This window comes from Streptomyces sp. NPDC026522 (assembly GCF_055567555.1).
The window spans coordinates 276142-330835 of record NZ_JBVHQF010000002.1; the positions used below are offsets into that span (position 1 = coordinate 276142).

The window sequence follows — 54694 nt, forward strand, 5'->3', positions numbered from 1 at the left end:
GTGCCGCCGCCCTGGGTGCCGCCTTCGCCGCCGTCGCCGCCGGTTCCGCCTCCGCCGCCGTCCCGGCCGTCGGTCTGACCGACGCGCTGGGCACCGCCACCGGCGCCGTCCAGGGGCTCACCAGCCAGCAGCACATGACCGCCCACGAAGGCCAGGACGCGAGCGACCCGGGCGAGGCGCTCGGTACGGTGACCAGCCTCCTCGGCGGCGTCCCGCTCAGCAACCTCGGCAGCTGACCGGCAGCGCGCCGAGCCGCGCGGGCGGGTCCGTACGGCTTGGTCCGCACGTCTGATCGGCACGCGTCATCCGCACGCGCGCACCCGTGGCGCACGCCCTTTCGACCAGGTGTGCGCCACCTCGCGCGGTGTGCCACGATCACCGGCAACTGCCCGCCGAAGCAAGGTGTTTGGGGTCACGGTCATGCGCATCAAGGCACGGTTCACGGCACGCACGTGGACGCGGACGGCGGGCTTCGCCCTGCTCCCCGCCCTGCTCCTCGCCGCCACGGGATGCGGCGGCGCCGCGGACGGCCCCGCCACGGCCCCCGACGCGAAGGGTCCCGCGGCGCCGCGCGCCACAGCCCCCGTCGGCTCGGCCAGCCCGGCCGCCCCGGCCTCCCCCAAGAGCGCGGCGAGCAAGCTGGAGCGGTCCGCCCTGGAACCGGGTGACCTCGACGGCTACCAGATCTCCGCGCAGGGCAAGAACCCGAACGCCCCCTCCGGGCAGCCCCACGCCGACCGGAAGGCCTGCCAGCCCCTCGCCGACGTCATGGGCGACAAGCCCGACCCGGCCGCACACGACACCGTCAACCGGGGTGTCGGCTCGCAGAAGCAGGTCGGTCTCGCCATCTCCGCCTCGGTCAGCTCCTACACCCAGACCGACGCCGAACGGCTGATGGACCGGCTGCGCGCCGCCGTGGCCGAATGCACGGGCTTCACCGCCACCGTGCAGAAGCAGACGGGCAGCTACCGCGACGTGAAGGTCCTCGCGTACAAGACCGGCGGCGACGAGAACGTCAGCTGGACCACCACGGTCACCGCCGCGGGCGTCTCGGCGCACGTCCACCTCGTCGTCGTCCGCCAGGGCGCCACCGTGGTACGGCTGACGGCCCTCAACGTGTCCGACGCCACGAAGGAGGCGCGGGTACCGCAAGAGGTGGCCGACAAGCAGCTGGAGAAGGTCCGCAAGGCGGGCTGAGCGGGCGCGGACGGGCCGGATTCCGGCTACCAGGCGGTCCGGGCCGCACCCGCGGCCGGCTTCTCGTTCGGCAGCAGCAGCCACAGCGCCAGGTAGATCAGGAACTGCGGGCCGGGTAGCAGGCACGACAGGACGAAGATGATCCGCATCGTCCGCGCCCGCATCCCGAAGCGTCGCGCGAGACCGGCGCAGACGCCACCGATCATCCGTCCGTCACGGGGGCGGGTAATCGCGCTCATGGGTTCCTCCTCGTATTCCGGTACCGCTTGCTTGCGATACCTCAATACTCGCGGGGAACCGCCGACAGCACCTCGGTCCAGGGGCTCACGTCGACCCTGGTAATTCTCGGGGTGGCCCCCTGAGAGCGCCGCAGCCTGGACCTCAGGACCGGCATCACCGCCGTGTGCACGAGCAGCACACCGGCCGTGTTCAACAGCACCGAGTCGACGTCGACCACCTGTCCGGGCACGCCGGTCTGCAGCATCGCGATGCTCAGCGAGATCAGCGCGGCCGCGGCCGCGGTGCGGGCCAGCGACGACCACGCCGCCAGCGAGGACCGCGCCAGCCGCCCGCCGGCCAGCGGCAGCAGCACCCCGAGCGGCGCCAGCAGGGCCAGGTCCCCGCCGATCCGCCGGGCCGCCTCCAGCGGCCCGTAGGCGAGGTCGGCCCGGATGCCCGCGAGCGGAGTCAGGTTCGCGGCCGCCGCCCACGGCACGTCCAGTGGCCGCAGGGTCAGCCAGCCGACGAGGAGGAGGTGGGCGGCCAGCAGGGCCGCCCCGATGAGCCGGAGCCGGAATTGGAGGGCTGTGGCGGCGCTGCCGCCGGCCTCAAGACGCTGCACACCTGCGAGGACGCAGCGTCCGGTGGCGGCGGTTCCGCCCGATTTCGATGTGACGGGAGGCACCCCGCGCTACAGCAGCGCGAGCAGCACGATCAGGAGCACCGCACCCGCTGCGGCCGGTGCGATGACCTCGTACGACCACCTGACCTCGACGGCGCCCTGGGCGCTCGCGCGAGCCGCTCCGCGTTCGGCCAGCTCCTGGAGCTCGTCCACGACCTTGTCGGCGAGCGCCCGCGGCGACCCCTGGGTGACCGCGCCCGCCGCCTGCTCCCGGCCATTGGCCACGGCAGCGGCCCCGCGGCCCTGCCGGCGCTGCGCCTTCTTGCGCTCGCGCAGGGACACCGGGACGGACCACAGCTGGTACTTCTCGCCCTCCGCGAGCACCTCCGCCGAATACCCGGCGCGCACCGCGTCCACCGAGCCCCAGGGCAGTTCGATGACCCGGAAGGGGTTGCGCACCCGCATCCGGTCGTCGTTGGCGAAGACGGCGGGCCGGATGGTGAACGCGACGGTCAGCGGCACGGCGCACAGCGCCACGGCCAGGCCGATCCAGCGCGTGCTGCCGTCCCCGTAGAGGACGGCGTCCCCGCACAGCCACACGATCATCGCGAGGGTCACCACTCCGGTGGCGATGGCCATGGACGAGCGGTAGACGCGATCGGCGTAGACCGGCTCGTCGGCGGGCTGCTGGCTGCTCATGCGCCCGATTCTGCCTCACGCCGTCTCAGCCCACGAGATCGGCGTACAGGATGATGTTGTCGGGACGGTGGCCGTCGGTGAGTTCGCCGCCGCAGGTGATGACGCGCAGCTCCGGGCGCGTGGTGTTCCCGTAGACCTTGGCGGTGGGGAACGCCTTCTTGCCGACCTGTTCCAGTTCGCGCACCCGGAAGCGGGCGGTGCTGCCGTCGGCCCGGGAGACGCTGATCTCGTCGCCGGTGCGGACGCGCGAGACGTCCTTGAGCACGCCGGGCCCGCGCGCGGTGTCGAAGTGCCCGATCAGCACGGCGGGGCCGGTCTGGCCGGGGGTGACGCCCTTGGTGTACCAGCCGATCTTGTCCCCGTCCGCGACCGAGGGCACCTGGACCGTGCCGTCGGCGGCGAGGCCCAGCCGCAGCACGGGGGAGGCGTCCACCCCGGCCGAGGGGATGCGTACGCGTACGGGCTCGGAAGCGGGCAGGGGCGCGGCCGTCGCCGGGGCGGCGGGGGCGGCGGCCGCGGTGACGGCGGGCGGCGCGGCGCTGGTGGTGGCGGTGGGGGCGCCGCCGCAGCCGGTCAGGGCGGCGGCGAGGAGTACGGCGGCCAGGAGCGGGCGTACGTGGTCGTTCATCGGGGCTCCGGGAAAACGAGGGCCGGCGGGCCACCGTGGAGGTGGCCCGCCGGAGGGCAGGAGGAAGGGGGACGTGCCGGGCGCGTCAGCGCTGGGCGCGGCGGCGGATCAGGAAGGCGGCCCCGACCGCGGCCAGCACGGCGGCGAGTCCGGCGCCGACGGCCGCGGTGGTGGTGTTGCCGGTGTCCTCGGCGGCGATCTCCGCCCCGGCGGCGACCCCGCCCTGGGGCACGACGGTGGTCTGCCCGACGGTCTGGGCGCTGACGTTCGAAACGGGCGCCGCGGCGACGGCGACGGCGGGCTTCGGCGCGGCCGTGGCCGGGGTGGCGGGCTTGGGCTGCGGCTTCGGCTGCGCCGCGGACTCCTGCACCGGGTAGTCGAGCTTGCAGCCCTTCGGGAGCGCGGGGAAGGAGGTGCTGTGCACGGGGACGTCCCCGCCCTGGGTCTTCCACTCCAGGAGGGGCGCCGCGCCGCTCGGGTTCACGATGTTCACGTAGTACGCGTCCGTGCCCTTGGGGTGGGTGCGGTCGAGCGTCACCGCACGGTCGCCGATGGGGCCGATCTCGTGCACGACGGCCTTGGGGCCCTTGGACGACATCGTGAGCTCGGCGGTCACGCCCGCGCCGAAGTTCTGCTCCTTCACCGCGGAGACGCAGGGGGCGGGGGCGGCGGCGCTGCCCTTGGGGAGCGGGTAGGCCTTGGTGACGCCGTCCTTGGTGGTGACGGTGAGTACCGGGGTGGCGGTCTCGGCCTTGGTCAGCTCGATCCGGAGGCCGTTGACGGTGGCGCTGGGGTCGGTGCGGTCGACGACGGCCAGGACGCGGGTCAGGTAGGCGTCGCCCGGCTTCCAGTCGGGGGCGACGGCCCGGATCCAGGCCTCGGGGCCCTCGGTCTTGTTGCGCAGCACGGCGACCAGGCCCTGGCCGATGGAGACGGGCTCGCCCTCGTAGCGGCTGTCGCCGGAGGCGGACGCGGACGCGGAGGCCGCGGTCTGCGGGGCGGCGGCGAACGCGGCGGTTGCCGCGGGGGCCAGCAGGGTCCCCGCCACGACGGCGGTGACGAGGGAGGTGCGGAGGGCGAGGGCGGTACGCATAACGACTCCAGAAGCAAGGTTACGGAAGAGGAAGGAGAGCCGCATGCCGCGTTTGTCTCGGTCGGGTTTGTCGGTCCGGTGAGGTTCTGGCGGGCTGCTGAGAAAGAGCTTATGGATCTTGTGTGCGTGAAGGATCGACGTTCTGTCATGGACGCGTAACGGGAATCGGATGTGTCGATTCCATAGCGGATCGGGGGAGGGGGGTGACATGTCGCTACGCGCGTAGATATGCTCATCTGGTGACCATGCCCACCACCCTCACCGCATTCGCTGACGTGACGACGTCCGACAGCGCGCTGCGCCGCTTCCTGCACGGGCTGCCCGGCGTAGACGCAGTCGGACTGGAGGCCCGCGCGGCCTCCCTCGGCACCCGCTCGATCAAGACGACGGCCAAGGCGTACGCCATCGACCTGGCCATCTCGATGATCGACCTGACCACGCTTGAGGGTGCGGACACCCCGGGCAAGGTGCGGGCGCTCTCCGTCAAGGCCGTCAACCCCGACCCGACCGACCGCACGACCCCGATGACCGCCGCCGTCTGCGTCTATCCGGACATGGTGGCCACCGCCAAGGCCGCCCTGAACGGCGCCGACGTCAAGGTGGCCTCCGTCGCGACCGCCTTCCCGGCCGGCCGCGCCGCGCTGCCGGTCAAGCTCGCGGACACCCGTGACGCCGTCGCCGCCGGCGCCGACGAGATCGACATGGTCATCGACCGTGGTGCCTTCCTCGCCGGCCGCTACCTGGAGACGTACGAGCTGATCAAGGCCGTCAAGGAGGCGTGCGTACGCCCCGACGGGACCGAGGCCCGCCTCAAGGTCATCTTCGAGACCGGCGAGCTGTCCACGTACGACAACATCCGCCGCGCCTCCTGGATCGGCATGCTCGCGGGCGCCGACTTCATCAAGACCTCCACCGGCAAGGTCGGCGTCAACGCCACCCCCGCCAACACCCTCCTGATGCTCGAAGCCGTCCGCGACTTCAAGGAGCAGACTGGAATCCAGATCGGCGTGAAGCCGGCCGGCGGCATCCGCACCACCAAGGACGCGATCAAGTTCCTGGTCCTGGTCAACGAGACCGTGGGCGAGGACTGGCTGAGCAACCACTGGTTCCGCTTCGGCGCCTCCAGCCTGCTCAACGACCTGCTGATGCAGCGCCAGAAGCTGAGCACCGGCCGTTACTCCGGTCCCGACTACGTGACGGTGGACTGATCACCATGGCATCCCTCTTCGAGTACGCACCGGCTCCCGAGTCCCGCTCGGTCGTCGACATCGCTCCCTCCTACGGGCTCTTCATCGACGGCGAGTTCACCGACGCCGCCGACGGCAAGGTCTTCAAGACCGTCTCGCCGTCGTCCGAGGAAGTCCTCTCCGAGGTCGCCCAGGCCGGCGCCGCCGACGTCGACCGCGCCGTCAGGGCCGCCCGCAAGGCCTTCGAGAAGTGGTCCGCGCTGCCCGGCTCCGAGCGCGCCAAGTACCTCTTCCGCATCGCCCGGATCATCCAGGAGCGCAGCCGCGAACTGGCCGTCCTGGAGACCCTGGACAACGGCAAGCCGATCCGGGAGACCCGCGACGCGGACCTCCCCCTGGTCGCCGCGCACTTCTTCTACTACGCGGGCTGGGCCGACAAGCTCGACCACGCGGGCTACGGCGCCAACCCGCGTCCGCTCGGCGTGGCCGGCCAGGTCATCCCGTGGAACTTCCCGCTGCTGATGCTCGCGTGGAAGATCGCCCCCGCGCTCGCCACCGGCAACACGGTCGTCCTCAAGCCCGCCGAGACCACCCCGCTGTCCGCCCTGTTCTTCGCGGACATCTGCCGCCAGGCGGGCCTGCCCAAGGGCGTCGTCAACATCCTCACCGGGTACGGTGACGCGGGCGCGGCCCTGGTCGAGCACCCCGACGTCAACAAGGTCGCCTTCACCGGCTCCACCGCGGTCGGCAAGGCCATCGCCCGCCAGGTCGCCGGCACGGACAAGAAGGTCACCCTGGAGCTGGGCGGCAAGGGCGCCAACATCGTCTTCGACGACGCCCCCATCGACCAGGCCGTCGAGGGCATCGTCACCGGCATCTTCTTCAACCAGGGCCAGGTCTGCTGCGCGGGCTCGCGCCTGCTGGTCCAGGAGTCGATCCACGACGAGCTGCTGGACTCCCTCAAGCGCCGCCTGTCCACGCTGCGCCTGGGTGACCCGCTCGACAAGAACACCGACATCGGCGCGATCAACTCCGCCGAGCAGCTGGCCCGGATCACCGCACTCGCCGAGACGGGCGAGGCCGAGGGTGCCGAGCGCTGGTCCCCGGCCTGTGAGCTGCCGTCCTCCGGCTACTGGTTCGCGCCGACGCTCTTCACCAACGTCACCCAGGCGCACACCGTCGCCCGCGACGAGATCTTCGGCCCGGTGCTGTCCGTGCTGACCTTCCGTACGCCCGACGAGGCCGTCGCGAAGGCCAACAACAGCCAGTACGGCCTGTCCGCCGGCATCTGGACGGAGAAGGGCTCGCGCATCCTCGCGGTCGTGGGCAAGCTCCGCGCGGGTGTGGTGTGGGCCAACACGTTCAACAAGTTCGACCCGACCTCGCCCTTCGGCGGCTACAAGGAGTCGGGCTTCGGCCGCGAGGGCGGCCGCCATGGTCTGGAGGCCTACCTCGATGTCTGAGTCCTCTGTGCGTCTGAACGTCTTCAAGACCTACAAGCTGTACGTCGGGGGCAAGTTCCCCCGCTCCGAGAGCGGCCGGGTGTACGAGGTGAGCGACTCGAAGGGCAACTGGCTGGCGAACGCCCCGCTGTCCTCCCGCAAGGACGCGCGTGACGCGGTCGTCGCGGCCCGCAAGGCCTTCGGCGGCTGGTCGGGCGCGACCGCGTACAACCGCGGCCAGATCCTCTACCGCATCGCCGAGATGCTGGAGGGCCGCCGCGAGCAGTTCGTCCGCGAGGTCGGCGAGGCCGAGGGGCTGTCCAAGTCCAAGGCGGCGGCGGTCGTCGACGCGGCCATCGACCGCTGGGTCTGGTACGCGGGCTGGACCGACAAGATCGGCCAGGTCGTGGGCGCGGCCAACCCGGTCGCGGGTCCCTTCTTCAACCTCTCCACCCCGGAGCCGACCGGTGTCGTCACGGTCGTCGCCCCGCAGGACTCGTCCTTCCTGGGCCTGGTCTCCGTCATCGCCCCGGTCATCGCGACGGGCAACACGGCGGTGGTGATCGCCTCGGAGAAGTCCCCGCTGCCCGCCCTCTCCCTGGGCGAGGTGCTGGCCACCTCCGACCTGCCGGGCGGTGTGGTCAACATCCTCTCCGGCAAGGCCGCCGAGATGGGCCCGCACCTGGCGTCCCACCAGGACGTCAACGCGATCGACCTGGCGGGCGCCGACGCGGCGCTGGCCAAGGAGCTGGAGATCGCCGCGGCCGACAACCTCAAGCGCGTCCTGCGTCCACAGCCTGTGGACGACTGGATCGCCGACCCGGGCACGTCGCGCATGACGGCGTTCCTGGAGACCAAGACGGTCTGGCACCCCACGGGTTCGCTGGGCGCGTCCGGCTCGTCCTACTAGTACGCCCAGCACGGCCCCGAAACCGGCCCCGACAGCCCCCCGCTGTCGGGGCCTTCGGCGTTCCCGCCGCTACTGCGGGCCCGGCAGCAGCGGTCCGAGCAGCGAGCCCGTGGCGGCGGTGGGCAGTTCGCCGACCGACGGGCCCTGGGTCAGGACGCCGGTGACCATGGTGGTGCCGACGGAAGGGAAGTCGGCGACCTTGGTCGCCACGCCGTTGTCGAGCGGGTCCACGCCGGTGTGGGCGAGCGGGTTCACCTTGAGGTTCGCGATCGGGTCGGTCACGCCGGCCAGGGCCGCCGGGACGGACAGTTCGCCCGCCTGCGCACCGCCGGCGGCCATCGCCAGGGCCGCACCGGCCATCGAGAGGGTGAGGCCCGCGGTGCGGAGTGCGCCGTTGCCGGGGGCTGCGTGACGTGCCATGAGGATCCCGCCTGTGGTCGTAGTCGCGTGCGCACGCAGCGTAGTGGAGGTGCGGGGCGGGTTTCCAACCGGTCGTCCGGCGCGGCCGGATGTGAGAGTGCTCGCAGGACGCGTCGCCGATGTACCGATCCGGGGGGTCATGGTTCACACTGGTGACCCGTGAGCTCCTCCTCCCCCCTCCCCACGCGCGTCGTCCTGCTGACCGGACCCTCGGGATCCGGCAAGTCCTCGCTCGCGGCCCGCTCGGGTCTGCCCGTGCTGCGCCTGGACGACTTCTACAAGGAGGGTGACGACCCGACCCTGCCGCTGGTGGAGGGAAGTTCCGACATCGACTGGGACTCGCCGCTGTCGTGGGACGCGGACGCGGCGGTCGCCGCGATCGCGGAACTGTGCGCGGCGGGGCGTACCGAGGTGCCGGTGTACTCCATCGCGACGTCCGCGCGGACGGGTTCGGAGACGCTGGACATCGCGCGCGTCCCGCTGTTCATCGCGGAGGGGATCTTCGCGGCCGACATCGTGGCCCGCTGCCAGGAGCTGGGACTGCTCGCGGACGCGATCTGCCTGCGCGGGCGGCCGTCGACCACGTTCCGCCGGCGGCTGGCGCGGGACCTGCGCGAGGGGCGCAAGTCGGTGCCGTTCCTGCTGCGCAGGGGCTGGCGGCTGATGCGGGCGGAGCGGGGGATCGTGGCGCGGCACGCGGCGCTGGGGGCGGTGCCGTGCGCGCGGGACGAAGCCCTGGGCCGGCTGGCCGCCTCCGCGGCGGGCCGCCACCGCACCCCGACCCCGGCCTAACCCCTCCGGGACCCCGCCGGACCCTTCCCACGGCCGACCCGACTCGGTCTCGCCACTGTCCCCTCCCGCGGCTGCGCCCCGCCGCTTTCCGAGCCGAGCCTCCTTCGGCTGCGCCGCGGGCTTTCCGGCCGGGGCCGGCATATCAGCCTCGCCGGCGTTTGAGGCGCGGGGTCTGGGGCGGAGCCCCAGGAAACCCGGCTCCGCCGGGCACCGGGCTCCGCCCGGACCCGCGCCTCAAACGCCGGCGAGGCTGAATGTGCGGGCTCGGCGCCTTGAACGCCGACGGCCGGGGGTGGCAGGCGAGGCGGGAGTTGGCGGGCAGGTCGGGGAAGCCGGCGAGGCTGAATGTGCGGGCTCGGTGCCTTGAACGCTGACTGGCCGGGGGTGGCAGGCGAGGCGGGAGTTGGCGGGCAGGTCGGGGAAGCCGGCGAGGCTGAATGTGCGGGCTCGGCGCCTTGAACGCCGACTGGCCGGGGGTGGCAGGCGAGGCGGGAGTTGGCGGGCAGGTCGGGGAGGCCGGCGAGGCTGGATAGGCGGGCTCGGCGCCTTGCACGCCGACCGGCCGGGATGGCGGGGCGGCGGGGGCTCGTCCGGGTGGGGCGGGTGACGCCGCGCATGCGAAAAGGCGGGATCATGCGGACCCCCGACCGCTTGATCCCGCCTTTTCCCCCCGCGGCCCCCGCCCTACCCCCGTAGGACGGGCCCCCTCGGCCCGATGGTCTTCGTCAGGCGACGAGCTCCCCGAAGGACTCCGCCTCGTCCCGGCCGAAGCTCAGGACGTCGTCCTCCCGCAGTCGCCGCAGCGACCGCCAGATGCTGGACTTCACCGTGCCGACGCTGATGCCCAGGATCTCCGCGATCTCCGGGTCCGTGCGGCCCTCGTAGTACCGCAGTACCAGCATCGTCCGCTGCGGCTCGGGGATCCGGGCCAGCGCCTGCCACAGCACCGCCCGCAGCTCCGTACCGCGCATCGCGTCCGTGTCGGAGGCCGTCTCGGGCAGCTCCTCCGTCGGGTACTCGTTCAGCTTCCGCCGGCGCCACGCGCTGATGTGCAGGTTCGTCATGGTCCGCCGCAGGTACCCGCCGACCGCCGCCTTGTCGCTGATCCGGTCCCACGCCCGGTACGTCGAGAACAGCGCGCTCTGGAGCAGGTCCTCCGCCTCGTACCGGTCACCGGTGAGGTGGAACGCCGTCGCGAACAGCGCCGCGCGCCGTTCCTGGACGTACGCCGTGAACTCCGCCTCCGAGGAGGACGGCTTCGCCGGAGCGGGAACCGCCTGGTACGTGTTCGCGTCAATGGCTACAGGATGCGTCGGCCGCTGACGGGCGACCGTCGCCGTACGGACACCCGCCCGGCGGTTCGCATCGTGCAGCCGCGTGACGACCGCGCTGGTCGTGGTGCTGTGCAGCGTGTTCATCTCGCGCCCCCCGTCGTGGAGTCTGCTTCGGTCCGTCTCTGGTAGAAGCCTGCCCCGCCGACTTAACCGCGGTGTCCTGCGACTGTCACAGACCTGTCACAGCGGCCCGCCGCCGCAACCCCGCACGACGGACGGTCGAGTCCGGACGAGCGATGGGACAGAATGAGCCCGTGCCTTTCCTGTTGCTGATCGAGGACGACGACGCCATCCGCACGGCCCTCGAACTCTCCCTGTCACGCCAGGGCCACCGTGTGGCCACCGCGGCGACGGGCGAGGACGGCCTGAAACTGCTGCGCGAGCAGCGGCCGGACCTGATCGTGCTGGACGTGATGCTGCCCGGGATCGACGGCTTCGAGGTGTGCCGGCGGATCCGGCGCACCGACCAGCTGCCGATCATCCTGCTGACCGCGCGCAGCGACGACATCGACGTGGTGGTCGGGCTGGAGTCCGGCGCCGATGACTACGTTGTCAAACCCGTGCAGGGCCGGGTGCTCGACGCCCGGATCCGCGCCGTGCTGCGCCGGGGCGAACGCGAGGCCAGCGACTCCGCCGTGTTCGGGTCCCTGGTCATCGACCGGGCCGCCATGACGGTGACGAAGAACGGCGAGGACCTCCAGCTCACCCCGACCGAGCTGCGCCTGCTGCTGGAGCTCAGCCGCAGGCCCGGCCAGGCGCTGTCGCGCCAGCAACTGCTGCGGCTCGTCTGGGAGCACGACTACCTCGGCGACTCGCGCCTGGTCGACGCCTGCGTGCAGCGGCTGCGCGCCAAGGTCGAGGAGGTCCCGTCCTCGCCGACGCTGATCCGCACCGTCCGGGGCGTCGGCTACCGCCTGGACTCACCGCAGTGACCAAGCAGTTCCTCAAAGGGCTGTTCGCGGGCCGGCGGTGGACCAGTCTGCGGCTGCGGCTCCTCGTGGTGTTCGCCCTCGTCGCGCTGACGGCCGCCGTGTCCGCCTCCGGGATCGCCTACTGGCTCAACCGCGAGGCGGTCCTCACCCGTACCCAGGACGCGGCCCTCGGGGACTTCCGCCAGGAGATGCAGAACCGGGCCGCGGCGCTGCCCGCCGACCCGACGCCCGAGGAACTGCAGCGCACCGCCGAGCTGATGGCGGGCAGCAGCCCCGGGTACAGCGTGCTGCTGGTGGAAGAGGTCAAGGGCGGCCGCAAGGTGTTCGGCGCGGCGGGCCCCGACTCCTTCGGGCTGGACGACGTACCCCAGTCGCTCCAGCACGCCGTGAACGACCGGCAGAAGACGACGGCCGCCAACGACGCCGAGTACCACATGTACTGGCAGCGGACGAAGCCGCACGGAAACCCGTACCTGGTGGGCGGGACGCGGATCGTGGGCGGCGGGCCGACGGGATACATGTACAAGTCGCTCGCGCAGGAACGCGACGACCTCAACGCGCTCGGCTGGTCCCTGACCATCGCCACCGGGCTCGCGCTGCTCGGCTCCGCGCTGCTGGCGCAGGCCGCGGCGCGGACGGTGCTCAAGCCCGTACAGCGCCTCGGCGACGCGGCGCGGCGGCTCGGGGAGGGCGAACTGGACCACCGGCTGGACGTGTCGGGGACCGACGAACTCGCGGACCTGTCGCACACCTTCAACAAGACGGCGGAGGCGCTGGAGAAGAAGGTCGCGGACATGAGCGCGCGGGAGGAGGCCAGCCGTCGTTTCGTCGCGGACATGTCGCACGAACTGCGCACGCCGCTGACGGCGTTGACGGCGGTCGCCGAGGTGCTGGAGGAGGAGGTCGACGACCTCGATCCGATGATCGCACCGGCGGTGGCCCTGGTGGTCAGCGAGACCCGGCGGCTGAACGACCTGGTGGAGAACCTGATGGAGGTCACCCGCTTCGACGCGGGGACGGCGCGGCTGGTGCTGGACGACGTGGACGTCGCCGACCAGGTCACGGCCTGCATCGACGCGCGGGCGTGGCTCGACGCCGTCGAACTCGACGCGGAGCGCGGGATCGTGGTGCGGCTCGACCCGCGGCGGCTCGACGTGATCCTGGCCAACCTCATCGGCAACGCGCTCAAGCACGGCGGCTCGCCGGTGCGGGTGTCGGTGCGGGTGGAGGGGGAGTGGCTGCTGATCGCGGTCAAGGACAACGGTCCGGGCATTCCGGAGGAGGTGCTGCCGCACGTCTTCGACCGGTTCTACAAGGCGAGCGCGTCCCGCCCGAAGTCGGACGGGAGCGGGCTGGGCCTGTCCATCGCGATGGAGAACGCGCACATCCACGGCGGCGACATCACGGCCGCCAACGGGGCCGAGGGCGGGGCGCTGTTCACGCTGCGGCTGCCGGTGGACGTGGGAAAGGTGATCGCCGGTGAGGCGTAGGGCGGGGCGCGTGGCGGGGGTACTCGTACTGGCCGCCGTGACGGCCGGGTGCGGGATCCGGGCGACGACGGTGCCGGTGGACGTGGGCGCGGCGCCGTCACGGGTGTCGTGCGACACCAAGGCGCAGCCGGGTGGCGGGCAGCAGCCGAGCGGGGTGCCGGGGTTCCGGGCCACGATTGAACTGGTGTGCGGTTCGCAGCTGGTGGGCGTGGAGCGGGTCGTCACGGTGCCCGAGAAGCGGCCGGCGCGCGAGCCGGTGGTACTGGCGGCGCAGGCGCTGCTGGAGGCGCTGGAGCGGGAGCCGTCGGCGGAGGAGCGGGACGCCGGCTTCACGACCGGGGTCCCGGCCGGGCTGGCGGCGGCCCCGACGCGGGCGGGCGACCCGGCGGGGACGGTGCGGCTGAGCCGGAAGCCGGAGGACCTGCCGCCGGTGGCGCTGTCGCAGATCGTGTGCACGCTGTCGGAGAGCGAGGCGGTGTCGGCGGGGCCGGGGCCGGTGGTCCTGGGCGGTCCGGACGCGGATCCGCCGCGGGCGTGGGAGTGCAGTGACGCGGTCCGCTCGCGGCCGGAATCGGTGCCGACCCTGGGCGACGTGGTCCGCCCGACGCCTTCCTGACGCGCCCGCGCCGTGGCCCGGCCCCGGCCGGTCCCGCCCCTCAAACTCCCCCAGCTACCTCCCCAGACTCCGTCGGGGGGACCCCCGGAGGTACCCCCACGAGGCTGGAAGTTGCTGGGCCGCGCCGGGCTCATCCCAGCCTCGCCGGCGTTTGAGGCGCGGGTCCGGGCGGAGCCCGGCTCCGGGAAGGGGCGGGGTGGGGGAAAGGCCCCGCGCAGCGGGCGTACGACGCTACAGCCCCGAGCCGGCCGATGCGTCGGTACGGGTACCGCCCCGGCGGGCCGGGGGACGGCGACGCCCCCCGGGCCGGAAGGCCCGGGGGGCGGGTGACCCGGACGGAGTCCGTCAAGAGGCGGGATCCGGGCGGCGCGGAAGGGTCAGAGGCCCGCGGCCGAGGAGAGGTCCTTCTTGATCGCGTCCAGGACCTCCTGGCCACGGCTGCGGGCCGGGCTGAGGTCCGAGGCCTCGGCCACCGGGACCACGACCTCCAGGTAGCACTTCAGCTTCGGCTCCGTACCCGACGGCCGCACGATCACCCGGGCCTTGTAGTCGCCCTCCAGGTAGTACCGCAGGCCGTCCGTCGGCGGCAGCGACTCCGTGCCCTCGTTCAGGTCCTCCGCCGAGACCACCCGCAGCCCCGCCAGCGACACCGGCGGCTGCGCCCGCAGCGCCGCCATCGCCGAGCTGATGACCGACAGGTCCGAGACCCGCACCGACAGCTGGTCGGTGGCGTGCAGGCCGTGGGCCATCGCCAGGTCGTCCAGCAGGTCGGTCAGGGTCCGGCCCTGCTCCTTGAGCTCCGAGGCCAGTTCGGCGACCAGGAGCGCGGCCGTGATGCCGTCCTTGTCGCGGACGCCCTCGGGGTCCACGCAGTAGCCGAGCGCCTCCTCGTACCCGTAGCGCAGGCCCTCGACCCGGGAGATCCACTTGAATCCCGTGAGGGTCTCCTCGTACGGCAGGCCCGCGGCCTCCGCGATCCGGCCCAGGAGCGACGAGGAGACGATGGACTCCGCGAAGGTGCCGCGGGCGCCCTTGTGGACCAGGTGGGCGGCCAGCAGCGCGCCGACCTCGTCGCCGCGGAGCATCCGCCAGCCGCCGTCGTCCGGGACGGCCACCGCGCAGCGGTCCGCGTCCGGGTCGTTGGCGATCACGATGTCCGGGCCGGCCGCGGCGGCCGTGGCGAAGGCCAGGTCCATCGCACCCGGCTCCTCCGGGTTCGGGAAGGCCACCGTGGGGAAGGCCGGGTCCGGCTCCGCCTGCTCGGCCACCAGGACCGGGGCGGGGAAGCCGTGACGGGCGAAGGCGGCCGTCAGGACGTCCTTGCCGACGCCGTGCATGGCCGTGTAGACGGTCCGCACGCCCCGGGGCGAGCCGGGGGTCAGAACAGCGTCCGTACGCGCCAGGTAGGCCTCCAGGACCTCGTCACCGAGGTCCTCCCAGCCGGACTCCGGGCGCGGCACGGAGTCGAGGGTGGTGATCCGCTCGATCTCCGCCGCGATCTCGGCGTCCGCCGGGGAGACGATCTGGGAGCCGTCGCCGAGGTAGACCTTGTAGCCGTTGTCCCGGGGCGGGTTGTGGCTCGCGGTCACCTCGACGCCGGCGACGGCGCCCAGGTGCCTTATGGCGTACGCGAGGACGGGCGTCGGCAGGGGGCGGGGCAGGACGGCCGCGCGCAGCCCGGCGCCGGTCATCACGGCGGCGGTGTCACGGGCGAAGTCCGCCGACTTGTAGCGCGCGTCGTAGCCGACGACGACCAGTCCGCCGGCGTGGCCCCGGGCCTTGAGGTAGGCCGCGAGGCCCGCCGCGGCCCGGATGACCACGGCGCGGTTCATCCGCATCGGGCCCGCGCCCAGCTCACCGCGCAGCCCCGCGGTGCCGAACTGCAGCATTCCGGAGAAGCGGTCCGCGAGTTCCGCCGTGTCGCCGGCCTCGACGAGCCCGGCCAGTTCGGCCGCCGTCTCCGGGTCCGGGTCCTCGGCCAGCCAGGCCCGGGCCCGGGTGATCAGGTCGTCCTGCACTTCCTGCACTACTTCCGCCTTACCTCTCGTACGGCTCGTACGGTCCTCAGATGCGGGCGAGGACCTGGGTCAGCAGCTTGCCCATGCGCGAGGCCGAGTCACGGCCGGCCTGGAGCACCTCTTCGTGGTTCAGCGGCTCGCCGGACAGGCCCGCCGCCAGGTTGGTGACCAGGGAGATGCCGAGCACCTCGGCGCCGGCCTCACGGGCGGCGATGGCCTCCAGCACGGTGGACATGCCGACCAGGTCAGCGCCCATGACGCGGATCATGTTGATCTCGGCCGGGGTCTCGTAGTGCGGGCCGGGGAACTGGACGTAGACGCCCTCTTCGAGGGTCTCGTCGATCTCCTTGCACAGCGCGCGCAGGCGCGGCGAGTAGAGGTCGGTGAGGTCCACGAAGTTCGCGCCGACGATCGGCGATGCGGCCGTCAGGTTGAGGTGGTCGCTGATCAGGACCGGCTGGCCGGGCTTCATGCCCTCGCGCAGACCGCCGCAGCCGTTGGTCAGCACGATGGTCTTGCAGCCGGCGGCGACGGCGGTACGGACGCCGTGGGCGACGGCGGCGACGCCGCGGCCCTCGTAGTAGTGGGTCCGGCCGAGGAAGAGCAGCGCGCGCTTGTCGCCGATCTTGTACGAGCGGATCTTGCCGCCGTGGCCCTCCACGGCGGGCGGCGGGAAGCCGGGCAGGTCGGTGACGGGGAATTCGGCCTCGGGCGCACCGAGCGCCTCTGCGGCGGGGGCCCAGCCGGAGCCCATGACGAGGGCGACATCGTGGGTCTCGGCGCCGGTCAGCTCCCGCAGGCGGGCGGCCGCGGCGGTGGCGTCGGCGAAGGGGTCGGTAACAGATGCGTTCACGCTGACGAGCGTAACCGTTCCTGGCCTACGCGCGTAGATGGCACAGCTCACGGTGTTCGGATCGTTGCCTTGTCGTTTCCGCCGAATCGTCCCCGGGGGGCCCGAACGGCCCCGCCGGCGTGTGAGGCGTGGGGGTCGACGTGGGGGTCCTCCCCGGACCGAGTCTGGGGGAGGGTCCGGGGCGGAGCTCCAGGAAACCCGGCTCCGCCGGGCACCGGGCTCCGCCCGGACCCGCGCCTCAAACGCCGGCGAGGCTGGATCGGACCGCACGAAGCCCGGAAGGCGCCCCGGCGCCGAGCGGTGCGGGGGGCGCGGGCAGAAAACGCCGTCAGCAGGGGCGCTTGCGGAGTTCCATCACGTAGTCGTGCGGCGCGCCCGCGGACTCGGCCGCGTCCGCGATCTCGCCGAGGTAGCGGGCCGAGGGCAGGCCGCCCTCGTAGCCGTTCAGGACGTACACCCAGGCGGCCTCCTCGCCGTCCAGCGTGTGCACCCGGATCCGCATCCGGCGGTAGATGTCGAGCCCGACACCCTCCCACCGGTCCATCGAGTCCTCGTCCAGCGGCGCGACGTCGTACAGGGCGACGAAGACCTGCTGGCGCGGCGCTTCGACGATCGTCGCCAGCGCCCCCTCCCAGCCCATCTGCTCGCCGCCGAAGGTCAGCCGCCAGTCATTGATCCAGCCCGTGCCGCGCAGCGGCGAATGCGGAGCGCGGCGCGTCATCAGCCGCGGGTCGAGGTTGCCGGCGTACGCGGCGTAGAGCGACATGAGGTCGAGGGTACGGGAGGGGCGGCCCGGGCGGCGTGCCCGGATGGATGACCGGGGGATGACCGGATCGGCGGACCGGACGGCGGGACCGGGCGTGAAGCACCTTGAAGCGTGCGGGACAATGGGGCACGGAATGCATCCCCCGGGGAGACCCCCCGGAAGCCCCGGCCGGGGCGGCAGCCGGCCGGGTAGACGTGAGGCGGAGTTTTCGTGACCCGGATCGTGATCATCGGCGGCGGACCCGGCGGGTATGAGGCGGCCCTCGTAGGGGCTCAGCTCGGCGCGGAGGTGACCGTCGTGGACTGCGACGGACTCGGCGGCGCCTCGGTACTGACCGACTGCGTGCCCTCCAAGACCCTCATCGCGACCGCCGAGGTCATGACGACCTTCGACTCGTCGTACGAGGAGCTGGGCATCGTCGTCGCGGACGACACCCCGCACATCGAGCAGGCCGCGCGCGTCGTCGGCGTCGACCTCGGCAAGGTGAACCGGCGCGTCAAGCGCCTCGCGCTCGCCCAGTCGCACGACATCACCGCCTCCGTGACCCGGGCGGGCGCACGCGTCCTGCGCGGCCGCGGCAAGCTCGGCGGCCCGCAGGGCATCGACGGCACCCGGGACGTCATCGTCACCGCGGCCGACGGCTCCGAGACGGTCCTGACCGCCGACGCGGTGCTGATCGCGACCGGCGGCCACCCCCGCGAGATCCCCGACGCGATGCCCGACGGCGAGCGCATCCTGAACTGGACCCAGGTCTACGACCTCGACGAGCTGCCCGAAGAGCTCATCGTGGTCGGCTCGGGTGTGACCGGCGCCGAGTTCGCCGGCGCCTACCAGGCCCTCGGTTCCCGCGTCACGCTGGTGTCCTCCCGCGACCGGGTGCTGCCGGGCGAGGACCCGGACGCCGCCGCCGTCCTGGAGGACGTCTTCCGCCGCCGCGGCATGAACGTCATCGGCCGCTCGCGCGCCGAGTCCGCCAAGCGGGTCGGCGACCGGGTCGAGGTCACCCTCTCCGACGGCCGGGTCATCAGCGGCACGCACTGCCTGATGGCGGTCGGCGCCGTCCCCAACACCCAGGGCATGAACCTGGAGGAGTCCGGGGTCCGGCTCAAGGAGTCCGGCCACATCTGGACCGACAAGGTGTCGCGCACGTCCTCGCCGGGCGTCTACGCCGCCGGTGACGTGACCGGTGTGTTCGCGCTGGCCTCCGTCGCCGCCATGCAGGGCCGGATCGCGATGTACCACTTCCTCGGCGACGCGGTGGCCCCGCTGAACCTCAAGACGGTCTCCTCGAACGTCTTCACCGACCCCGAGATCGCCACCGTCGGCTACACCCAGGCCGACGTGGACGCGGGCAAGATCGACGCCCGCGTCGTGAAGCTCCCGCTGCTGCGCAACGCGCGGGCCAAGATGCAGGGCATCCGGGACGGCTTCGTGAAGCTGTTCTGCCGTCCCGGCACCGGGATCGTGGTCGGCGGCGTGGTCGTCGCGCCGCGCGCCAGCGAGCTCATCCACCCCATCTCGATCGCCGTGGACAACAACCTGACGGTGGAGCAGATCGCAAACGCGTTCACCGTGTACCCCTCCCTGTCCGGTTCGATCGCCGAGGTGGCGCGCCAGCTGCACACCCGCAAGGTCGCCGGGGAGGCGTAACCGCCGCGAACCGCCCTGTTCCGCAAGGGATTTGGGGTGACGGGAGGGGCGATCGCGGACTGTTCACGCAACTGTCCGGCCGCGTATACCACTTGTCGCCCCACCTTATGGACAACTTCGGTATTCCGGCGGAAGGAGCTGAAAGCAGTCGGTCGCCCGGGTTACTGTCAGTTTCGTGTTCGCTGCAGAACGTCGCCAATTGATCCTCGAAATGGTGCGGGCCAACGGAGCGGTATCGCTCCGTGAGCTCGCCCGCGTCGTCCAGACCTCCGAAGTGACCGTACGGCGGGACGTGCGGGCACTGGAGGCAGAAGGACTCCTCGACCGCCGGCACGGCGGTGCGGTCTTGCCGGGCGGTTTCACGCGGGAGTCCGGCTTTCCGCAAAAGTCCCATCTCGCCACCGCGGAGAAGACGGCCATCGCCGACGTCGCGGCCGGCCTCGTCGAAGAGGGCGAGGCCGTGGTCGTCGGCGCGGGTACCACCACCCAGGAGCTGGCCCGCCGGCTCGCGCGGGTACCCGGGCTGACCGTGGTCACCAACTCGCTGCTCGTCGCCCAGGCGCTGGCGCATGCCAACCGGGTCGAGGTGGTGATGACCGGCGGCACCCTGCGCGGTTCCAACTACGCGCTCGTCGGCAGCGGCGCCGAACAGTCCCTCCAGGGGCTGCGGGTGTCCCGGGCCTTCCTCAGCGGCAGCGGCCTGACGGCCGAACGCGGGCTGTCCACGTCCAACATGCTGTCCGCGAGCGTGGACCGGGCGCTGGTGCAGGCCGCCGCGGAGGTGGTGGTCCTCGCCGACCACACCAAGCTGGGCACCGACACCATGTTCCAGACCGTGCCGACGGACGTCATGACGCGGCTGGTGACCGACGAGCCGCCGCCGCACGACGACCGGGCCGCCACCGAACTCCAGGCGCTGGCCGACCAGGGCGTGCAGATCACGGTGGCGGGCGGCGCGACGGCCTCCGGCGGGGACGGCATGGCGGGCCGCCGGCCGCGGCGGGAGTCGCCGCTGCCGGTGCAGCGTCGGGGCGGCCCGACGACGCAGCTGCGCAGTGCGCCGGCCGGGTTGCTGGAGCAGCAGGCCGGTGAGCGGGCGCGGGTGGCGGACATGCGGCGGCGCTAGGGCGTCCGGCCGCGGCGCCGCCTCGCTGCGCGGCCCCGGCTGCGCCGGGCTCCGCCCCGCACACCCCGCGCCTCGAACGCCGGCCGGCTGAAAAGACCGCCGGGGCTGAGAAGGGACAACGCGAAGGCCCCCGCCCGAATGGGCGGGGGCCTTCGCGTAGGGCGTCAGTCCTTGATCTCGCAGATCGTGGCGCCCGAGGTGAGGGAGGCGCCGACCTCGGCCGAGAGGCCGACGATGGTGCCCGAGCGGTGGGCGTTCAGCGGCTGTTCCATCTTCATGGCCTCCAGGACGACGATCAGGTCGCCCTCGTTGACCTGCTGGCCCTCCTCGACCGCGACCTTGACGATCGTGCCCTGCATCGGCGACGCCAGGGTGTCGCCCGAGGCGGCCGGGCCGGACTTCTTCGCCGCGCGGCGCTTGGGCTTGGCGCCGCCCGCGGCGGCCGTGCGGGCCAGCGTCATGCCCAGCGAGGACGGCAGGGAGACCTCCAGGCGCTTGCCGCCGACCTCGACCACCACCGTCTCGCGGCCGGGCTCCTCGTCGGAGTCCTCGGCGGCCGGCGCCGTGAAGGCCGGGATCTCGTTGACGAACTCGGTCTCGATCCAGCGGGTGTGGATCGAGAACGGGGTGCCGTCGGCCGGGGCGAACGCCGGGTCGGCGACGACCGCGCGGTGGAACGGGATGGCCGTGGCCATGCCCTCGACCTCGAACTCCGCCAGGGCGCGGGCGGCGCGCTGGAGGGCCTGCTCGCGGGTGGCGCCGGTGATGATCAGCTTGGCGAGCAGCGAGTCCCAGGCGGGGCCGATGACCGAACCCGACTCGACACCCGCGTCCAGGCGGACACCCGGACCCGAGGGCGGGGCGAACTTCGTCACGGTGCCCGGCGCGGGCAGGAAGCCGCGGCCCGGGTCCTCGCCGTTGATGCGGAACTCGAACGAGTGACCGCGCAGCTGCGGGTCGTCGTAGCCGAGGGCCTCGCCGTCGGCGATGCGGAACATCTCGCGCACCAGGTCGAGGCCGGTGACCTCCTCGGTGACCGGGTGCTCGACCTGGAGGCGGGTGTTGACCTCCAGGAAGGAGATGGTGCCGTCCGTGCCGACGAGGAACTCGACGGTGCCGGCGCCCACGTACCCGGCTTCCTTCAGGATCGCCTTGGACGCCGCGTACAGCTCGGCGTTCTGCGCCTCGGTGAGGAACGGCGCGGGGGCTTCCTCGACCAGCTTCTGGTGGCGGCGCTGGAGCGAGCAGTCACGGGTGGAGACGACCACCACGTTGCCGTGGGTGTCGGCCAGGCACTGCGTCTCGACGTGGCGCGGCTTGTCGAGGTAGCGCTCGACGAAGCACTCGCCCCGGCCGAACGCGGCGACGGCCTCGCGCACCGCGGAGTCGTACAGCTCGGGGACCTCTTCGAGGGTGCGGGCGACCTTGAGGCCGCGACCGCCGCCACCGAAGGCGGCCTTGATCGCGATGGGCAGGCCGTGCTCCTGCGCGAACGCCACGACCTCCTCCGCCCCGGACACCGGGTCCGGGGTGCCGGCGACCAGCGGGGCGCCGGCGCGCTGGGCGATGTGCCGGGCGGCGACCTTGTCACCGAGGTCGCGGATCGCCTGCGGCGGCGGGCCGATCCAGGTCAGGCCCGCGTCGAGAACGGCCTGGGCGAAGTCCGCGTTCTCGGACAGGAAGCCGTACCCGGGGTGGATGGCGTCAGCTCCGGAGTCGGCTGCTGCCTGGAGGACCTTCTTCATGTCCAGGTAGCTGGCGGCCGGGGTGTCACCGCCCAACGCGAACGCTTCGTCTGCCGCGCGGACGTGCAGCGCGTCCCGGTCCGGGTCGGCGTAGACGGCTACGCTCGCGATCCCGGCATCCCGGCAGGCACGGGCAACGCGGACAGCGATTTCGCCACGGTTGGCGATGAGCACCTTGCGCACGATGGCTTCCTCCTAGAAACAAGCTGAGTTTAGGGACAGCTGACACGGCCTTTCGACCCCTATCCGCAGGTGAGCTTCCCCACACGGAGCGTGATAGCGAGACTTGCCCGAGCCCAGAAACCCTTGTGTCGCCCCAGGTCAGGGAGATCCCCGACTGCACAGTAACCCCGTGGCGCGGCCAAGGTCTCTGTTCACCGGGTCAGCGGCCCCTGCTGAATCTTTGTGGAGTCCCTACGAACGGCCTATGCATTCTTTGCGTGAGAGCCGTCACGCGGACCCGTCCGTAACGAAGCTGCCCCCACCCCTTGTCCCCGCGTTTACCGGTGAGTAGCCTCCAGGCGTCGAACAGGCTTGTGGCTTCTGGGGGGATGGGGGCGTCGGTGCTGCGCAGACTCGTGGCCGGGCTGGCCGCGACCGTGCTCGTCGTGGAAGCGGCGGTGCTCGTACTGGTGCACGTCGTGCTGGCCAAGACGACGCAGAGCCAGTCGATGTCCATCGCCGGCAGTGATCCGGACCTCATGGCCGGGGCGACCTACGGCCTCGGCGCCGCGATGGGCGCCTTCCTGCTGTTCTGCGCCGTCCTGCTGGCCGTCATCGCCGTACGGGACCGCGAGCCCGGCCGCTTCGCCCGCGTCGTGCTGGTGACCGCCGCCGTCACCCACGCGGTGCTCGGCGCCGTCGCCCTCGGGCTGGTGGGCTGGGGCGCCTTCGCCGTCCTGATGCTGATCCTGTGCCTGCTCGTACTGACGCTGGTGCTCTACGCCGGGCCCGAGGACGCCCAGGACGCCCCGCCGCCCGGGTACCAGGGGCTCAGGCCCACAAATCCGTGATGGAGACGCCCAGTTCGCCCAGCAGGGAGCGCAGCAGCGGCAGGGAGATGCCGATGACGTTGCCGTGGTCCCCGTCGATGCCGTCGATGAAGGGCGCCGACAGGCCGTCCAGCGTGAAGGCGCCCGCCACGTGCAGCGGCTCGCCGCTGGCCACGTACGCGGCCACCTCGGCGTCCGTCGGCTCGCCGAAGCGGACCGTCGTGGAGGCGGTGGCCGACACCTGACGGCCGCTCGCCGTGTCGATCACGCAGTGCCCGGTGCGCAGCACCCCGGCCCGGCCGCGCATGGACTTCCAGCGGGCCGTCGCCTCCTCGGCGTCGGCCGGCTTGCCCAGCGCCTCCCCGTCGAGCTCCAGCACGGAGTCACAGCCGATCACCAGCGCCCCCGCGGCCTCGTCCAGGGCCGCGACCACGCCGGCCTTGGCCTCGGCCAGCGCCAGCGCCAGTTCGGCGGGGGTGTCGGCGCTGAGGGCGTCCTCGTCGAAACCGCTGACGATCACGTGCGGGGCCAGCCCGGCCTGCCGCAGCAGGTTCAGCCGGGCGGGCGAGGCGGAGGCGAGGACGACGGAGCGGGGCGCGGCAGCAGTCATGCCAGTCATCGTAGGGGCGCGCGCGGGCGGCCGCGCAGCCGGTTCAGAAGGGGCCCACGCCCAGCACGTACACCACGACGGCCATGGCGAGGGCGAGCACCACGATCAGCCGCCGCAGCATCGCTTGCGCCTCGCGCATGTCCTTCGGCGGCTCGTCCTTCGGGTCTGACCAGAGCATCCTCCGATCCTTGCCCCGCGGACGCCGGTGGCGCCTGAGTACGGGTACTCAGGCGCCACCGTCCGTTCATGCCATCTTCGCGGGCCGCACGGCGGCGGCCCTTCGCCGACGGCCTACGCGGGCCAGTAGGTACGGCCCCAGGCGCGCGGCCCCGGCCGCGGCAGCGTCCGCCGTGCCACCCGGGCGGGCGCCGCCCACTCGTCCGGGACCCGGGGCGCGCCCGACGGCGCGGACGCCAGCGCCGCCGCGCGCGCTTGGACCACCGCCAGTGCGGCGGCCAGCTCCTCCGGGGTCGGGTTCCCCTTCACGACCTTGATCACCACTGGACGGACCTCCTAGAGGGGGATGTTGCCGTGCTTCTTCGGGGGCAGGGACTCCCGCTTGGTCCGCAGCTGGCGCAGCCCCTTCACCACGTGGGCCCGGGTCTCCGACGGCATGGCCACCGCGTCGATGTACCCGCGCTCGGCGGCCGTGTAGGGGTTCAGCAGGGTGTCCTCGTACTCGGCGATGAGCCGGGCCCGCGTCTCCTCCCCCTCGCCGGCGGCCTCGGCCTCGGCGATCGTCCGGCGGTGCAGGATGTTCACCGCGCCCTGCGCGCCCATGACGGCGATCTGCGCGGTCGGCCAGGCCAGGTTCAGGTCCGCGCCGAGGTGCTTGGAGCCCATGACGTCGTACGCGCCGCCGAAGGCCTTGCGGGTGATGACGGTGATCAGCGGGACGGTGGCCTCGGCGTAGGCGTAGATCAACTTCGCGCCGCGCCGGATGATTCCGTTGTACTCCTGGTCGGTGCCCGGCAGGAAGCCCGGTACGTCGACGAACGTCAGCACCGGGACGTTGAACGCGTCGCAGGTCCGCACGAAGCGGGCGGCCTTCTCGGAGGCGTTGATGTCCAGGCAGCCGGCGAACTGCATCGGCTGGTTCGCGACGATGCCCACCGGGTGGCCCTCGACCCGGCCGAAGCCGGTGAGGATGTTCGGCGCGAACAGCGACTGCGTCTCCAGGAACTCGCCGTCGTCGAGGACGTGCTCGATCACGGTGTGCATGTCGTACGGCTGGTTGGCGCTGTCCGGGATCAGCGTGTCGAGCTCGCGGTCGAGGTCGGTGACCTCGGTGTCCGTCTCCTCGGGGAACGCGGGCGGCTCCGAGAGGTTGTTCGAGGGGAGGTACGCCAGCAGGGACTTGACGTACTCGATGGCGTCCTTCTCGTCGCCCGCCATGTGGTGCGCGACGCCCGAGGTGGAGTTGTGGGTGCGGGCCCCGCCGAGCTCCTCGAAGCCCACGTCCTCGCCGGTGACGGTCTTGATGACGTCGGGGCCGGTGATGAACATGTGCGAGGTCTGGTCGACCATCACGGTGAAGTCGGTGATGGCGGGGGAGTACACGGCACCGCCGGCGCAGGGGCCCACGACCAGGCTGATCTGCGGGATCACCCCGGAGGCGTGCACGTTGCGGCGGAAGATCTCGCCGTACATGCCGAGGGCGCTGACGCCCTCCTGGATGCGGGCGCCGCCGGAGTCGTTGATGCCGATGACCGGGCAGCCGGTCTTCAGCGCGAAGTCCATCACCTTGATGATCTTCTGGCCGTAGACCTCGCCGAGGGCGCCGCCGAAGACGGTGAAGTCCTGCGAGAACACGGCGACCGGCCGGCCGTCGACCGTGCCGTAGCCGGTCACGACGCCGTCGCCGTAGGGGCGGGTCTGCTCCAGCCCGAAGGCGGTCGAGCGGTGCCGGGCGAATTCGTCGAGCTCGACGAACGACCCCTCGTCCAGCAGCAGCCCGATCCGCTCACGCGCCGTCAGCTTCCCCTTGGCGTGCTGCTTCTCCACCGCCCGCGCGGACCCGGCGTGAGTGGCTTCGTCGATCCGGCGCTGCAGATCCGCGATCTTGCCCGCGGTGGTGTGCATGTCGATCGGCTCTGAGGGTTGTGACATCGGGGCGCGGCTCCCTGTGTGGTGTCAACTGCCTGGTCAATTGATGGACTGCTGCTGGCTACTCGTGCGTAGCGTATCGGCGGGCATGGCGCTCGGCAGTGCGGCGTTTGACACACCTACTGTGGGTTGCATGACGCCATCAGATGCATCAGGAGGAACTCCGACAGGAGCTTCCGCAGGCCGTTGGTCGAGCCTTGAGCGGCCGCCCCTCAATGCCGCCGCGTTGCGGCGGCATCTCGTCGGGGAGGGGTTGTGGACTTCGCTGGAGGTGGTCGCGGCCACCGGGTCGACGAACACCGATCTCGCCGCGCGGGCCGGGGAGCTGCCCGAGGGGGCCGTGCTCGTCGCCGAGGAGCAGAGCGCCGGGCGGGGGCGGCTCGACCGGAGCTGGGTCGCGCCCGCCCGGTCCGGGCTGTTCTTCTCGGTGCTGCTCAAGCCCGGCCCGGGGGTGCCCGAGGAGCGCTGGGGGTGGCTGACCCTGCTCGCCGGGGTGGCCACCGCTACCGGGCTGTCCCGGGCGGCGGGCGTGGACACCGTCCTCAAGTGGCCCAACGACCTGCTGGTCACCGTCGACGGCGAGGAACGCAAGACGGGCGGCATCCTCGCGGAGCGCGTCCCCGGGGGCCCCTCCCAGGCCGGAGGCTCTGAGGGAGCCGTGGTCGTCGGGATCGGGCTGAACGTCACGCTGACCGAGGACGAGCTGCCGGTCGACACCGCGGGCTCCCTCGCCCTGGCCAAGGCCACCGTGACCGACCGGGAGCCGCTGCTCAAGGCCGTACTGCGGTCCCTGGAGCAGTGGTACGAGGCCTGGCGCGCGGCCGGCGGCGACCCGGCGGCCAGCGGCCTCCAGGAGACGTACGCGGCCGGCTGCGCGACGCTCGGCCGGCACGTCCGGGCGGACCTGCCCGGCGGCCGCACCATCACCGGGACGGCCGAAGCGGTCGACGCGGACGGCCGGCTCGTGATCCGGAGCGCGGACGACGAGCGGCTGGCCGTGGGCGCCGGGGACGTGGTCCACCTGCGCTCCGTGCGGTAGCGGCCGGGCGGCCCGATCGGGCGGACGGACCGGGGAGTGAGCTACGGCACACCTGCCGTATGGTTTTGGAGGCACCCCCCAGCGGTAGCCGGCGGAGATCCCGGTCCTTGCCGTGATCAACCGGTTCGGAAGTCGGAATTGCGTACGGAATGGACAGGAGGCGGCCCTTGACCGTCGACGACCCTACGTCCGGCGCGTCCGGGTCCGGGTCCGGCACGGGGGCGACCCAGGCCGGTTCCGGCAGCACCCCGATCGGGCGGGACCAGCACACTCCCCACCACGAGGTGGACCACACCGTCCAGCCGACGGCCGACCCGCTGGCCATCCGGCTGGAGCAGCTCATCCTGGGCGCCGAGCGCCGCTACACCCCGTTCCAGGCCGCCCGCAGCGCCGGCGTCTCGATGGAGCTCGCCTCCCGGTTCTGGCGGGCCATGGGCTTCGCCGACATCGGGCAGGCCAAGGCCCTCACCGAGGCGGACGTACTGGCGCTGCGCCGGCTCGCCGGTCTGGTGGAGGCGGGGCTGCTGAGCGAGCCGATGGCGGTGCAGGTGGCGCGGTCCACCGGGCAGACCACCGCCCGGCTGGCCGAGTGGCAGATCGACTCCTTCCTGGAGGGGCTGACGGAGCCGCCGGAGCCGGGCATGACCCGTACCGAGGTCACGTACCCGCTGGTCGAGCTGCTGCTGCCGGAGCTGGAGGAGTTCCTCGTCTACGTGTGGCGGCGCCAGCTGGCGGCCGCCACCGGGCGCGTGGTGCAGGTGGCGGACGACGAGGAGATGGTCGACCGGCGGCTCGCGGTGGGCTTCGCGGACCTGGTCGGCTTCACCCGGCTGACCCGGCGGCTGGAGGAGGAGGAGCTCGGCGAGCTGGTCGAGGCCTTCGAGACGACGGCGGCGGACCTGATCGCCGCCTACGGCGGCCGGCTGATCAAGACGCTGGGCGACGAGGTGCTGTACGCGGCGGACGACGCGGCGACGGCGGCGGAGATCGCGCTGCGGCTGATCGAGACGATGGAAGCGGATCCGCAGATGCCGGAGCTGCGGGTCGGCATCGCGTTCGGCACGGTGACGACCCGGATGGGCGACGTCTTCGGGACCACGGTGAACCTGGCGAGCCGGCTGACCTCCATAGCCCCCAAGGACGCGGTGCTGGTGGACGGGGCGATGGCCGAGGAGCTCGGCCGCACCGGGGCCGCGCCGGTCTCCGAGAAGGAGTCCGAGTCGGAGGAGGGCGGCGGCGCCTACCGGTTCGCGCTCCAGCCGATGTGGCAGCGGCCGGTGCGCGGGCTCGGGGTCGTGGAGCCCTGGTCGCTGACGCGGCGGACGCCTAGGATCCCCGGGTAACGTTCGTTAACCGGGAGGGCTGTCCTGTGGCGTCGAAGAGCGTGGCGGCGGAGACCGTGGAGTCGGAGTTCCTGGCCGTACGCCGGCATGAGGACGGGGTCGCCGAGCTGGTCCTGGACCGGCCCAAGGCGATGAACGCGGTGTCGACGGGCATGGCCCGGGCCATCGGGGACGCGTGCGCGCGGCTGGCGGCGGACGCCTCGGTACGGGTGGTCGTGCTGTCCTCGGCGGTGGAGCGGGCGTTCTGCGTGGGCGCCGACCTCAAGGAGCGCAACGCGATGTCGGACGCCGAGCTGGTGCGGCAGCGGCCGACGACGCGGGGTGCGTACGGGGGCGTGCTGGAGCTGCCGGTGCCGACGATCGCGGCGGTGCACGGCTTCGCGCTCGGCGGCGGCTTCGAGCTGGCGCTGGCCTGCGACGTGATCGTGGCCGACGAGACGGCGGTGGTCGGGCTGCCGGAGGTGTCGGTCGGCGTGATCCCGGGCGGCGGCGGTACGCAGCTGCTGCCCAGGCGGGTCGGTGCGGCCCGCGCGGCGGAGCTGATCTTCACGGCGCGCCGGGTGGCGGCGCCGGAGGCGCTGGCGCTGGGCCTGGTGGACTCGGTGGTCGCGGCGGGGACGGACCGCGCGGAGGCGCTCGCGCTGGCGGCCCGGATGGCGGCGAACTCGCCGGTCGGACTGCGCGCGGCGAAGCGGGCGCTGCGGCTGGGGCACGGGATGGACCTGGCGGCCGGGCTGGAGATCGAGGACGCGGCGTGGCGGACGGTGGCGTTCTCCGGCGACCGCGCCGAGGGCGTGGCGGCGTTCAACGAGAAGCGCAAGCCGCAGTGGCCCGGGGTCTAGGTGTCCGGTCGGCGCTGGTGATCTTGAGTTCTGCGGGAAAACGCGGCGATTGTCACCAAATCAGATAAAACTCCCTAACCTGTTGTGATGGGACTTGACGGGCGGCTCCGGGCCGTCGTGGGCCTCGCGCAGGCCATGGCGGCGGCGGGCGCGCCCCGGGACAGTGTGCGGGCGGCCGCGCGGGGGGCCCGGCTGGCCATGGACGGGTCGTTCGCCGCCATCTCCGCGTGGGAGCGCGAGCGCGGCCGGCTGCGCGTCCTCGTGAACGAGGGCGAGCGGCGGGCGGGGGAGGAGGAGTTCCCCGAGGACGAGTCCTACCCGGTGCACGAGTTCCCCGAGATCACCGAGTTCCTGCACGAGCGCTGGGTCGGCGGCGCCGGCCCGCACGCCTGGGTCGAGGGCGCGAGCGGCGGCCGGCCGGGCCGGCGCGGCGAAGCGCTGCGGCTGCGCGGACGCGGCAGCTGCGTGGTCGCGCCGATCGTGCTCAGCGGCCGGGCCTGGGGGGAGCTGTACGTCGCCCGGGACGAGGGGCTGGCGGACTTCGACGAGGACGACGCGGAGTTCGCGACCGTCCTGGCGGCCGTCGTGGCCGCCGGGCTCGCGCAGAACGAGCGCCTCGAAGAGGCCCGGCGCCTCGCGTTCACCGACCCGCTGACCGGGCTGGCCAACCGGCGGGCCGTCGACATGCGGCTCGACGAGGCCCTGGAGGAGCACCGGCGCACGGGGGCCGTGGTCAGCCTCGTGGTGTGCGACCTGAACGGGCTCAAGCGGGTCAACGACACCCTCGGGCACGCCATGGGGGACCGGCTGCTTGAGCGGTTCGGTTCCGTGCTGAGCCTGTGCGGGGCCATACTGCCCGGCGCGCTGGTGGCCAGGCTCGGCGGCGACGAGTTCTGCCTGGTCAGCGTCGGTCCGTCGGCGGACGAGGTGGTGCGGGTGACCGAGCAGGTGTGCCTGCGCGCCGCCGAGCTGGAGCTGGGCGAGGGCGTGGCCTGCGGGGTCGCCTCCACCGGCGATCCCATCGGGCCCCTGAAGTCCTCCCGGCGGCTGTTCCGGCTCGCCGACGCGGCCCAGTACAAGGCCAAGGCCGCCCGCTCGCGGGGGCCCGTGGTGGCCGGGCGGGACAGCGCGGTGGTGCGGCTGGCCGACGCGGCGCAGGCGGGCAGGGGAGAGCGGCGCCGGTTCCGAGGCCGGGCGTAGCGGCCCGTCGCGGCCCGGCGTAGCAGCCTGTAACGACTGCTCCACCAAGTCGCTAGTGACATGAAGAGATTCAGTCCGTAGGGTGCTGAATATGGATATGCACACTGTCGTGGTGGGAACGTCCGGGACCACCGCCGAGGACGTCATCGCCGTCGCCCGCGGCAACGCGCGGGTCGAGCTGTCCGGCGAGGCGCTGGACGCCCTGGCCCGCGCCCGCGAGATCGTCGACGCGCTCGCCGCCAAGCCCGAGCCGGTCTACGGGGTGTCCACCGGTTTCGGTGCCCTCGCCTCCCGGCACATCAGCCCCGAGCTGCGCGCCCAGCTCCAGCGCAACATCGTCCGCTCGCACGCCGCCGGCATGGGCCCGCGGGTCGAGCGCGAGGTGGTGCGCGCCCTGATGTTCCTCCGGCTCAAGACCGTGGCCTCCGGCTTCACCGGGGTCCGGCCCTCCGTCGCGCAGACCATGGCAGCCGTGCTGAACGCCGGGATCACGCCGGTCGTGCACGAGTACGGCTCCCTCGGCTGCTCGGGAGACCTCGCCCCGCTCTCGCACTGCGCGCTGGCCCTGATGGGCGAAGGCGACGCCGAGGGCCCCGACGGGGTCGTGCGCCCCGCGGGCGAGCTGCTCGCCGAAGCCGGGATCGAGCCGGTCGAGCTGCGCGAGAAGGAGGGCCTGGCCCTCCTCAACGGCACCGACGGCATGCTCGGCATGCTGATCATGGCCCTCGCCGACCTCGGCAAGCTGTACACCTCCGCCGACATCACGGCCGCGCTGACCCTGGAGGCGCTGCTCGGCACCGAGAAGGTCCTCGCGCCCGAGCTGCACGCCATCCGCCCGCACCCCGGCCAGGGCGCCTCCGCCGCCAACATGGCCGCCGTCCTGGAGGGCTCGGGCCTCGTCCGCCACTTCCAGGAGGAGACCGCCCCGCGCGTCCAGGACGCCTACTCGGTGCGGTGCGCCCCGCAGGTCGCCGGCGCGGGCCGCGACACCATGGCGCACGCCGCCCTGGTCGCCTCGCGGGAGCTGGCCTCGGCCGTCGACAACCCGGTGGTGCTGCCCGACGGCCGGGTCGAGTCCAACGGCAACTTCCACGGCGCCCCCGTCGCGTACGTACTGGACTTCCTGGCCATCGCCGCCGCCGACCTGGGCTCCATCGCCGAGCGCCGCACCGACCGGCTGCTCGACAAGAACCGCTCGCACGGCCTGCCGCCGTTCCTGGCGGAGGACGCCGGCGTGGACTCCGGTCTGATGATCGCCCAGTACACGCAGGCCGCGCTGGTCAGCGAGATGAAGCGGCTCGCGGTTCCCGCCTCCGCCGACTCGATCCCCTCCTCCGCCATGCAGGAGGACCACGTCTCGATGGGCTGGTCGGCCGCGCGCAAGCTCCGTACCGCGATCGACAACCTGACCCGGATCGTCGCGATCGAGCTGTACGCGGCCACCCGCGCCATCGAGCTGCGCCACGGGCTCACCCCGTCCCCGGCCAGCCGGGCCGCCATCGCGGCGGTGCGGGAGGCGGGTGTGGAGGGTCCCGGGCCGGATCGTTTCCTCGCCCCCGACCTGGCCGCCGCCGACGCGTTCGTGCGGTCCGGTGCGCTGGTCGCCGCCGTGGAGGCGGTCACCGGCCCGCTCGCCTGAGCGCGCCTGATCCACCGCGGGAAGGGCCGCGCCCCGGGACTCCCCGGGGCGCGGCCCTTCTCCTGTCTGCGGGCGCCGTCCTACTGCGTGCGCGAGCGCCGTACGGAGAAGGTGACGAAGCCGGCTCCGACGCCCAGGCAGAGCGCGCCGCCCAGCAGGTAGGGGCTGGTGTCGACGCTGCCGGTGTCGGCGAGCGCGAGGGGCAGGGCGGCGGCCTCCCGGGGTGCCGAGACGTCCACCACCGCGGCGGTGTCGCTGAGCGTGGCCCGGTTCTCCTGGGCGGGCCCGCTGCGCTGGTCGGACGGCGCGGAGCGGCCGGGCGACCGGTCCGGTGCGGTGGCGTTCGCCGACGGCACGAACCAGAGGGCGGCGAGGAGGGTGGTCGCTCCGAGAGCGGTGAGCAGCGATCGGCGTGCGGACACGGTGCGATCCCCCTTGTGGCAGCAGCGAATTGGCCGTGTGCGCCGATGCTAGTGAAAGGGGCGGGTCGTGGGAAAGTCGAGGCATCCCCGGGGCTTACTCTCCGTCGTATGAACTCTTCTGACACCTCACGGTACGTACGACTTCGGGTTGATTTGGTCCTGGAAGTGACCGACACCACAGCGCTCACCGGCGCCGCCCTCGCCCACATCAAGGCCGACGAGTTCATGCCGGACGAAGAGCGCGGCCACGCCGAGGCGGCGGTGGGTGCGGACGAGTCGGAGGCCCTGGCCTACCTCGTCGACCCCACTGACCTGGTCGCGGACATCCCCGGCGTGGAACTGGCCCAGGCCTCCTGGAGCAGCGAGCCCGTCGAATACGACCCCGAGTCCATGGAGTGGGACATGGACGAGGAGGATGGTGACTTCGAAGAAGAGGTGACCGACAACGCTTGACCGTGGGGTTGCCCACATCCCAACGGAATGTGGAACCGAAACGGGTCATTCACGCGTTGTCACAACCGTGGGCAGGAGGCATGGCCTCCTGCCCGGTGGGTACCTTCCAGCGGCAGTTGGGAGGGAACTCGGGGGTTCCGGCAACGATGGAGTGGCGTGTGAGGACGGACAGCATGCGGCGGAAGAGGTCCCTGGTGGCCATTTCCGCCGTCCTCGGTGGCGTACTGGTGCTTTCGGCGTGTAACGGCGGAGGTGACCAGCCCAAGGGCAGCGGACAGGCCTCGGAGAAGTCGCAGGCCGACGTCGACGCGGCGGCGGCCAAGGACGCCTCGAAGGCCCGAATAGCCATCACGCCCAAGGACGGCGCCACCAACATCGGCCTGAACGACGCCACCAGCGTGACCGTCAGTGACGGCACTCTCACGAAGGTGGAGCTCAAGACCTCCGACGGGGCGGACGTGCCGGGCAAGATGTCCGCCGACGGCAAGAGCTGGAAGCCGGAGGGCGCCCTCAAGCGCTCGACCAAGTACGCCCTGGCGGCCAGCGCCAAGGACGAGGCGGGCCACGAGGCGCACGAGAACGCCTCGTTCACCACCGTCTCCCCGGAGAACAGCTTCATCGGCTCGTTCGTGCCGGACGAGGGCCAGACCGTCGGCGTGGGCATGCCGGTCTCGATCACCTTCAACAAGCCGATCAAGGACCAGAAGGCCGTCCAGGCGGCCATCAACGTCTCGTCCAGCAGCGGCCAGGAAGTCGTCGGCCACTGGTTCGACGCGCAGCGGCTGGACTTCCGCCCGGAGCAGTACTGGCAGGCGAACTCCACCGTCACGCTGAAGCTCGCGCTGGACGGCGTCCAGGGCGCCCCGGGCATCAAGGGCGTGCAGAACAAGACCGTCACCTTCAAGATCGGCCGGAGCCAGGTCTCCACGGTCGACGCGAAGACCAAGAAGATGACGGTCACCCGGGACGGCCAGGTCATCAAGACCATCCCGATCTCGGCGGGCTCCCCGTCCAACCCGACCTACAACGGCCAGATGGTGATCTCCGAGAAGTTCAAGGAGACCCGGATGGACGGCGCCACCGTCGGCTTCAAGAACGGCGAGGGCAAGGGCGAGTACGACATCAAGGACGTCCCGCACGCCATGCGGCTGTCCACCTCGGGCACGTTCATCCACGGCAACTACTGGGGCGCCGACTCGATCTTCGGCAGCGTCAACACCAGCCACGGCTGCGTCGGCCTGAACGACACCCAGGGCGCCAACGACCCGAACACGGCGGGCGCGTGGTTCTTCGACAACTCGCTCATCGGCGACGTGGTCACCGTCATCAACTCCCCGGACAAGACCATCAAGCCCGACAACGGCCTCAACGGCTGGAACATGAGCTGGGCGGAGTGGAAGGCCGGCTCGGCCTCCTGACGCCCCGGGCACTGTGACCCGCGCGAACGGCGGGGAACCCTGACGGGTTCCCCGCCGTTCGCCGTTCTCATCCGACTCTTACCTCCGGCTTACCCGGCGATCACGGGCGCTGCCTACGTTCGGCGCCATGTTCTTCACCTACCTCCGGCGCGAGTTGCGCCGCCGCCGCAAGGCGGCGCTGGTCGTCGCGTCCGGCCTCGCCGTCGGTATCGCCCTCGTCATCGTCGTCAGCTCCGTCTCGGCGGGCATGGCCCAGGCCCAGGGCAAGGTCCTGCAGTCCCTCTACGGGCTGGGCACCGACATGACCGTCACCAAGGCCCAGCCCGCGCAGGGGGAAGGGGGCGACGCCGGCCGCCCGCGCTTCAAGTTCGACGCCAAGGGCGAAGGGGACGCGGGCGCCGGCACCGACCAGAGCCGTGACCTGGTGATGCCCCAGGGCTTCCAGACCCTCGACTCCGCGACCGTGGGCAAGGTGGCCGGACAGGACGGCGTCGCCCAGGCCGTCGGCGGCCTCAGCCTCCAGGTGACGAAGGTCAACGGGCAGTTCAAGCGCGGCGAGTTCCGCAGGGGCCAGGGCGGCGGCGGGGCGGCGGGCGGTACGGCCGGCAAGCCGGGCGCCGGCGGCGGCGACACCGTCGAGGGCGGCGGCGCCGACTTCTCCGTCAACTCCTACTCCGTCTACGGCGCGGACGTCACCCAGCCGAAGCTGGGCCCGCTGACCACCTCCAAGATCACCTCGGGCCGGGCCTTCGCGGCGGCCGACAAGGACGCGGCCGTCACCGTCGTCGACAGCGCGTACGCCCAGAAGAACAACCTGGCCGTCGGCTCCGACCTCACCGTCAAGGGCACCGCGTTCAAGGTCGTCGGCATCGCCACCGCCGACAGCGGGGACGCCGCCGCCAACCTCTACGTCCCCCTGCACCAGGCCCAGAGCCTCGCCGAGACCCCCGACAAGATCACCACGGTCTACGTCCAGGCCAAGGACTCCCAGGCCATCGGCTCCGTCAAGCAGGCCATCCAGAAGAACGTCCCGGACACCACCGTCACCACCTCCGCCGACCTCGCCGACACCGTCTCCGGCTCGCTGTCCACCGCCGCCTCGCTCGCCTCCACCGTCGGCGCGTGGCTCTCGTACGTCGTGCTCGCCGCCGCCTTCCTCGTCGCCGGTCTGCTCACCTCCTCCGCCGTCTCCCGGCGCGTGCGGGAGTTCGGCACCCTCAAGGCGCTCGGCTGGAAGAGCGGCCGCGTCACCCTCCAGGTCGCCGGAGAGGCCCTGGTCAACGGCCTGATCGGCGGGGTCCTCGGGATCGGCGTCGGCCTGGCCGCCGCGTACGCGATCACCGCTGCCAGTCCCACCCTCACCGCCAAGCTGGCCGGCGCCGCCGGGCGCGGCGGCATGCGGTTCGGGGGCGGGGGCGGCGGGATGCGCGCCGCGCGCCAGAGCGCCGGCAAGGCCCTGGACGTGGCCCTCACCGCGCCGGTGTCCCTGTCCGTCATCGGCCTGGCCGTCGCCCTCGCCGTCGCGGGCGGCCTGATCGCGGGCGGCTTCGGCGGCTGGCGGGCGTCGCGGCTGCGGCCGGCGGACGCGCTGCGCCGCGTCGAATAGCCCGCAGGCCCGACCCTCCCCACTTCCCGATCTAGCGAGGCAACGAGATGTACCAACTCAGCGGAGTCACCAAGCGCTACCGGCGCGGCAAGCAGTCCGTCGACGCGCTCGCCGGCGTGGACCTCACCATCGAGGACGGCGGCCGGCTCGTCATCCAGGGCCCCACCGGCGGCGGCAAGTCCACCCTGCTCCAGATGCTCGGCGCCCTCGACCGGCCGACCGAGGGCCAGGTCGTCCTCGACGGTCTGGACCTGGCGACCGTCTCCGAGGCCCGCCTCACCCGGGTCCGGGCCGAAACCATCGGCTTCGTCTTCCAGTCCTTCAACCTGATCCCGACGCTGACGGCGCAGGAGAACGTGGAGACGGCCCTCGTCCCCCTCGGCCTCAAGGCGCGCGAGCGCCGCACGCGGGCGGCCGAGGCGCTGGAGTCGGTCGGCCTGGGCGAGCGGACCGGCCACCTGCCCGGCGAGATGTCCGGCGGTCAGCAGCAGCGCGTCGCGATCGCCCGGGCGCTGGTCAAGCGGCCGAAGGTGCTACTGGCCGACGAACCGACCGGCAACCTGGACGAGTCGATGCGCGACGAGGTGATGGACCTGCTCGAAGGGCTGTGGAAGGAACACGGCCTGACCTTCGTGATGGTCACCCACGACAGCGCGCTCGCCAAGCGCGCACCGCGCGTGGCGACGATCCGCAAGGGCCGGGTGACGGTGACGGAAAACCCCTGAGCGCGACGCGCTGACCAGCACTTAGGGTCCGGGCATGAACGTTCACACCCTGTCCGTGCCCCCGTCCGACGCCGAAGTCGACGCCTGGCTGGCCGTCCTGACCGCGGCGGCGGCCGCCGACGGGGGGCCGGTGCCCACCCGGGTGGCGGTCGCCGGGCGGCTGCGGGTGCCGCCGCTGCCGCGCCGGGCCGTGAACTGGGCGCGCGACGACGGCGCCGGCGTCGCCTCCCTGGTCCTGTTCACGGACCCGGGCAACGCGCACACCGGGTACCTGGACGTACTCGCCGTACGTCCGGACGCGCGCCGGCGCGGCGTCGGCACGCAGCTGTGGGAGCGGATCCGTACGGAACTCCTCGCGCAGGGCCGCACCTCGATCAGCACCCTCGTCGACCTCGGCGGCCCGGGGCAGGCCTTCGCGGAGTCGCTCGGCTTCGAGAACGTGCTGCCGATGGGCTGGTACGTCCAGGACGTCACGCGCCCGATACCGCGGCAGGCACCCGTCCCGCCCGGTTACGAGCTGGTGTGCTGGCCCGGCCTGGTGCCGCCGGAGTGGGCGGACGCGTCGGCCGTCGCCCACGGGGCCATGGCGGACGCGCCGAGCGGGGACACGGACCTGCAGTTCCGGGGATGGACGGCGCAGCGCGTGCACGCGGCCCAGCAACTGATCCTGGACCGGGGCGGGGAAGTGACCACGGTCGCCGCGGTCACCCCGGCGGGGGAGGTCGCGGCGTACACCGTCCTCGTCCTCCCCGACCTGGCGGACCCGCGCGCCCTCCAGTACGACACGGTCGTCGTCCCGGCCCACCGGGGCCGGGGGCTGGGCCGGGCCGTCAAGCTGGCGATGCTCGCCGACGCCAGGTCGCGGTACCCCGCACTGCGCGAGGTCGAAACGACCGTGGCCGACGAGAACGCCCCGATGCGGGCGGTCAACGCCGGCCTCGGCTACCGGTACGAGCGGGCGGCGGCCGTGTTCCGGCTGCGGCTCTGAGACGCCGTCACTGCCCGGCGGGCTCACCCGAACCCACCGCATGGGACGGGACCGGGCCCGCCGCCGACCAGGACGCCAGCAGGCGCAGCGCGTCCTCCGAGGAGGAGCCCGGGGCGGCGTGGAAGGTGATCAGCGACTGCTCGGAGTCGTCCGGCAGGGCCAGCGTCTCGAACGCCAGGCTCAGCTCCCCCACCAGAGGGTGCTTCAGCTGCTTCACACCGTGCGTCTTGTCGTCCGCCAGGGTGTGCGCGGCCCACAGCCGGCGGAACTCCTCGCTCTTCACCGACAACTCCCCGACCAGCGCGGACAGCTGCTCGTCCTCCGGGTGCCGGCCCGCGTACAGCCGCAGGTAGCTCACCACCTGGCACGCCCGGCACTCCCACTCCGCGTACAGCTCGGCCGTCGCCGGGTCCAGGAACACCATCCGGACCAGGTTCCGCTCCTGCGCCGGGAGCGCGCCGAAGTCCCCGAACACCGCCGTCGCCATCCGGTTCCAGGCCAGCACGTCCTGCCGCCGGCCCACCAGGTACGCCGGTACGCCCTCCATCGCGTCCAGCAGCACGCGCAGCTGCGGGCGGACCTGCTCCGGGCGGCGCGAGGGACGGCGCCGGCGCGGCCGCGGGCTCGCCAGGTGCGTCAGGTGCGCCGACTCGGTGCCGTCCAGCCGCAGGGCCCGGGCGATGGCGTCCAGTACGTCCGCCGACACGTTCTGCCCGTGCCCCTGCTCCAGCCGCGTGTAGTACGCCACCGACACGCCCGCCAGCTGCGCCAGCTCCTCCCGGCGCAGGCCGGGAACCCTGCGGTGGCGCCCGTAGTCCGGCAGCCCCACGTCCTCGGGGCGCAGGCGCGCCCGGCGCGAGCGGAGGAACTCGCCCAGTTCGGCGCGCTGATCAAGCTGGTCCATAACCCCAGTATCGCCGGGCCGTCGACCGCCAGCCTGACCCCGCCAGTAGTAGGACCAGCGGTCCTATGCTCCGCAGGGGGCTGGGTGAGCACCGCCGCGCCGGGCATCGTAGGACGCACCGCACCACGGAAACTCAGGAGAAGCAGCGCATGTCCGCCACTCAGCACACCCCGCTCGCCCAGGTCGCCGCGTACGCCGCCCCCGCACCCAAGGCTCCGCTGGAGCGCACCACCATCGCGCGCCGCCCGGTCGGCGAGCACGACGTACTCATCGACATCAAGTACTCCGGCATCTGCCACTCCGACATCCACCAGGTCACCGACGGCTGGGGCGAGGGCATCTACCCCATGGTCCCGGGCCACGAGATCGCCGGAGTCGTCACCGAAATCGGCGCGGGCGTCACGAAGTTCGCGGTCGGCGACCACGTCGGCGTCGGCTGCTTCGTCGACTCCTGCCGCGCCTGCGAGTACTGCCTGCGCGGCCAGGAGCAGTTCTGCGTCCAGGGGATGACCGGCACGTACAACGCCCTGGGCAAGGACGGGCAGCCCACGTACGGCGGCTACTCCACGCACATCGTCGTCGACGAGAACTACACCGTCCGCATCCCCGACGGTCTCGCCCTCGACGTCGCCGCCCCGCTGCTGTGCGCGGGCATCACCCTCTACTCGCCGCTGCGGCACTGGCAGGCGGGCCCGGGCAAGAAGGTCGCGATCGTCGGCCTCGGCGGGCTCGGGCACATGGGCGTGAAGATCGCACACGCGCTGGGAGCGGAGGTCACCGTCCTGTCCCAGTCGCTGCGCAAGAAGGAGGACGGCCTCAAGCTGGGCGCCGACCACTACTACGCGACGAACGACGAGAGCACCTTCGAGGAGCTCGCCGGCAGTTTCGACCTGATCGTGTCCACCGTCTCCGCCCCGCTCGGCCTCGACGCGTACCTCGGACTGCTCAAGGTCGACGGCGCTCTGGTGAACGTCGGGGCCCCGGAGGAGCCGGTCTCGCTGAACCTGTTCTCGGTCATCGGCGGCCGCAAGACCGTCGCCGGCTCCATGATCGGCGGCATCGCGGAGACGCAGGAGATGCTCGACTTCTGCGCCGAGCACGGGCTGGGCGCAGAGATCGAGCTCATCAGCGCCGACGCAATCAACGAGGCGTACGAGCGGGTCCAGGCGAGCGACGTCCGCTACCGCTTCGTCATCGACGCCGCCACCATCTGACCCACCGCCCCCGTGCCGCCGCCGGCCGGCTCCCTCAGCCGTCGGCGGCGGCCACGCCGATGGGGCAGGAGACCCCGGTGCCGCCGATGCCGCAGTAGCCGCCCGGGTTCTTGTCCAGGTACTGCTGGTGGTGTGCTTCGGCGGGCCAGAAGGGGCGCTCCGACGCGGGCAGGACGGCGGTGGTGATCTCGCCGTGGCCCGAGGCGGTCAGCACGCGCTGGTAGGCCTCGCGGGAGGCTTCGGCCTCCGCCTGCTGGGCGGCGGAGTGGGTGTAGACGGCAGAGCGGTACTGGGTGCCGATGTCATTGCCCTGGCGGAAGCCCTGGGTGGGGTCGTGGGACTCCCAGAACAGCTTCAGCAGCGTGGCGTAGGAGACCAGCGACGGGTCGAAGACCACCCGGACGACCTCGGTGTGGCCGGTCAGGCCCGAGCACACCTCCTCGTACGTCGGGTTCTGCGTGTAACCGCCCTGGTAGCCGGCCAGGGTCGTCCACACCCCCGGGGTCTGCCAGAACTTGCGCTCCGCACCCCAGAAACAGCCCAGCCCGAAGTCGGCCACCGCGAGGTGCGGGGGGTAGGGCCCGGCGAGCGGATTGCCGAGCACGGTGTGCACGGCGGGCACGTCGAAGAGGGGCTCGGGACGGCCCTTGAGGGCCTCCTCGCGGGTGGGGAGCTCGGGCGTACGGCGGTACGAGAACATGGATTCCCTCCTAGTGGTCTCCCTTTAACGGCCGGGGCCCGGCCCGGATTCCCCGGCCCGCCCCCGTCCCCGGCAGACCCCGTACCCGGCAGAAGCCCCGGGTCCGAACGAGCCGGTCCGACGTACGCCGGACCGGCTCGTTCGGCAGGTCAGTGGGGGAGGGTGGCCGGGGAGCCGCCGTTGGCCTCGTAGCCGGCGACCGCCAGGGCCCGGTGGATCGCGTACGCCGCCGCCGGGTCCGGGGAGGCCGACCACGGGAGGGCGCCCACGTAGCCGTCCACGTGCCGGACCTGCTCCATCGCCTCCGCCCAGCGCTCCATCCGCACCAGGAACAGCAGCAGCATGTGCCGTACGTGCGCCAGCATCGGGTCGTCCGGGCGCGCCGAGCCCACCGCGTACAGCGCACCCTCCACCGCCCGGGTCACCACCGCGCTGCGCCAGAACGTCGACACCATCAGCACCTCCGGCAGGTGCTCGTACACCGCGAACAGCGGCAGCGCCGCCAGCAGCGAGCCCTGCGGGGCGCGGGCCGCCGCCGCGTGCGCGAAGGCGTCGGCCTGCTCCCGCGAGCCGTGCCACTTCTCGCACCAGTAGTTCAGCGCCGCCAGGTGCGCGCCCATGTGCGCCGGGGCCACGTCGATCACCTTCGCCCACAGCGCGTCGTACTCCGCCTCCGAGTACCCCAGCGCCCGCCCGACGGCCAGCTCCGTGATGTACGGCACCGGGTCGCCCGGCGCCAGCAGCGCCGCCCGGCCGCACGCCTCGCGGGCTTCCTCCAGGATGATCCGGTGGTCGGTGGAGCCCACCCCGCCCGAGTGCCGCCACGCCTGCTGCACCAGCAGCTCCGCGTGCACCTGCGCGCCGCCCGCGTCCTTCGGCGCGTCCAGCCGCCACGACTTGAGCCACAGCGCCCCCTGTCCCGGGTGCTCGGCGAGCTCCAGCGCGGCCGCGCCGCCGAAGGCCTGCACGCGCTGCCAGCGCAGCTCCCCGGCCGCCGGGGTGCCGGCCAGCAGCTGCGAGGCGGCCTGCCAGCCGCCGGTGCGGCGCACGTTCTCCAGGGCGTCCATCAGGTCCGGGTCGGGTCCGGGCACCCGGACGTCGAGCTCCTCCTGCCGGTCGAATCCGTAGTCCGCCGGGTCGGCGGCGTCGGGGCTGCCGGGCGCGACCAGCCGCACACCGCCCCGCCTGCGCCGCAGATACGGACCCAGGGCGGCCAGGATCAGCCCGACCGCGATCAGGAACCACAGAATCTCCATGGTCCCAGCGAACCAGACGCACCCCGGCGAACGCGAATGCCCTCCCCGCGCTCCCCGGCCCGGGCAGGACCCGCGGGGCCGGTGGGGCATAGCATCTGCCCCATGAGCGACGACAGCCACGAGCACCAGAGCTTCGAGACCCGCGCGATCCACGCGGGCAACACGGCGGACCCGCTGACCGGCGCGGTCGTGCCCCCGATCTACCAGGTGTCCACGTACAAGCAGGACGGCGTCGGCGGCCTGCGCGGCGGCTACGAGTACAGCCGCAGCGCCAACCCGACCCGCACCGCCCTGGAGGAGAACCTCGCGGCACTGGAGGGCGGCGTGCGCGGCCTCGCGTTCGCGTCCGGGCTCGCCGCCGAGGACTGCCTGCTGCGTACGCTGCTGGCCCCGGGCGACCACGTGGTCATCCCGAACGACGCCTACGGCGGCACCTTCCGCCTCTTCGCGAAGGTCGTCTCCCGGTGGGGCGTCGAGTGGTCGGTGGCCGACACCTCCGACGCGGAGTCCGTGCGCGCGGCGCTGACCCCGAAGACCAAGGCCATCTGGGTCGAGACCCCCTCGAACCCGCTGCTCGGCATCACCGACATCGCCATGGTGGCCGACATCGCGCGCACGGCCGGCGCCAAGCTGGTCGTCGACAACACCTTCGCCTCGCCCTACCTCCAGCAGCCGCTCGCCCTGGGCGCCGACGTGGTCGTGCACTCGCTGACGAAGTACATGGGCGGCCACTCCGACGTGGTCGGAGGCGCCCTCGTCACCGCCGACGCGGCGCTGGGCGAGGAACTGGCCTACCACCAGAACGCGATGGGCGCCGTGGCCGGCCCCTTCGACTCCTGGATCGTGCTGCGCGGCATCAAGACCCTCGCGGTGCGCATGGACCGGCACGCGGAGAACGCCGCCAAGATCGTCGAGGTGCTCAAGCGGCACCCGAAGGTCACCAAGGTCCTCTACCCGGGCCTGCCCGAGCACCCGGGCCACGAGGTCGCCGCCAAGCAGATGCGCAACTTCGGCGGCATGGTCTCCTTCCAGGTCGAGGGCGGCGAGGAAGCGGCGGTCGCCGTGTGCGACCGGGCCCGGCTGTTCACGCTCGGCGAGTCCCTCGGCGGCGTCGAGTCCCTCATCGAGCACCCGGGCCGGATGACCCACGCCTCGGTCGCCGGTTCGGCGCTGGAGGTCCCGGCGGACCTGATCCGCCTCTCCGTCGGCATCGAGAACGCGGACGACCTGATCGCGGACCTGACCCGGGCCCTGGGCTAGGTCCCTGCCGGCCGCCCCGCGCCGGGCGGTGGCTACCAGCCCTCCAGGGGCGGGGAGACACCGCTCGGCGGCGTCACCCACGGGCGGGTCACGACGGCCCACACCGTGAACGCCGCGGCCGCCGCGAGGAGCACCGCCCAGCCGAACCGCCGTACCGCGCGGTAGCGGCGCAGCAGCCGGGCACCACGAGCCGCGGCTGCCGTCGCCAGCCCGGACGGCACCGGCGGGTGCGGGCCCTCCAGCAGCCGCCTGACCTGGTCCTCCTTGGGGTCCGGGAACCCGCTCACGGCGTGCTGCCCCCGTCGGCCGCCGCGGCGCGCAGCTTGGCGAGGGCCCCGCCGCGCAGCGCCGCCACCCGCTCGGGCGGCAGCCCCAGCTGCGCGGCCGTGACCTCCTCCGCGACGCCCTCGTACACCCGCAGCACCAGCACCAGCCGCTCCTGCGGGCTCAGCGGCGCGAGCAGCCCGCTGCCGCCGGGGTGCCGCCAGGCGGTGCGGGCGTACGAGGCGCACAGCTGTCGCCGGGTGAAGTCGTACGGGTCGTCCGCGCGCAGCCGGCGCCAGTGCGCGTACGTCCGGGCCAGCGCGCCCGCGAGGAGCCGGCGCGCGGTGGGCGGGTCGCCCTCCGGCTCGGCCGTCAGCAGGACCGCGACGTGCAGGAGCCGGCCCGCCGCGCCCGCGACGAACGCCTCGAACTCCGCGAAGGTCCCCGTCCGGTGGTCGACAGCCGCCATGGCCCATATGGTGCGGCCGGGGGGACCACCCCGGTCAAGGGGCGGGACGGGGCCGGCTGCGCGCGCGCCCGGCCCGGCGGGTTCAGGACGCCGGGCCCGCGTCCGCGACGGAGGCCATCAGCTCCGACAGCGACACGTTGAACCGGGTCAGCAGCCCGGTGAACGCCTCGCGCTCCTCCTCGGTCCAGTCCTGCGTGACCCGGGCCATCAGCTCCCGCCGCGAGGAGCGCACTTCCTCCAGCCGCGCCTGCCCGCGTGCGGACAGCGCGAGCACCACGGCCCGGCCGTCCTCGGGGTGGGAGGTGCGCTTGACCAGGCCGCCGTCGACGAGCGGGGCGACCTGCCGGGTGACGGTGGAGGAGTCGATGCCCATGCCGCCCGCGAGCGCCTTGACGCCCATGGGCCCTTCCAGGTCCAGCCGGTTCAGCAGCAGGTAGGCGGCGCGGTCCATCGAGTTGCGGGCCTGGCCCACCCCACCGAGACGGGTCTGCTCCGCCCGGCGGGCGAAGACCGCCACCTGGTGCTGGAGCGCGTCGAGGAGACCGGCTTCGGCGGGCGTTTCGGCCGCCGGGGACAGGTCGGAACTGGCCGGGATGGAGGGCATGGCCGTGGGCTCTCTTCGCGTGGGTCCGACAAGGATGGGGGACAGAGTACGCGCCCCCACTGCGGCCCGTACGCCCCGTACGAGAACTGGTACGCCCTCCCGCGACCGCCGCCCCGGCGCCGTCCCGCATGGCGAGATATCGCCGGTGCCGTTCGGGGCCCGGCCCGACTCCGTTCCGACCGGGCCCGGCCCGGGGCCGTTCCTCGGGCCAGCCGCCGGGCGGACCGGCTGGGAGACTGGGCGCATGAGCTATCGCGTCCCCCAGCCACTGCCGCAGGTCATCCTCGACGACGTGCGGGGTGCCCAGAAGATGCTGGCGGGTGTCTCGCGGGTGACCCCCATGGAGGGCAGTCGGCACCTTTCCGGCCTGACCGGCTCCCCGGTCCACTTCAAGTGCGAGAACCTCCAGCGGACGGGTTCCTTCAAGCTGCGCGGGGCGTACGTGCGCATCGCCGGGCTGCGCCCCGAGGAGCGCGCCGCCGGTGTCGTCGCGGCCAGTGCGGGCAACCACGCGCAGGGCGTCGCCCTGGCCTCCACGCTGCTCGGGGTCCGCTCGACGGTGTTCATGCCCGTCGGGGCGCCCCTGCCGAAGGTGGCCGCGACCCGGGAGTACGGCGCCGAGGTACGGCTGCACGGCCAGGTCGTCGACGAGACCCTGGCCGCCGCCCAGGAGTACGCGGACCGTACCGGGGCGGTGTTCATCCACCCCTTCGACCACCGCGACATCATCGCCGGCCAGGGCACCGTCGGCCTGGAGATCCTGGAGCAGTGCCCGGAGGTGCGGACCATCCTGGTCGGCGTCGGCGGCGGTGGCCTCGCCGCCGGGATCGCCGTCGCGGTGAAGGCGCTGCGCCCGGACGTACGGGTCGTCGGCGTCCAGGCGGCGGGCGCCGCCGCGTATCCGCCCTCGCTCAAGGCCGGGCACCCCGTCTCCATCGACCGCCCGGTCACCATGGCGGACGGCATCAAGGTCGGCCGCCCGGGGGACGTCCCGTTCCAGATCATCGCCGAGCTGCTCGACGAGGTCCGTACGGTGTCGGAGGACGCGCTCTCCAGCGCCCTGCTGCTCTGCCTGGAGCGGGCGAAGCTGGTGGTCGAGCCGGCCGGGTGCAGCCCGGTGGCGGCCCTGCTGAGCGAGCCCGAACTGTACGGCGCGGGCCCCGTCGTGGCCGTCCTGTCCGGCGGCAACATCGACCCCCTGCTGCTCCAGCGGATCCTGCGGCACGGCATGGCGGCGGCGGGCCGCTACCTCTCCCTGCGGCTGCGCGTCGCCGACCGGCCGGGGGCGCTGGCCGGACTGCTGGGCGTGCTGTCGGTGGTCGACGCGAACGTGCTGGACGTGAGCCACGTACGGACCGACCCGAGGCTCGGCCTCACCGAGGTGGAGGTCGAGCTGCACCTGGAGACCAAGGGGCCGGAACACTGCGCGGAGGTCGCGCGGTCGCTGCACGGCGCGGGTTACACGGTCATCGGCGGCTGAGCCGGAGCCGCCGCTCACGGGCGGCCGAGCCGTACCCCTGGCGAGACGCGATATAACGCGATACCTTGGGCCCCGGCCGGAGCCCGGCCGCCCGGCCCGCCGCCCCACCTGTGCGGAAAGCCGGTCGGCGCCCGCGCCCCGACCATAGGATTTGCTGAGGAAACACCTGATTCGCACAGGGAGAATCCATATGCCAGGCGCCATCTACGCCGAAGGCCTGGTCAAGGCCTTCGGCAAGGTACGGGCACTGGACGGCGTGGACCTCGACGTCCCGGAAGGAACCGTTCTCGGCCTCCTCGGTCCGAACGGCGCGGGCAAGACCACGACCGTGCGCGTCCTCACCACGCTGCTCCGGCCCGACAGCGGCACGGCCGTCGTCGCCGGGATCGACGTACTCAAGCACCCCAACGAAGTCCGCCGCTCCATAGGACTCTCCGGCCAGTTCGCGGCGGTCGACGAGTACCTCACCGGCCGCGAGAACCTCCAGATGGTCGGCCAGCTGTACCAGATGAGCTCCAAGGCGGCCAAGGCCCGCGCCGCCGAACTGCTGGAACGCTTCAACCTCGCCGACGCCGCCGACCGCACGGCCAAGACCTACTCCGGCGGCATGCGCAGGCGGCTGGACCTCGCCGCCGCCCTCGTGGTCCGCCCGCCCGTGATGTTCATGGACGAGCCGACCACCGGCCTGGACCCCCGCAACCGCCAGCAGCTGTGGGACGTCATCCGGGAACTCGTGGTCGGCGGCACCACCCTGCTGCTCACCACCCAGTACCTGGAAGAGGCCGACCGCCTCGCGCACGACATCGCCGTGGTCGACCACGGCAAGGTCATCGCCCGCGGCACCTCCGACCAGCTCAAGGCGCGGATCGGCGGCGAGCGCGTCGAGGTCGTCGTGCACGAGCGGGAGCACATGGCCGAGGCCCGCGCCGTGCTCGCCGGCTTCGGCAAGGGCGAGACCACCGTCGAGGCCCACACCCGCAAGCTGACCGTCCCGGTCACCGGGGGCGCCAAGCTGCTCGCCGAGGTCATCCGCGAACTCGACGGACGCGGCATCGAGATCGACGACATCGGCCTGCGCCGCCCCACCCTGGACGACGTGTTCATCTCCCTCACCGGCCACGCGGCCGAACTCGCCGACGAGGACAACGGCGGCGGCGGCACGGGCCCGGACGGCGAAGCGGAACCCGCCGCCGCGAAGGGACGCAAGGGCAAGGCGCGCAAGGAGGCCGTGAAGTGAGCGCCACCATCCCGTCCCCGATCCCGGAACTCGCGGCGCCGCGGCCGCGCGGCGGCCTGGTCCAAGGCGCCAGGGACTCCCTGGTCATCGCCAAGCGGAACCTCATCCGGATGTCCCGCATCCCCGAGGTGATCATCTTCGGGGTGATCCAGCCGATCATGTTCGTCGTGCTCTTCAGTTACGTCTTCGGCGGCTCGATCAGCGTCGGCGGCAGCACCTCGCCCGCCGCCTACCGCGAGTTCCTGATGGCCGGCATCTTCGCCCAGACCGTCACCTTCGCCACGGCCGGGGCGGGCGCGGGCATCGCCGACGACATGCACAAGGGCCTGATCGACCGCTTCCGCTCGCTGCCCATGGCCCGCGGCGCGGTCCTGACCGGCCGCACCCTGGCCGACCTCGTCCAGACCGCCCTCACGGTGGTCGTCCTGGCCGTGGTCGCCCTGCTCGTCGGCTGGCGCACCCACGAGAACCTCGGCAAGGTACTGGCGGGCTTCGGCCTGCTGCTCCTGCTCGGGTACGCCTTCTCCTGGATCGGCGCCCTCATCGGCCTGTCCGTGCGCACCCCCGAGGCGGCCACCTCGGGCGGGCTGATCTGGCTGTTCCCGCTCACCTTCATCTCGATCGCGTTCGTCCCCTCCGACAACATGCCGGACTTCCTGCGGCACATCGCCGAGTGGAACCCGTTCAGCGCGACCGTCCTCGCGGCCCGCGAACTCTTCGGCAACCTGCCGCCCGGCTACCCCGCCCCGGCCGCCTGGCCGATGCAGCACCCGGTCCTCGCGTCCGTCCTTTGGTCCGTACTGATCGTCGTGGTGTTCCGGACGCTCGCGGTCCGCAAGTACCGCTCGGCGACGGCTTAGCCGGCCGCCCCCGGATACGCGCCTGATACGCGGGAACGCCCGGCCGGATGTTCCGGCCGGGCGTTCACGCGTACGAAGGGGGGTGATCAGCCGGTGAACGGCTTGACGTCGAGGATCTTGACGGCCGCCTTCTTGCCGTTCGGCAGCTCGTACTCGGCGTTCTCGCCGATCGTCTTGCCCATCACGCCCATGCCCAGCGGGGACTGCGGGGAGTACGTCTCGAAGTCCGAGGACGCGTACTCGCGCGAGGCCAGCAGGAACTCCATGGTGTCGTCCTCGTCGCCGTCGAAGGCGATCTTGACGAGGGTGCCGGGGGCCACCACGCCGTCCGAGGCGGGGGCGGTGCCGACCTTGGCGTTCTCCAGCAGCTGCGTCAGCTGGCGCACGCGCAGTTCCTGCTTGCCCTGCTCCTCCTTGGCCGCGTGGTAGCCGCCGTTCTCCCGGAGGTCGCCCTCCTCGCGCGCGGCCGCGATCTTCGCCGCGATCTCCGTGCGGGCAGGACCAGAGAGGTAGTCCAGCTCCGCCTTCAGCTGGTCGTACGCCGCCTGGGTCAGCCAGGTGACGCTCTCGCTCGTCTGGGTCACGGGTGCTCCTCGTCGGTACAGGGGACTACAAAGCCGCCAGCGGCGGGCGAAACCACGAGCCTAACAATTCGGGAAGAAAAGGGGGAGGACACCTTCCGTATGAAGTGTGTCATCGCCAGTCACGGAGCCCCCCGCGCACCGGCCGGATCAGCGTGCGGCAGCCGCCTGGCAGCCCACCAGCTCCACCATCGTCGCGCGCCCCGTCGTCTTGAGCGAGACGACCTCGTCCACGCGCGTGTCGCGCTGCGCGAAGGTGAAATCGGCCCGGCCGACCTCGCCGTGGTCCTTGTCCTGCGAGCTGAGGGTGCACACCCCGGTGACGGCGGCGTCCTTGCGCACCTCCAGGTGGACCTTCACCTCGCTCGCCGAGACGATCTGGAACTTGATCACCTCGGCGCTCACGCTCTGCCCGGCCACGTAGTCCCAGCCGATCCAGCCGACGACGCCCAGCAGCGCGACCCCGAGCACCGAGCCGACGATCTTGAGCTTCCGGTCCGCCCGCTCGTCCGCCGAACGGCCGTACCGGCCCTCGGGCAGTCCCTCGCGCACCGTGCTCATCGACCGATCCTTTCGAGAGGGCCCAGCGGGCCGGGGAGCGGCTCCGCCGCCGGATCCCACCCCAGGAATTTTCCGTCCCCCGATTCGGTCACTATAGAAGCCTTCGCCCTGACGAATCACAGAGGATCCTGTCTTGACCGAGCAGCTTCGACTGATGGCCGTCCACGCCCACCCCGACGACGAGTCGAGCAAGGGCGCGGCCACCATGGCCAAGTACGTGTCCGAGGGGGTGCCCGTCCTCGTCGTGACCTGCACCGGTGGCGAGCGCGGCTCGATCCTGAACCCCAAGCTCCAGGGCGACAAGTACATCGAGGAACACATCCACGAGGTGCGCGCCAAGGAGATGGACGAGGCGCGCGAGATCCTCGGCATCGAGCAGGAGTGGCTCGGCTACGTCGACTCCGGGCTGCCCGAGGGCGACCCGCTGCCGCCGCTGCCCGAGGGCTGCTTCGCGCTCGCGGACGTCGACGAGGCCGCCGGCCGCCTGGTGAAGAAGATCCGCGCCTTCCGGCCGCAGGTGATCACCACCTACGACGAGAACGGCGGGTACCCGCACCCCGACCACATCATGACCCACAAGGTCACCATGGCCGCCTTCGACGGCGCGGCCGACACCGAGAAGTACCCCGAGGCCGAGTTCGGCCCGGCCTACCAGCCGCAGAAGCTCTACTACAACCAGGGCTTCAACAAGCCGCGCACCATCGCCCTGCACGAGGCGCTGCTCGCCCGCGGCATGGAGTCCCCGTACGGGGAGTGGCTGGAGCGCTGGAAGGAGTTCGAGCGCACGGAGCGGACGCTGACCACGCACGTACCGTGCGCCGACTTCTTCGAGATCCGTGACAAGGCCCTCATCGCGCACGCCACCCAGATCGACCCCGACGGTGGCTGGTTCCGCGTCCCGATGGACCTCCAGAAGGAGGTCTGGCCCACCGAGGAGTACGAGCTGGCGAAGTCGCTCGTGGACACTTCCCTCCCCGAGTCCGACCTCTTCGCGGGCATCCGGGAGAATGCGTAGCTATGAGCGCTACGCAGGCAGCAGTCACCCAGCTCCTTCCGCTGGCCGCCGACACCTTCGACAAGAACAAGGTGACGCCCGGGCTCCTGGGCTTCATCGTGTTCGCCGCCCTCGCCCTCGGGGTGTGGGGCCTGATGAAGTCCATGAGCCGGCACATGGGCCGGGTCGACTTCCAGGAGGCGCCCGAGCCGGCCGCCTCCGCCCCGGAACCCCGCAAGCCGTAGCCGCCGCGCTGCCGCCGTGACCCCGCCCCCGCCGGGCGGGGTCACGGCACGCGCACGCCCATGACCTCCCGGGAGTGCAGGTTCGGCACCAGGCCCAGGCGCCACGCCTGCCAGCCCTCCGCCGGGTCCACACCCCGGCCCAGGATCACCGCGTAGGAGTCCAGGCAGTCCGCCAGCCGGCCGTCCCGCAGCGGATGCGGCGCCGCCGCCAGCCGGGCCAGTTCCGCCGCCGCGTCCTGCGGGTCCGCCGGCACCGCGTACGGCAGCAGCGTGCACCGCAGGAACCGGGCCCAGTCCTCGCCGCGCAGGTCCCCGTACGAGACGAACAGCCGCGCCGCGTCCTCGCACAGCTCCAGCGCCTGCGGCACCCGGTCGTTGCCCGCGTCCACGACCGCCAGCTCCAGGCACGTCCACGCCTCGCCGTGCGCCAGACCGATCCGCCGGAAGTCCGCCCGCGCGTCCACCAGCAGCTGCCGGGCGTAGCCGGAGTTGCGCAGGTTCCCCGTCCGGGCCGCCCGCTGGTCGCGGGTCACCCGGCCCGAGTGGTGCCGGGCGTGCGCCAGCCCGTACACGTCCCGCATCCGCGAGAACATCGCCCGGGCCCGCTCCAGCTCCCGCACCGCCGCGTCCCGCTCGCCGCCCTCCTCCAGCGCCTGCCCCAGGTAGTACAGCGTCCATGCCTCGCCCCGCGCGTCCTCCGCCAGCCGGTGGCGGGCCAGCGCGTCGCGCAGCCGCTCCAGCGCCGGCTCCGGCTCCCCGGCGAAGACCCGGGCCCGCCCCAGCTGGGTCAGCGCCCACGCCTCGCCGCGGTCGTCGCGGGTACGCCCGTACAGCTCCAGGGCCAGGTCCAGCTCGGCCTCGGCCCGCTCCGGCTCGCCCAGCCGCAGGTACACCTGCCCCAGCTGGAAGTGCGCCCACGCCTCGCCGTGCACGCTCTCGCTGTCCCGGTGCAGCACCAGGGACCGCTCCAGCAGGATCAGCGCCTCGGCGAGCAGCCCCCGGTCCCGCTCCACCGCCGCCAGCGCGTGCAGGCCCCACGCCCGGTCGCCCGCCAGCTCGTCCGCCTCCTGCAAGGCCAGCGCCTCGCGCAGCCGGGCCGCCGCCTCCGGGAGATTGCCCTGGTGGTGCAGCGTGATGCCGAGCGAGACCAGTGCCATCGCCGCGCCCGCCTCCTGCCTGGCCTCCATGTACTGGTCGACCACCGACGTCAGGGTGGTGCGGGCCTTGTCCAGGTCACCGAGCTGGCGCGCCGCGATCCCGGTACGCCACTGCACCGAGCGCGCCAGCCGCCCGTCCGGGCCGGGCCGGGCGCCCTCCACGGTCCGGGCCAGCTCGTTGATCTCGCCGAGCCGGTAGAGGTCCCCGCGCAGCAGGCAGAAGTCGCAGAGCGCGCCCAGCAGGTCCAGTACCGCCTGCTGGTCCACGTCCTCGGAATGCCGCAGCGCCGCCGTGATGAAGCTCGACTCGTCGTCCAGCCAGCGCAGCGCGGCGTCCAGGGAGGCGAAGCCGTGCCCGCCGAAGTGGTGGGCCCGCGTCGACATCTTCCCGTCGACCATCCGGATCACCGAGTCGGCGAGGTGCGCGTAGTTGCGGATCAGCCGCTCGTGCGCCGCCGCCGACTGCGCCCGGTCCTCGTCCGCCGCCAGCCGCGCCGCCGCGTACGCGCGCACGGCGTCGTGCATCCGGTACCGCTCCCCGCGTACGTGGTCCAGCAGCCCGGCGTCCGCCAGTTCGCGCAGCAGCCGCCCGGCCTCCACCAGGTCGGCGTCGATCAGCGCGGCCGCCGCCGACGGGCCGAGCGAGGCGCGCCCCGCCAGGGTGAGCCGCCGCAGCAGCCGCCGCCGCTCCTCGGGCAGGCGTTCGTACGCCGAGGCCAGCGCCGCTTCCAGCCCGGTGCCCGGCCCCGGCACCTCGCCCAGCGGGGCCAGCACCCGCAGCGCCAGCGGCAGCCCGGCGCCGAGTTCCAGCAGCGCCCCCTCCGCCCCCTCGTCGTACGGGGCCCCGCCCGCGGCCCCGGCCGCCGCCCGGACCAGCTCGGCGGCCTCCGGGCCGGCCAGCCGCGGCACCGGCAGCTGGTGCACCCACGCCGCGAGGTCCGCCGGCAGCTCCAGCGGGCCGGCCGCCGTCACCAGCACCAGGCTCTCCGAGCGCTCCGGCACCAGCGCGCGGACCTGCGCCGGGTCCACCGCGTCGTCCAGGACCACCGTCACCGGCTGCCCCCGCAGGTGCTGGTGGTACAGCTCGCCCAGGCGCCGCACCTGCTGCTCCGCCGACGCTCCCTCGCGGAACAGCAGCTGCTCGCGCGGGGCACCGAGCCGGTTCAGCAGGTGCAGCAGCGCCTCGCGGGTCGGCAGCGGGGCCTGGCCCGCCTCGGCCGCCCCGCCCCGCAGGTCCACCACGCAGGCCCCGCGGAACTGGTCCCGCAGCGCGTGCGCCGCCCGCAGCGCCAGGGCGGTGCGGCCCGAACCCGGCTCGCCGTGCAGCACCACCACCACCGGCCGGGTCTCGGTGCCGGCCCGGGCCGCCTGGACCCACTGCACGATCCGGGCCAGCTCCGCCCGCCGCCCCGCGAACACCGCCTCCGGCTGCGGGAGCTGCCCGAAGGACTGCTCCAGCGCGCTGCGCCGGCGGGCCTGCGCGCTGCGGTCCGTACCGCGCAGCGCCGGCCCGGTCCCGCCGGCGGCCTGCTTGGCCAGGCCGACGACACCGCCGCCCGCCCCGCCCGGGCCGCGCGAGCCGGCCCGCACCGCCGCGGCCACCAGTCGCTGCTGCTCCAGGAAGGGCCGGATCCCGCGCACCTCAAGCACCGACAGCCAGTGGAGCCGCAGCTGCTCGGCGCCGCCCGGCCGCCCCAGCACCCCGGCCCGCCGGTTCGCGGCCGGCAGGTGCAGGGCCGTCACCTTGGCCACCGTCGCGGCGGCCCCGGCGACGCCCGCGACCAGGCCCGCGCCGAGGGCGGTCCCGGCCGCCACGCCGAAGGCCAGGTCCGCCCCGGCGGCGGCCGCCGCGGCGACACCGGTCACCAGCAGGGCGGTGGAGGTGTTGGCCCGCCGGAACGCCTCGGCCAGCGACTCCTCGCCGGCCGCCGCCTCGTCCAGGGCCCGTACGTACGCCTCGTACTCCTCGGCGGCGGCCGCCGCGATCTGCTCCAGCGCCTCCCGGCCGCGCGCGAGCAGCGCCGCCCCGTCCACCGGCGCCCGCCGCACCTCCTCCGCCACGGCCCGCTCCAACAGTCGCTCGGCCTCACCGCGATGGCTGTCCCGCATCGGCATCCCCTCAGAGAGCTCCGGCAACGAGCCCCAAGTGTCCTGCGGGACCCCCACGAGTGCGAGCAATCTGAGCTAGATCAGAGGGAGTTGACAACCCACCGCCCCCCACGCCGCATATATGCACCGCCCGGCCCGGCGATGGGAACCCGTGGCCGAGGGTCCCCGAAACGGCGGTCCGAGGGCCCGGTCACCGGGCCCTCGGCGCGGCTTGCGGCAGGATGGGTGCCATGTCGAACCGCCTCGCGAACGAGACCTCGCCGTACCTGCTCCAGCACGCAGACAACCCCGTCGACTGGTGGCCCTGGTCCTCGGAGGCCTTCGAGGAGGCGCGGGAGCGGGGCCTGCCGGTGCTGCTGAGCGTCGGCTACGCGAGTTGCCACTGGTGTCATGTCATGGCCAACGAATCGTTCGAAGACGAGCCGACCGCCGCGTACATGAACGAGCACTTCGTGAACATCAAGGTCGACCGGGAGGAGCGGCCCGACGTCGACGCCGTGTACATGGAGGCCGTGCAGGCCGCCACCGGGCAGGGTGGCTGGCCGATGACGGTGTTCATGACTCCCGACGCCGAGCCGTTCTACTTCGGCACCTACTACCCGCCCGAGCCGCGGCACGGGATGCCCTCCTTCACGCAGGTGCTCGAAGGCGTGCACACCGCCTGGGACGGGCGCCGCGAGGAGGTGGCCGATGTCGCGCAGCGCGTCGTGCGGGACCTCGCCGGACGCAAGCTCGACTACGGGAAGGCCGGCGCGCCCGGCCCCGAGGAGCTGGCGCAGGCGCTGCTCGCGCTGACCCGGGAGTACGACGCCACCCGCGGCGGGTTCGGCGGGGCGCCGAAGTTCCCGCCGTCCATGGTGCTGGAGTTCCTGCTGCGCCACCACGCCCGCACCGGCTCCGAGGGCGCCCTGCAGATGGCGGCCGACACCTGCGAGGCCATGGCCCGCGGCGGGATCTACGACCAGCTGGGCGGCGGGTTCGCCCGGTACTCCGTGGACCGGGACTGGGTGGTGCCGCACTTCGAGAAGATGCTCTACGACAACGCGCTCCTGTGCCGGGTGTACGCGCACCTGTGGCGGGCCACCGGGTCGGACCTCGCCCGGCGCGTGGCGCTGGAGACCGCCGACTTCATGGTCCGCGAGCTGCGCACCCGCGAGGGCGGCTTCGCCTCCGCGCTCGACGCGGACAGCGCGGACCCGGCCACCGGCGAGCACGTGGAGGGCGCGTACTACGCCTGGACCCCCGCGCAGCTGACCGAGGTGCTCGGCGAGGACGACGGGCTGCTGGCCGCCGGGTACTTCGGGGTGAGCGACGAGGGGAACTTCGAGCACGGCACCTCCGTGCTGCGGCTGCCGCAGGAGGGGCCCGTGCTGGACGCGTCGAAGGCGGCCGCGATCAGGGAGCGGCTGCTCGCGGCGCGGGCCGGGCGGCCCGCGCCGGGCCGGGACGACAAGGTCGTCGCCGCCTGGAACGGGCTGGCCGTCGCGGCGCTCGCCGAGTGCGGGGCGTACTTCGGGCGGCCCGACCTGATCGAGCGGGCCACCGAGGCCGCCGACCTGCTGGTCCGGGTGCACATGGACGGCAAGGCCCGGCTGGCCCGGACCAGCAAGGACGGCCGGGTGGGCAACAACGCGGGGGTGCTGGAGGACTACGGCGACGTCGCCGAGGGCTTCCTGG

Annotated in this window: 55 protein-coding genes (2 of these 55 running past the window's edge); 30 read left to right on the plus strand and 25 right to left on the minus strand. The window is 72.9% G+C overall.

What is annotated here, in order from left to right:
* Window positions 1–236, plus strand: partial view of a hypothetical protein gene (locus tag ACZ4M3_RS05805; protein WP_467730385.1) — the 3' portion only. It extends 28 nt beyond the left edge of the window; the window shows 236 of its 264 coding nt (coding positions 29–264); its start codon lies beyond the left edge, outside the window; the stop codon is at window positions 234–236.
* 184 nt (window positions 237–420) lie between these two features.
* Complete coding sequence (locus tag ACZ4M3_RS05810) at window positions 421–1197, plus strand: hypothetical protein (protein ID WP_467730386.1); 777 nt, start codon at window positions 421–423, stop codon at window positions 1195–1197.
* Window positions 1198–1223: 26 nt separating this feature from the next.
* Here the strand turns inward: ACZ4M3_RS05810 and ACZ4M3_RS05815 are convergent, their stop codons facing one another.
* The 5 genes from ACZ4M3_RS05815 to ACZ4M3_RS05835 form a co-directional block, all read right to left on the minus strand.
* Window positions 1224–1436: a PspC domain-containing protein gene (locus tag ACZ4M3_RS05815; protein WP_467730387.1), complete on the minus strand. Its 213-nt coding sequence runs from the start codon at window positions 1434–1436 to the stop codon at window positions 1224–1226.
* A gap of 41 nt (window positions 1437–1477) precedes the next feature.
* Complete coding sequence (locus ACZ4M3_RS05820; protein ID WP_467730388.1) at window positions 1478–2038, minus strand: VanZ family protein; 561 nt, start codon at window positions 2036–2038, stop codon at window positions 1478–1480.
* Between the two features lie 69 nt (window positions 2039–2107).
* Entirely contained in the window at window positions 2108–2737 is a 630-nt protein-coding gene (locus ACZ4M3_RS05825; RefSeq protein WP_467730389.1) for a PH domain-containing protein, read from the minus strand.
* Between the two features lie 25 nt (window positions 2738–2762).
* Window positions 2763–3365: a class F sortase gene (locus ACZ4M3_RS05830; protein ID WP_467730390.1), complete on the minus strand. Its 603-nt coding sequence runs from the start codon at window positions 3363–3365 to the stop codon at window positions 2763–2765.
* A gap of 85 nt (window positions 3366–3450) precedes the next feature.
* A complete protein-coding gene (locus ACZ4M3_RS05835; protein ID WP_467730391.1) occupies window positions 3451–4458 on the minus strand; it encodes a hypothetical protein in 1008 nt (335 codons plus the stop codon).
* Window positions 4459–4703: 245 nt separating this feature from the next.
* Between ACZ4M3_RS05835 and deoC the strand changes: the two genes are divergently transcribed.
* From deoC to ACZ4M3_RS05850, 3 genes are read left to right on the plus strand one after another with little or no spacing between them, the layout of a single operon-like run.
* Window positions 4704–5666 (plus strand): deoxyribose-phosphate aldolase, encoded by a 963-nt coding sequence (gene deoC / locus ACZ4M3_RS05840; RefSeq protein ID WP_467730808.1) that lies wholly within the window; start codon window positions 4704–4706, stop codon window positions 5664–5666.
* Window positions 5667–5671: 5 nt separating this feature from the next.
* A complete protein-coding gene (locus tag ACZ4M3_RS05845; RefSeq protein ID WP_467730392.1) occupies window positions 5672–7108 on the plus strand; it encodes an aldehyde dehydrogenase family protein in 1437 nt (478 codons plus the stop codon).
* Window positions 7101–7997, plus strand: coding sequence for an aldehyde dehydrogenase family protein (locus ACZ4M3_RS05850; RefSeq protein WP_467730393.1), 897 nt, complete (start codon window positions 7101–7103; stop codon window positions 7995–7997). The genes ACZ4M3_RS05845 and ACZ4M3_RS05850 overlap by 8 nt, the downstream gene beginning before the upstream one ends.
* Before the next feature lie 69 nt (window positions 7998–8066).
* On the opposite strand, the gene ACZ4M3_RS05855 is transcribed toward ACZ4M3_RS05850, so the two are convergent.
* Complete coding sequence (locus ACZ4M3_RS05855; RefSeq protein ID WP_467730394.1) at window positions 8067–8417, minus strand: hypothetical protein; 351 nt, start codon at window positions 8415–8417, stop codon at window positions 8067–8069.
* Between the two features lie 159 nt (window positions 8418–8576).
* Between ACZ4M3_RS05855 and ACZ4M3_RS05860 the strand changes: the two genes are divergently transcribed.
* Window positions 8577–9209, plus strand: a complete 633-nt coding sequence (locus tag ACZ4M3_RS05860) for a uridine kinase family protein (RefSeq protein ID WP_467730395.1) — start codon at window positions 8577–8579, stop codon at window positions 9207–9209.
* A gap of 725 nt (window positions 9210–9934) precedes the next feature.
* Here the strand turns inward: ACZ4M3_RS05860 and ACZ4M3_RS05865 are convergent.
* Window positions 9935–10627, minus strand: a complete 693-nt coding sequence (locus ACZ4M3_RS05865) for a SigE family RNA polymerase sigma factor (protein WP_467730396.1) — start codon at window positions 10625–10627, stop codon at window positions 9935–9937.
* Between the two features lie 170 nt (window positions 10628–10797).
* On the opposite strand from ACZ4M3_RS05865, the gene afsQ1 reads away from it, so the two are divergent.
* Genes afsQ1 through ACZ4M3_RS05880 form a run of 3 tightly spaced genes read left to right on the plus strand, consistent with a single transcriptional unit; the run spans window position 10798 to window position 13581 of the window.
* Window positions 10798–11475, plus strand: a complete 678-nt coding sequence (gene afsQ1 / locus ACZ4M3_RS05870; RefSeq protein WP_180291024.1) for a two-component system response regulator AfsQ1 — start codon at window positions 10798–10800, stop codon at window positions 11473–11475.
* Window positions 11472–12965, plus strand: coding sequence for a sensor histidine kinase (locus tag ACZ4M3_RS05875; RefSeq protein WP_467730397.1), 1494 nt, complete (start codon window positions 11472–11474; stop codon window positions 12963–12965). Before afsQ1 ends, ACZ4M3_RS05875 begins: the two co-directional genes overlap by 4 nt.
* Before the next feature lie 10 nt (window positions 12966–12975).
* Window positions 12976–13581 carry a hypothetical protein gene (locus ACZ4M3_RS05880; protein ID WP_467730398.1) on the plus strand — a complete coding sequence of 202 codons (606 nt, stop codon included), beginning with the start codon at window positions 12976–12978 and terminating at the stop codon, window positions 13579–13581.
* Between the two features lie 377 nt (window positions 13582–13958).
* Here the strand turns inward: ACZ4M3_RS05880 and ACZ4M3_RS05885 are convergent, their stop codons facing one another.
* The 3 genes from ACZ4M3_RS05885 to ACZ4M3_RS05895 form a co-directional block, all read right to left on the minus strand.
* Complete coding sequence (locus ACZ4M3_RS05885; RefSeq protein WP_467730809.1) at window positions 13959–15599, minus strand: phospho-sugar mutase; 1641 nt, start codon at window positions 15597–15599, stop codon at window positions 13959–13961.
* Between the two features lie 46 nt (window positions 15600–15645).
* Window positions 15646–16452 (minus strand): purine-nucleoside phosphorylase, encoded by an 807-nt coding sequence (locus tag ACZ4M3_RS05890; protein WP_453355311.1) that lies wholly within the window; start codon window positions 16450–16452, stop codon window positions 15646–15648.
* Between the two features lie 328 nt (window positions 16453–16780).
* A complete protein-coding gene (locus tag ACZ4M3_RS05895) occupies window positions 16781–17218 on the minus strand; it encodes a gamma-glutamylcyclotransferase family protein (RefSeq protein WP_453355310.1) in 438 nt (145 codons plus the stop codon).
* Window positions 17219–17428: 210 nt separating this feature from the next.
* Between ACZ4M3_RS05895 and ACZ4M3_RS05900 the strand changes: the two genes are divergently transcribed.
* Together ACZ4M3_RS05900 and ACZ4M3_RS05905 are read left to right on the plus strand one after the other, a co-directional pair.
* On the plus strand, window positions 17429–18868 hold the full coding sequence (locus tag ACZ4M3_RS05900) for an NAD(P)H-quinone dehydrogenase (protein ID WP_389662450.1): 1440 nt from the start codon (window positions 17429–17431) through the stop codon (window positions 18866–18868).
* A 211-nt stretch (window positions 18869–19079) separates the two neighbouring features.
* Entirely contained in the window at window positions 19080–19994 is a 915-nt protein-coding gene (locus ACZ4M3_RS05905) for a DeoR/GlpR family DNA-binding transcription regulator (protein WP_467730810.1), read from the plus strand.
* A 164-nt stretch (window positions 19995–20158) separates the two neighbouring features.
* On the opposite strand, the gene ACZ4M3_RS05910 is transcribed toward ACZ4M3_RS05905, so the two are convergent.
* The gene (locus tag ACZ4M3_RS05910) at window positions 20159–21922 is read right to left on the minus strand and encodes an acetyl/propionyl/methylcrotonyl-CoA carboxylase subunit alpha (RefSeq protein WP_467730399.1); all 1764 of its coding nucleotides are present in this window, start codon (window positions 21920–21922) and stop codon (window positions 20159–20161) included.
* 380 nt (window positions 21923–22302) lie between these two features.
* Here ACZ4M3_RS05910 and ACZ4M3_RS05915 point away from each other — a divergent pair, with 380 nt between their 5' ends.
* Entirely contained in the window at window positions 22303–22752 is a 450-nt protein-coding gene (locus ACZ4M3_RS05915; RefSeq protein WP_467730400.1) for a hypothetical protein, read from the plus strand.
* Here ACZ4M3_RS05915 and ACZ4M3_RS05920 read toward each other — a convergent pair.
* The 4 genes from ACZ4M3_RS05920 to ACZ4M3_RS05935 form a co-directional block, all read right to left on the minus strand.
* The gene (locus tag ACZ4M3_RS05920) at window positions 22733–23341 is read right to left on the minus strand and encodes a Maf family protein (RefSeq protein ID WP_467730401.1); all 609 of its coding nucleotides are present in this window, start codon (window positions 23339–23341) and stop codon (window positions 22733–22735) included. The genes ACZ4M3_RS05915 and ACZ4M3_RS05920 overlap by 20 nt on opposite strands.
* Before the next feature lie 43 nt (window positions 23342–23384).
* The gene (gene mmpB / locus ACZ4M3_RS05925) at window positions 23385–23519 is read right to left on the minus strand and encodes a morphogenic membrane protein MmpB (RefSeq protein ID WP_453356949.1); all 135 of its coding nucleotides are present in this window, start codon (window positions 23517–23519) and stop codon (window positions 23385–23387) included.
* Window positions 23520–23632: 113 nt separating this feature from the next.
* Window positions 23633–23839, minus strand: a complete 207-nt coding sequence (locus ACZ4M3_RS05930) for an acyl-CoA carboxylase epsilon subunit (RefSeq protein ID WP_467730811.1) — start codon at window positions 23837–23839, stop codon at window positions 23633–23635.
* A 15-nt stretch (window positions 23840–23854) separates the two neighbouring features.
* Window positions 23855–25450: an acyl-CoA carboxylase subunit beta gene (locus ACZ4M3_RS05935; RefSeq protein WP_467730402.1), complete on the minus strand. Its 1596-nt coding sequence runs from the start codon at window positions 25448–25450 to the stop codon at window positions 23855–23857.
* 130 nt (window positions 25451–25580) lie between these two features.
* Here ACZ4M3_RS05935 and ACZ4M3_RS05940 point away from each other — a divergent pair, with 130 nt between their 5' ends.
* From ACZ4M3_RS05940 to hutH, 5 genes are all read left to right on the plus strand, one after another.
* Window positions 25581–26486, plus strand: coding sequence for a biotin--[acetyl-CoA-carboxylase] ligase (locus ACZ4M3_RS05940; protein ID WP_467730403.1), 906 nt, complete (start codon window positions 25581–25583; stop codon window positions 26484–26486).
* Window positions 26487–26653: 167 nt separating this feature from the next.
* Window positions 26654–27829, plus strand: coding sequence for an adenylate/guanylate cyclase domain-containing protein (locus ACZ4M3_RS05945; RefSeq protein WP_453354634.1), 1176 nt, complete (start codon window positions 26654–26656; stop codon window positions 27827–27829).
* Between the two features lie 26 nt (window positions 27830–27855).
* Complete coding sequence (locus ACZ4M3_RS05950) at window positions 27856–28671, plus strand: enoyl-CoA hydratase/isomerase family protein (RefSeq protein ID WP_467730404.1); 816 nt, start codon at window positions 27856–27858, stop codon at window positions 28669–28671.
* A gap of 87 nt (window positions 28672–28758) precedes the next feature.
* Window positions 28759–29871, plus strand: coding sequence for a GGDEF domain-containing protein (locus tag ACZ4M3_RS05955; RefSeq protein ID WP_467730405.1), 1113 nt, complete (start codon window positions 28759–28761; stop codon window positions 29869–29871).
* 97 nt (window positions 29872–29968) lie between these two features.
* Window positions 29969–31510: a histidine ammonia-lyase gene (gene hutH / locus ACZ4M3_RS05960; protein ID WP_467730812.1), complete on the plus strand. Its 1542-nt coding sequence runs from the start codon at window positions 29969–29971 to the stop codon at window positions 31508–31510.
* Between the two features lie 80 nt (window positions 31511–31590).
* Here hutH and ACZ4M3_RS05965 read toward each other — a convergent pair whose 3' ends face one another.
* On the minus strand, window positions 31591–31932 hold the full coding sequence (locus ACZ4M3_RS05965; protein WP_467730406.1) for a hypothetical protein: 342 nt from the start codon (window positions 31930–31932) through the stop codon (window positions 31591–31593).
* Between the two features lie 165 nt (window positions 31933–32097).
* Between ACZ4M3_RS05965 and ACZ4M3_RS05970 the strand changes: the two genes are divergently transcribed.
* The 5 genes from ACZ4M3_RS05970 to ACZ4M3_RS05990 all read left to right on the plus strand — a co-directional run bounded on the left by ACZ4M3_RS05970 (window position 32098) and on the right by ACZ4M3_RS05990 (window position 37122).
* Window positions 32098–32385, plus strand: a complete 288-nt coding sequence (locus ACZ4M3_RS05970) for a hypothetical protein (RefSeq protein ID WP_467730407.1) — start codon at window positions 32098–32100, stop codon at window positions 32383–32385.
* Window positions 32386–32531: 146 nt separating this feature from the next.
* Window positions 32532–33803 carry a L,D-transpeptidase gene (locus ACZ4M3_RS05975; protein WP_467730408.1) on the plus strand — a complete coding sequence of 424 codons (1272 nt, stop codon included), beginning with the start codon at window positions 32532–32534 and terminating at the stop codon, window positions 33801–33803.
* 127 nt (window positions 33804–33930) lie between these two features.
* Window positions 33931–35409, plus strand: a complete 1479-nt coding sequence (locus ACZ4M3_RS05980) for an ABC transporter permease (protein WP_467730409.1) — start codon at window positions 33931–33933, stop codon at window positions 35407–35409.
* Between the two features lie 47 nt (window positions 35410–35456).
* Entirely contained in the window at window positions 35457–36134 is a 678-nt protein-coding gene (locus ACZ4M3_RS05985) for an ABC transporter ATP-binding protein (protein ID WP_467730410.1), read from the plus strand.
* 34 nt (window positions 36135–36168) lie between these two features.
* Complete coding sequence (locus tag ACZ4M3_RS05990; protein WP_467730411.1) at window positions 36169–37122, plus strand: GNAT family N-acetyltransferase; 954 nt, start codon at window positions 36169–36171, stop codon at window positions 37120–37122.
* A gap of 7 nt (window positions 37123–37129) precedes the next feature.
* On the opposite strand, the gene ACZ4M3_RS05995 is transcribed toward ACZ4M3_RS05990, so the two are convergent.
* Window positions 37130–38026, minus strand: a complete 897-nt coding sequence (locus tag ACZ4M3_RS05995) for a helix-turn-helix domain-containing protein (RefSeq protein ID WP_467730412.1) — start codon at window positions 38024–38026, stop codon at window positions 37130–37132.
* 149 nt (window positions 38027–38175) lie between these two features.
* Here ACZ4M3_RS05995 and ACZ4M3_RS06000 point away from each other — a divergent pair, with 149 nt between their 5' ends.
* Window positions 38176–39240, plus strand: a complete 1065-nt coding sequence (locus ACZ4M3_RS06000) for an NAD(P)-dependent alcohol dehydrogenase (RefSeq protein WP_467730413.1) — start codon at window positions 38176–38178, stop codon at window positions 39238–39240.
* Between the two features lie 34 nt (window positions 39241–39274).
* Here the strand turns inward: ACZ4M3_RS06000 and msrA are convergent, their stop codons facing one another.
* Both msrA and ACZ4M3_RS06010 read right to left on the minus strand, forming a co-directional pair.
* A complete protein-coding gene (gene msrA / locus ACZ4M3_RS06005) occupies window positions 39275–39940 on the minus strand; it encodes a peptide-methionine (S)-S-oxide reductase MsrA (RefSeq protein ID WP_467730414.1) in 666 nt (221 codons plus the stop codon).
* 149 nt (window positions 39941–40089) lie between these two features.
* A complete protein-coding gene (locus ACZ4M3_RS06010; protein ID WP_467730415.1) occupies window positions 40090–41196 on the minus strand; it encodes a hypothetical protein in 1107 nt (368 codons plus the stop codon).
* A gap of 102 nt (window positions 41197–41298) precedes the next feature.
* Here ACZ4M3_RS06010 and ACZ4M3_RS06015 point away from each other — a divergent pair, with 102 nt between their 5' ends.
* Window positions 41299–42456, plus strand: coding sequence for a cystathionine gamma-synthase (locus ACZ4M3_RS06015; RefSeq protein ID WP_467730416.1), 1158 nt, complete (start codon window positions 41299–41301; stop codon window positions 42454–42456).
* A 32-nt stretch (window positions 42457–42488) separates the two neighbouring features.
* Here the strand turns inward: ACZ4M3_RS06015 and ACZ4M3_RS06020 are convergent, their stop codons facing one another.
* The 3 genes from ACZ4M3_RS06020 to ACZ4M3_RS06030 all read right to left on the minus strand — a co-directional run bounded on the left by ACZ4M3_RS06020 (window position 42489) and on the right by ACZ4M3_RS06030 (window position 43793).
* Window positions 42489–42743, minus strand: a complete 255-nt coding sequence (locus ACZ4M3_RS06020) for a hypothetical protein (protein ID WP_467730417.1) — start codon at window positions 42741–42743, stop codon at window positions 42489–42491.
* Window positions 42740–43189, minus strand: coding sequence for a sigma factor-like helix-turn-helix DNA-binding protein (locus ACZ4M3_RS06025; protein WP_467730418.1), 450 nt, complete (start codon window positions 43187–43189; stop codon window positions 42740–42742). The genes ACZ4M3_RS06020 and ACZ4M3_RS06025 overlap by 4 nt, the downstream gene beginning before the upstream one ends.
* 82 nt (window positions 43190–43271) lie before the next feature.
* A complete protein-coding gene (locus ACZ4M3_RS06030; RefSeq protein ID WP_467730419.1) occupies window positions 43272–43793 on the minus strand; it encodes a MarR family winged helix-turn-helix transcriptional regulator in 522 nt (173 codons plus the stop codon).
* A 244-nt stretch (window positions 43794–44037) separates the two neighbouring features.
* Here ACZ4M3_RS06030 and ilvA point away from each other — a divergent pair, with 244 nt between their 5' ends.
* The 3 genes from ilvA (at window position 44038) to ACZ4M3_RS06045 (ending at window position 47370) form a co-directional block, all read left to right on the plus strand.
* Complete coding sequence (gene ilvA / locus ACZ4M3_RS06035) at window positions 44038–45273, plus strand: threonine ammonia-lyase (protein WP_467730420.1); 1236 nt, start codon at window positions 44038–44040, stop codon at window positions 45271–45273.
* Window positions 45274–45463: 190 nt separating this feature from the next.
* Window positions 45464–46510, plus strand: a complete 1047-nt coding sequence (locus ACZ4M3_RS06040) for an ATP-binding cassette domain-containing protein (protein ID WP_467730421.1) — start codon at window positions 45464–45466, stop codon at window positions 46508–46510.
* Between the two features lie 8 nt (window positions 46511–46518).
* Complete coding sequence (locus tag ACZ4M3_RS06045; RefSeq protein ID WP_467730813.1) at window positions 46519–47370, plus strand: ABC transporter permease; 852 nt, start codon at window positions 46519–46521, stop codon at window positions 47368–47370.
* An 86-nt stretch (window positions 47371–47456) separates the two neighbouring features.
* Here the strand turns inward: ACZ4M3_RS06045 and greA are convergent, their stop codons facing one another.
* Both greA and ACZ4M3_RS06055 read right to left on the minus strand, forming a co-directional pair.
* Window positions 47457–47954: a transcription elongation factor GreA gene (greA, locus tag ACZ4M3_RS06050; RefSeq protein ID WP_361310152.1), complete on the minus strand. Its 498-nt coding sequence runs from the start codon at window positions 47952–47954 to the stop codon at window positions 47457–47459.
* A gap of 147 nt (window positions 47955–48101) precedes the next feature.
* The gene (locus tag ACZ4M3_RS06055) at window positions 48102–48512 is read right to left on the minus strand and encodes a DUF4307 domain-containing protein (RefSeq protein ID WP_467730422.1); all 411 of its coding nucleotides are present in this window, start codon (window positions 48510–48512) and stop codon (window positions 48102–48104) included.
* 133 nt (window positions 48513–48645) lie between these two features.
* Between ACZ4M3_RS06055 and mca the strand changes: the two genes are divergently transcribed.
* Together mca and ACZ4M3_RS06065 are read left to right on the plus strand one after the other, a co-directional pair.
* A complete protein-coding gene (mca, locus tag ACZ4M3_RS06060; RefSeq protein ID WP_467730423.1) occupies window positions 48646–49527 on the plus strand; it encodes a mycothiol conjugate amidase Mca in 882 nt (293 codons plus the stop codon).
* Between the two features lie 2 nt (window positions 49528–49529).
* A complete protein-coding gene (locus tag ACZ4M3_RS06065) occupies window positions 49530–49751 on the plus strand; it encodes a hypothetical protein (protein ID WP_453409241.1) in 222 nt (73 codons plus the stop codon).
* A 41-nt stretch (window positions 49752–49792) separates the two neighbouring features.
* Here the strand turns inward: ACZ4M3_RS06065 and ACZ4M3_RS06070 are convergent, their stop codons facing one another.
* On the minus strand, window positions 49793–53017 hold the full coding sequence (locus ACZ4M3_RS06070; protein ID WP_467730424.1) for a tetratricopeptide repeat protein: 3225 nt from the start codon (window positions 53015–53017) through the stop codon (window positions 49793–49795).
* Between the two features lie 230 nt (window positions 53018–53247).
* Here ACZ4M3_RS06070 and ACZ4M3_RS06075 point away from each other — a divergent pair, with 230 nt between their 5' ends.
* Window positions 53248–54694, plus strand: the 5' portion of a protein-coding gene (locus ACZ4M3_RS06075; protein WP_467730425.1) for a thioredoxin domain-containing protein. Its footprint extends 608 nt past the window's final position; the window shows 1447 of its 2055 coding nt (coding positions 1–1447); the start codon lies at window positions 53248–53250; its stop codon lies beyond the right edge, outside the window.

Excerpts from the sequence above, each read along its gene's own strand:
- ACZ4M3_RS05845 (WP_467730392.1), top strand. The coding sequence starts at position 5,672 with ATGGCATCCCTCTTCGAGTACGCACCGGCTCCCGAGTCCCGCTCGGTC.
- ACZ4M3_RS05865 (WP_467730396.1), bottom strand. The coding sequence starts at position 10,627 with ATGAACACGCTGCACAGCACCACGACCAGCGCGGTCGTCACGCGGCTG.
- ACZ4M3_RS06000 (WP_467730413.1), top strand. The coding sequence starts at position 38,176 with ATGTCCGCCACTCAGCACACCCCGCTCGCCCAGGTCGCCGCGTACGCC.
- msrA (WP_467730414.1), bottom strand. The coding sequence starts at position 39,940 with ATGTTCTCGTACCGCCGTACGCCCGAGCTCCCCACCCGCGAGGAGGCC.
- ACZ4M3_RS06040 (WP_467730421.1), top strand. The coding sequence starts at position 45,464 with ATGCCAGGCGCCATCTACGCCGAAGGCCTGGTCAAGGCCTTCGGCAAG.
- ACZ4M3_RS06015 (WP_467730416.1), top strand. The coding sequence starts at position 41,299 with ATGAGCGACGACAGCCACGAGCACCAGAGCTTCGAGACCCGCGCGATC.
- ACZ4M3_RS05985 (WP_467730410.1), top strand. The coding sequence starts at position 35,457 with ATGTACCAACTCAGCGGAGTCACCAAGCGCTACCGGCGCGGCAAGCAG.
- ACZ4M3_RS06025 (WP_467730418.1), bottom strand. The coding sequence starts at position 43,189 with ATGGCGGCTGTCGACCACCGGACGGGGACCTTCGCGGAGTTCGAGGCG.
- ACZ4M3_RS05920 (WP_467730401.1), bottom strand. The coding sequence starts at position 23,341 with ATGACTGCTGCCGCGCCCCGCTCCGTCGTCCTCGCCTCCGCCTCGCCC.
- ACZ4M3_RS06070 (WP_467730424.1), bottom strand. The coding sequence starts at position 53,017 with ATGCGGGACAGCCATCGCGGTGAGGCCGAGCGACTGTTGGAGCGGGCC.
- deoC (WP_467730808.1), top strand. The coding sequence starts at position 4,704 with ATGCCCACCACCCTCACCGCATTCGCTGACGTGACGACGTCCGACAGC.
- ACZ4M3_RS05895 (WP_453355310.1), bottom strand. The coding sequence starts at position 17,218 with ATGTCGCTCTACGCCGCGTACGCCGGCAACCTCGACCCGCGGCTGATG.
- ACZ4M3_RS05825 (WP_467730389.1), bottom strand. The coding sequence starts at position 2,737 with ATGAGCAGCCAGCAGCCCGCCGACGAGCCGGTCTACGCCGATCGCGTC.
- ACZ4M3_RS06065 (WP_453409241.1), top strand. The coding sequence starts at position 49,530 with ATGAGCGCTACGCAGGCAGCAGTCACCCAGCTCCTTCCGCTGGCCGCC.
- ACZ4M3_RS05850 (WP_467730393.1), top strand. The coding sequence starts at position 7,101 with ATGTCTGAGTCCTCTGTGCGTCTGAACGTCTTCAAGACCTACAAGCTG.
- ACZ4M3_RS05935 (WP_467730402.1), bottom strand. The coding sequence starts at position 25,450 with ATGTCACAACCCTCAGAGCCGATCGACATGCACACCACCGCGGGCAAG.
- ilvA (WP_467730420.1), top strand. The coding sequence starts at position 44,038 with ATGAGCTATCGCGTCCCCCAGCCACTGCCGCAGGTCATCCTCGACGAC.
- ACZ4M3_RS05815 (WP_467730387.1), bottom strand. The coding sequence starts at position 1,436 with ATGAGCGCGATTACCCGCCCCCGTGACGGACGGATGATCGGTGGCGTC.
- ACZ4M3_RS06010 (WP_467730415.1), bottom strand. The coding sequence starts at position 41,196 with ATGGAGATTCTGTGGTTCCTGATCGCGGTCGGGCTGATCCTGGCCGCC.
- ACZ4M3_RS05835 (WP_467730391.1), bottom strand. The coding sequence starts at position 4,458 with ATGCGTACCGCCCTCGCCCTCCGCACCTCCCTCGTCACCGCCGTCGTG.
- ACZ4M3_RS06055 (WP_467730422.1), bottom strand. The coding sequence starts at position 48,512 with ATGAGCACGGTGCGCGAGGGACTGCCCGAGGGCCGGTACGGCCGTTCG.
- ACZ4M3_RS05830 (WP_467730390.1), bottom strand. The coding sequence starts at position 3,365 with ATGAACGACCACGTACGCCCGCTCCTGGCCGCCGTACTCCTCGCCGCC.
- ACZ4M3_RS05855 (WP_467730394.1), bottom strand. The coding sequence starts at position 8,417 with ATGGCACGTCACGCAGCCCCCGGCAACGGCGCACTCCGCACCGCGGGC.
- ACZ4M3_RS05995 (WP_467730412.1), bottom strand. The coding sequence starts at position 38,026 with ATGGACCAGCTTGATCAGCGCGCCGAACTGGGCGAGTTCCTCCGCTCG.
- ACZ4M3_RS05940 (WP_467730403.1), top strand. The coding sequence starts at position 25,581 with ATGACGCCATCAGATGCATCAGGAGGAACTCCGACAGGAGCTTCCGCA.
- mmpB (WP_453356949.1), bottom strand. The coding sequence starts at position 23,519 with ATGCTCTGGTCAGACCCGAAGGACGAGCCGCCGAAGGACATGCGCGAG.
- ACZ4M3_RS05955 (WP_467730405.1), top strand. The coding sequence starts at position 28,759 with ATGGGACTTGACGGGCGGCTCCGGGCCGTCGTGGGCCTCGCGCAGGCC.
- ACZ4M3_RS06030 (WP_467730419.1), bottom strand. The coding sequence starts at position 43,793 with ATGCCCTCCATCCCGGCCAGTTCCGACCTGTCCCCGGCGGCCGAAACG.
- ACZ4M3_RS05810 (WP_467730386.1), top strand. The coding sequence starts at position 421 with ATGCGCATCAAGGCACGGTTCACGGCACGCACGTGGACGCGGACGGCG.
- ACZ4M3_RS05990 (WP_467730411.1), top strand. The coding sequence starts at position 36,169 with ATGAACGTTCACACCCTGTCCGTGCCCCCGTCCGACGCCGAAGTCGAC.
- ACZ4M3_RS05905 (WP_467730810.1), top strand. The coding sequence starts at position 19,080 with ATGGTGCGGGCCAACGGAGCGGTATCGCTCCGTGAGCTCGCCCGCGTC.
- ACZ4M3_RS05980 (WP_467730409.1), top strand. The coding sequence starts at position 33,931 with ATGTTCTTCACCTACCTCCGGCGCGAGTTGCGCCGCCGCCGCAAGGCG.
- ACZ4M3_RS05975 (WP_467730408.1), top strand. The coding sequence starts at position 32,532 with ATGGAGTGGCGTGTGAGGACGGACAGCATGCGGCGGAAGAGGTCCCTG.
- hutH (WP_467730812.1), top strand. The coding sequence starts at position 29,969 with ATGCACACTGTCGTGGTGGGAACGTCCGGGACCACCGCCGAGGACGTC.